Annotated in this window: 38 protein-coding genes and 1 pseudogene; 31 read left to right on the top strand and 8 right to left on the bottom strand. The window is 38.6% G+C overall.

Translation table 11 applies throughout. From position 1 onward, the window contains the following. Nucleotides 1-82 precede the first annotated feature (82 nt). A complete protein-coding gene (locus HMPREF0848_RS04990) occupies nucleotides 83-2947 on the bottom strand; it encodes a glucosyl transferase (RefSeq protein ID WP_008535054.1) in 2865 nt (954 codons plus the stop codon). A gap of 531 nt (nucleotides 2948-3478) precedes the next feature. Between HMPREF0848_RS04990 and pdxS the strand changes: the two genes are divergently transcribed. Further along, nucleotides 3479-4351, top strand: coding sequence for a pyridoxal 5'-phosphate synthase lyase subunit PdxS (gene pdxS, locus HMPREF0848_RS04985; protein ID WP_008535052.1), 873 nt, complete (start codon nucleotides 3479-3481; stop codon nucleotides 4349-4351). Then, nucleotides 4352-4945, top strand: coding sequence for a pyridoxal 5'-phosphate synthase glutaminase subunit PdxT (gene pdxT / locus HMPREF0848_RS04980; protein ID WP_008535050.1), 594 nt, complete (start codon nucleotides 4352-4354; stop codon nucleotides 4943-4945). It begins immediately after the preceding gene. 186 nt (nucleotides 4946-5131) lie between these two features. Here pdxT and HMPREF0848_RS04975 read toward each other — a convergent pair whose 3' ends face one another. Together HMPREF0848_RS04975 and HMPREF0848_RS04970 are read right to left on the bottom strand one after the other, a co-directional pair. Further along, on the bottom strand, nucleotides 5132-5692 hold the full coding sequence (locus tag HMPREF0848_RS04975; RefSeq protein ID WP_008535049.1) for a hypothetical protein: 561 nt from the start codon (nucleotides 5690-5692) through the stop codon (nucleotides 5132-5134). Between the two features lie 3 nt (nucleotides 5693-5695). Beyond that, nucleotides 5696-8680 (bottom strand): GbpC/Spa domain-containing protein, encoded by a 2985-nt coding sequence (locus HMPREF0848_RS04970; RefSeq protein ID WP_008535047.1) that lies wholly within the window; start codon nucleotides 8678-8680, stop codon nucleotides 5696-5698. A 196-nt stretch (nucleotides 8681-8876) separates the two neighbouring features. On the opposite strand from HMPREF0848_RS04970, the pseudogene HMPREF0848_RS10845 reads away from it, so the two are divergent. Together HMPREF0848_RS10845 and HMPREF0848_RS04965 are read left to right on the top strand one after the other, a co-directional pair. Beyond that, nucleotides 8877-9133, top strand: a pseudogene (locus tag HMPREF0848_RS10845) (hypothetical protein). An 859-nt stretch (nucleotides 9134-9992) separates the two neighbouring features. Then, nucleotides 9993-12026, top strand: coding sequence for a KxYKxGKxW signal peptide domain-containing protein (locus HMPREF0848_RS04965; protein WP_008535043.1), 2034 nt, complete (start codon nucleotides 9993-9995; stop codon nucleotides 12024-12026). A gap of 280 nt (nucleotides 12027-12306) precedes the next feature. On the opposite strand, the gene HMPREF0848_RS04960 is transcribed toward HMPREF0848_RS04965, so the two are convergent. Then, a complete protein-coding gene (locus HMPREF0848_RS04960; protein WP_008535041.1) occupies nucleotides 12307-13203 on the bottom strand; it encodes an Abi family protein in 897 nt (298 codons plus the stop codon). An 825-nt stretch (nucleotides 13204-14028) separates the two neighbouring features. Between HMPREF0848_RS04960 and HMPREF0848_RS04955 the strand changes: the two genes are divergently transcribed. From HMPREF0848_RS04955 to HMPREF0848_RS04935, 5 genes are all read left to right on the top strand, one after another. Continuing rightward, on the top strand, nucleotides 14029-18774 hold the full coding sequence (locus HMPREF0848_RS04955) for a glycoside hydrolase family 70 protein (protein ID WP_037608949.1): 4746 nt from the start codon (nucleotides 14029-14031) through the stop codon (nucleotides 18772-18774). Nucleotides 18775-18978: 204 nt separating this feature from the next. After that, nucleotides 18979-19284 carry a type II toxin-antitoxin system RelB/DinJ family antitoxin gene (locus HMPREF0848_RS04950; protein WP_008535036.1) on the top strand — a complete coding sequence of 102 codons (306 nt, stop codon included), beginning with the start codon at nucleotides 18979-18981 and terminating at the stop codon, nucleotides 19282-19284. Beyond that, entirely contained in the window at nucleotides 19281-19610 is a 330-nt protein-coding gene (locus HMPREF0848_RS04945) for a type II toxin-antitoxin system RelE/ParE family toxin (protein ID WP_008535035.1), read from the top strand. The genes HMPREF0848_RS04950 and HMPREF0848_RS04945 overlap by 4 nt, the downstream gene beginning before the upstream one ends. Nucleotides 19611-19830: 220 nt before the next feature. Further along, on the top strand, nucleotides 19831-20157 hold the full coding sequence (locus HMPREF0848_RS04940) for a bacteriocin immunity protein (RefSeq protein WP_008535034.1): 327 nt from the start codon (nucleotides 19831-19833) through the stop codon (nucleotides 20155-20157). Between the two features lie 147 nt (nucleotides 20158-20304). Beyond that, complete coding sequence (locus HMPREF0848_RS04935) at nucleotides 20305-20625, top strand: hypothetical protein (protein ID WP_008535033.1); 321 nt, start codon at nucleotides 20305-20307, stop codon at nucleotides 20623-20625. Between the two features lie 212 nt (nucleotides 20626-20837). Here the strand turns inward: HMPREF0848_RS04935 and HMPREF0848_RS04930 are convergent, their stop codons facing one another. Then, a complete protein-coding gene (locus tag HMPREF0848_RS04930) occupies nucleotides 20838-22097 on the bottom strand; it encodes a threonine/serine ThrE exporter family protein (protein WP_008535032.1) in 1260 nt (419 codons plus the stop codon). A gap of 326 nt (nucleotides 22098-22423) precedes the next feature. Here HMPREF0848_RS04930 and dhaK point away from each other — a divergent pair, with 326 nt between their 5' ends. The 5 genes from dhaK to HMPREF0848_RS04905 all read left to right on the top strand — a co-directional run bounded on the left by dhaK (nucleotide 22424) and on the right by HMPREF0848_RS04905 (nucleotide 25921). Beyond that, a complete protein-coding gene (gene dhaK, locus HMPREF0848_RS04925; protein ID WP_008535031.1) occupies nucleotides 22424-23413 on the top strand; it encodes a dihydroxyacetone kinase subunit DhaK in 990 nt (329 codons plus the stop codon). 30 nt (nucleotides 23414-23443) lie between these two features. Continuing rightward, nucleotides 23444-24019: a dihydroxyacetone kinase subunit DhaL gene (gene dhaL / locus HMPREF0848_RS04920; RefSeq protein ID WP_008535030.1), complete on the top strand. Its 576-nt coding sequence runs from the start codon at nucleotides 23444-23446 to the stop codon at nucleotides 24017-24019. A 3-nt stretch (nucleotides 24020-24022) separates the two neighbouring features. Then, nucleotides 24023-24397 carry a dihydroxyacetone kinase phosphoryl donor subunit DhaM gene (gene dhaM / locus HMPREF0848_RS04915; RefSeq protein WP_008535028.1) on the top strand — a complete coding sequence of 125 codons (375 nt, stop codon included), beginning with the start codon at nucleotides 24023-24025 and terminating at the stop codon, nucleotides 24395-24397. Nucleotides 24398-24409: 12 nt separating this feature from the next. Beyond that, on the top strand, nucleotides 24410-25393 hold the full coding sequence (locus HMPREF0848_RS04910) for a Gfo/Idh/MocA family protein (protein ID WP_008535026.1): 984 nt from the start codon (nucleotides 24410-24412) through the stop codon (nucleotides 25391-25393). A gap of 183 nt (nucleotides 25394-25576) precedes the next feature. After that, nucleotides 25577-25921 (top strand): hypothetical protein, encoded by a 345-nt coding sequence (locus HMPREF0848_RS04905; protein WP_008535025.1) that lies wholly within the window; start codon nucleotides 25577-25579, stop codon nucleotides 25919-25921. Between the two features lie 224 nt (nucleotides 25922-26145). Here HMPREF0848_RS04905 and HMPREF0848_RS04900 read toward each other — a convergent pair whose 3' ends face one another. Continuing rightward, on the bottom strand, nucleotides 26146-27630 hold the full coding sequence (locus HMPREF0848_RS04900; RefSeq protein ID WP_008535024.1) for a DUF1846 domain-containing protein: 1485 nt from the start codon (nucleotides 27628-27630) through the stop codon (nucleotides 26146-26148). 52 nt (nucleotides 27631-27682) lie between these two features. On the opposite strand from HMPREF0848_RS04900, the gene HMPREF0848_RS04895 reads away from it, so the two are divergent. After that, nucleotides 27683-29188: a hypothetical protein gene (locus HMPREF0848_RS04895; RefSeq protein WP_037608946.1), complete on the top strand. Its 1506-nt coding sequence runs from the start codon at nucleotides 27683-27685 to the stop codon at nucleotides 29186-29188. Between the two features lie 534 nt (nucleotides 29189-29722). Here HMPREF0848_RS04895 and HMPREF0848_RS04890 read toward each other — a convergent pair. Beyond that, the gene (locus HMPREF0848_RS04890; RefSeq protein WP_008535022.1) at nucleotides 29723-30550 is read right to left on the bottom strand and encodes an AraC family transcriptional regulator; all 828 of its coding nucleotides are present in this window, start codon (nucleotides 30548-30550) and stop codon (nucleotides 29723-29725) included. Between the two features lie 105 nt (nucleotides 30551-30655). Here HMPREF0848_RS04890 and HMPREF0848_RS04885 point away from each other — a divergent pair, with 105 nt between their 5' ends. Beyond that, on the top strand, nucleotides 30656-32821 hold the full coding sequence (locus tag HMPREF0848_RS04885) for an alpha-galactosidase (protein ID WP_008535021.1): 2166 nt from the start codon (nucleotides 30656-30658) through the stop codon (nucleotides 32819-32821). Nucleotides 32822-33053: 232 nt separating this feature from the next. Here HMPREF0848_RS04885 and HMPREF0848_RS04880 read toward each other — a convergent pair whose 3' ends face one another. Further along, the gene (locus HMPREF0848_RS04880) at nucleotides 33054-34049 is read right to left on the bottom strand and encodes a LacI family DNA-binding transcriptional regulator (RefSeq protein WP_008535019.1); all 996 of its coding nucleotides are present in this window, start codon (nucleotides 34047-34049) and stop codon (nucleotides 33054-33056) included. A 139-nt stretch (nucleotides 34050-34188) separates the two neighbouring features. Here HMPREF0848_RS04880 and HMPREF0848_RS04875 point away from each other — a divergent pair, with 139 nt between their 5' ends. The 15 genes from HMPREF0848_RS04875 to HMPREF0848_RS04805 all read left to right on the top strand — a co-directional run. Continuing rightward, on the top strand, nucleotides 34189-35355 hold the full coding sequence (locus tag HMPREF0848_RS04875; protein ID WP_002888055.1) for a galactokinase: 1167 nt from the start codon (nucleotides 34189-34191) through the stop codon (nucleotides 35353-35355). 19 nt (nucleotides 35356-35374) lie between these two features. Beyond that, complete coding sequence (gene galT / locus HMPREF0848_RS04870) at nucleotides 35375-36856, top strand: UDP-glucose--hexose-1-phosphate uridylyltransferase (protein WP_008535017.1); 1482 nt, start codon at nucleotides 35375-35377, stop codon at nucleotides 36854-36856. Nucleotides 36857-36885: 29 nt separating this feature from the next. After that, nucleotides 36886-37887: a UDP-glucose 4-epimerase GalE gene (gene galE / locus HMPREF0848_RS04865; RefSeq protein WP_002888050.1), complete on the top strand. Its 1002-nt coding sequence runs from the start codon at nucleotides 36886-36888 to the stop codon at nucleotides 37885-37887. Nucleotides 37888-37962: 75 nt separating this feature from the next. After that, nucleotides 37963-39009 carry an aldose epimerase family protein gene (locus tag HMPREF0848_RS04860; protein ID WP_008535016.1) on the top strand — a complete coding sequence of 349 codons (1047 nt, stop codon included), beginning with the start codon at nucleotides 37963-37965 and terminating at the stop codon, nucleotides 39007-39009. Nucleotides 39010-39116: 107 nt separating this feature from the next. Then, nucleotides 39117-41021 (top strand): PTS sugar transporter subunit IIA, encoded by a 1905-nt coding sequence (locus HMPREF0848_RS04855; protein WP_008535015.1) that lies wholly within the window; start codon nucleotides 39117-39119, stop codon nucleotides 41019-41021. Nucleotides 41022-41024: 3 nt separating this feature from the next. Beyond that, nucleotides 41025-44042 carry a glycoside hydrolase family 2 TIM barrel-domain containing protein gene (locus HMPREF0848_RS04850; protein ID WP_008535014.1) on the top strand — a complete coding sequence of 1006 codons (3018 nt, stop codon included), beginning with the start codon at nucleotides 41025-41027 and terminating at the stop codon, nucleotides 44040-44042. 491 nt (nucleotides 44043-44533) lie between these two features. Then, a complete protein-coding gene (locus tag HMPREF0848_RS04845) occupies nucleotides 44534-45700 on the top strand; it encodes a hypothetical protein (RefSeq protein ID WP_232203279.1) in 1167 nt (388 codons plus the stop codon). Nucleotides 45701-45794: 94 nt separating this feature from the next. Continuing rightward, nucleotides 45795-46637, top strand: coding sequence for an aldo/keto reductase (locus HMPREF0848_RS04840; RefSeq protein WP_008535012.1), 843 nt, complete (start codon nucleotides 45795-45797; stop codon nucleotides 46635-46637). 133 nt (nucleotides 46638-46770) lie between these two features. Next, complete coding sequence (gene relB, locus HMPREF0848_RS04835) at nucleotides 46771-46986, top strand: type II toxin-antitoxin system RelB family antitoxin (protein ID WP_008535010.1); 216 nt, start codon at nucleotides 46771-46773, stop codon at nucleotides 46984-46986. Then, nucleotides 46976-47230 (top strand): type II toxin-antitoxin system RelE family toxin, encoded by a 255-nt coding sequence (locus tag HMPREF0848_RS04830; RefSeq protein WP_021146083.1) that lies wholly within the window; start codon nucleotides 46976-46978, stop codon nucleotides 47228-47230. The genes relB and HMPREF0848_RS04830 overlap by 11 nt, the downstream gene beginning before the upstream one ends. Before the next feature lie 139 nt (nucleotides 47231-47369). Next, nucleotides 47370-48056 carry a YoaK family protein gene (locus HMPREF0848_RS04825; RefSeq protein ID WP_008535007.1) on the top strand — a complete coding sequence of 229 codons (687 nt, stop codon included), beginning with the start codon at nucleotides 47370-47372 and terminating at the stop codon, nucleotides 48054-48056. A gap of 94 nt (nucleotides 48057-48150) precedes the next feature. Beyond that, the gene (locus HMPREF0848_RS04820) at nucleotides 48151-48783 is read left to right on the top strand and encodes a nitroreductase family protein (RefSeq protein WP_008535005.1); all 633 of its coding nucleotides are present in this window, start codon (nucleotides 48151-48153) and stop codon (nucleotides 48781-48783) included. Between the two features lie 164 nt (nucleotides 48784-48947). Beyond that, the gene (locus HMPREF0848_RS04815; protein ID WP_002888034.1) at nucleotides 48948-49634 is read left to right on the top strand and encodes a response regulator transcription factor; all 687 of its coding nucleotides are present in this window, start codon (nucleotides 48948-48950) and stop codon (nucleotides 49632-49634) included. Beyond that, nucleotides 49631-50506, top strand: a complete 876-nt coding sequence (locus HMPREF0848_RS04810; RefSeq protein WP_008535004.1) for a sensor histidine kinase — start codon at nucleotides 49631-49633, stop codon at nucleotides 50504-50506. Before HMPREF0848_RS04815 ends, HMPREF0848_RS04810 begins: the two co-directional genes overlap by 4 nt. 1072 nt (nucleotides 50507-51578) lie before the next feature. Then, a partial coding sequence (locus tag HMPREF0848_RS04805; RefSeq protein ID WP_008535001.1) for a Spy0128 family protein occupies nucleotides 51579-54038 on the top strand: 2460 nt, incomplete at its 3' end.

The following is a 54038-nucleotide window of genomic DNA, read 5'->3' as shown; positions in this document are numbered from 1 at the left end:
TCAATATTTTGATTTGGGCTTTTTGGTTGTTTTTTATCTGTACGACGAATAAGAATCATTTTAGTCGATTTTTGGAGTTGTTTTATACTTGATTCGCTCGTCCATTTTCATCAAAGTGATAAGTCACACCTTTGATGGTACGTGTTTGGTTGGTGACTAGTTCACCAGAGTTTTCGTCATAATAACGAGTACCCTTGTAGTCTGTAACGAAATCGCCCTTAACTTGTTTACCTTCATAATCAAAGTAGAGGTGTTGACCATTGATGACTTGATCGAAGAGGAGGGCCTTACCATCGTTACCGAAGTAGTACCAGTGTCCGTCTGCATAGACGAATTGATTAGTTACAGCAGCTCCAGTTTCAGCGTCAAAGTAGTAGGTTGGATTGTCTTCTGGGTTGTCAGGGAATGAAATGTAAAATTTAGGTCTAGCTAATTGTCCACGAACTTGTTCGTTTGTTTCGTATTTGTTCATTGGATTGGCAGAGAAATAGTAAAGCTTACCATCAATTTTTTTGAAACCTGCGACTTTTTTACCATTTTCTAGGTAGAACCAACTACCGCGAGATTTAACAAAACCAGTTTTTTTCACAGCTTCGCCAGTTTCATCATCATAGTAAGGTGGATTTTGATATATGTTAAAGGAACCACGAAGGACCCTTCCGTTTTGCTCAATATAGTAATCCTTACCATCAATAGTTATTTCCCCAGTTCGTCCATTACTGCTAAGGTAGTATAAATCGTCACCAATCTTAATAAACTGATCACGAGGGAGTTCTTTCCTTGCGCCACTATCTTTATCGTAGTAGTAACCATCAAGAACAGTATCTTTAGCTTGAACTCCATAAGAGTCAAAGTAAACGTGTACTCCATCAATGGTTTGTGAGCCTGTTAGGATGTTCCCTTGTGCATCTGCATAGTACCATTTACCATTATTATTGAAGTATTGATTTTTTACAAGAGCGCCGGAATCTTTATCGTAGAATTTAACTGGGCTAGTGTAGGAGTTTGCTTTAACCACATCCCCATTACTATCAGTAAATTCTCCTTTAATCTGATTGCCGTAATATGGATCAAAGTGAACCTGTACCCCGTCAATGGTTTGATTGCCTTTAAGGATTTTTCCTTCTCCATTAAGGTAGTACCAGTTGTCGTTGATGTAAACGTAGCGATTGGTACCAAGGTCTATTTTAGCACCAGAATCTTTGTCGTAGAAGTAGCCATCATCGCCAAAGACACCTTTGGCTTGTTTACCATCATAAGGGTCAAAGTATACAGGAACATTGTTAATAGTTTGAGATCCTTTAAGTCGTTCACCGTCATTTCCAACATAATACCAGTCTTTGCCGACTTGGACATAGTTATTGGTAACAAGTGCACCAGTTATTCCATCGTAATATTTACCATTCCATGCAAAATTCCCTTTAACTTGAGCACCAGTTTCTTTGTCAAAGAAATATTCAACGTTGTCGATGACAGTTGCTCCTTTGATGGCCTTGCTATCGGCTCCGATAAAGTAGGTTTTGTCTTTAACTGTTACGAAACGATTAGTAACTAAATTTCCAGAGTCTTTATCGTGGAATTGATTTTTATAGTCAAAATCTCCTTTAACCTGTTTACCACCATATTCAAAATAAACGTGAGCGCCATCAATAGTTTGTTCACCTGTCAAGATTTTTCCATCTTCACCGACATAGTACCAATTTCCTTTGACCTGAACATAACGATTTGTACCAAGGTTGACACGATTACCGTCTTGATCGTAAAAGTAACCATCATCACCAAAATTGTCGAAAATCTGGCTTCCCTCGTATTTATCGAAGTAGACTTGTTTACCGTCAATTGTTTGAGGACCGGTTAACCGAATTCCTTGGTCGTTAACATAATAACGTTCATTTCGATGTTTGTAAGGATTGTAAGCGATAACATATTGATTGGTGGCAAGAGCGCCAGAATCCTTATCGTAGTATCGAGATTTATTATCTCCCTCATCTCTGACAAAATAACCTTTAACTTGAACACCGCCTTGATTGAAGTAAACCTTAACGCCATCGATGGTTTGTGGTCCCTTTAAAATAGCACCATCATTTCCAGCATAGTACCATTCCCCGTTTAATTCGAAATAGCGGTTAGTACCAAAATCTACTTGTTTACCATATTTGTCATAATAACGGCCATTAGGAGCAAACCTATCCTCAACTTGTTCACCATACTGATCAAAATAATGCCACGCTCCATCAATTTCTTTGGAACCAATTGCCTTGTTACCATTTTCATCAACGTAATAGGTTCTACCATAATTTTCAACGAATTTATTAGTAACAAGAGCACCAGAGTCTTTGTCATAATAGTGACCGTCCCAGTCAAAGTCCCCTTTAACCTGAACGCCGCCTTGATTGAAGTAGACCTTAACGCCATCGATGGTTTGTGGTCCAGTTAGATCTTTACCGCTAGCATCTTTGTAATGCCAGTATCCATGCTTATCGCTGTAGTAATAACCACCAGTGACATTTGTTTCACTGTTCGAAGTTTCTGTAGATGTAGCTGTCTCACTGGCAGCTCGGTCTGTAATTACAGCTTCACGTGTTTGAGCTTTGGCTGATTCTGCAGGAGCTTGGCTAGTAGTTGTTGAAGCTATTTCACTGGTAGTTTCAGAGCTTGCTGTAGAAGTTGTGGCTTGCTCTGAGACAATTGTAGTGCTTTCAGTGTTGGCGGTATTTTCAGTAGCAGCTGGTGCTTCGACAACTTTTGCTTCGACAAGGTCTGCTGTCGTTTCCACATTGGCAGTTGTAGCAGCAGTCGTGTCAAGGTTTGGTGAGCTATCAGCTTTAGCTTCCTCAGCAAAGGCAGGTCTTGCTATGATGGCAAAACTTGCAAGGGCAGTTGCACATGAAAATGCAAGTAGACGTTTTTTGGATGGTTGTCCAGCAAAATTAGAATGTACTTTCATAATTTTCCTCCTTTTCCTAAGTCCTATTATAACGTAATTTAATCGTGTTTCAATAAAATTAAGACACTTAGAAAAAATAAGAAAGAGCTTCCCTAACTTTTTACTGGAAAAAATTTTTCACAGTTTTTTCCTCCAACGGTTCTTAAACGCAAAAAAATCCAGGACTTATGCCCTGGATTTAGGAGATTATGAAAAAGAAAAGTTTTAGGATAGTTATAGTATATAAAGCAAAGCCTAAAGTTTTCTTAAAGTAGAAGATGAGTATTTTTGTGATTTACAAAGAAAGTTGCTGTTAGCTAACTAAAAAATTTAGTAAAGATTATGGTCTATAAACTAAGATGTCATAACCTGTATTCATTTACTAAAAAAGCAGTAAAACCTATAGAAGCAAGCCTTCTAATTTAGTGATTATTCTGTCCATTCTGACAATAGATGCTTAAATTGTCCCCATACAGTTTGTGAAAGTGCTACTTTTCTTCAAAAGTTATCCTGTGTAAAATAAGGGTCATAAAAACATATGAGGTGATTGCTATGACAAATCGTTACGACTTAAATAAAAATTTGGCACAGATGCTTAAGGGAGGCGTCATCATGGACGTTCAAAATCCTGAGCAGGCACGTATTGCAGAAGCAGCTGGAGCAGCTGCGGTTATGGCCTTGGAACGTATTCCAGCTGATATTCGTGCGGTTGGCGGGGTATCACGTATGAGCGACCCTAAGATGATTAAGGAAATTCAGGAAGCTGTCAGTATTCCAGTTATGGCCAAGGTGCGTATCGGTCATTTTGTGGAAGCACAGATTTTGCAAGCGATTGAGATTGATTATATCGATGAGAGTGAAGTATTAACACCTGCCGATGATCTTATTCATGTGGATAAAACCAAGTTTGATGTGCCTTTCGTCTGCGGAGCCAAGGACCTCGGTGAAGCCCTTCGTCGTATTTCTGAGGGGGCATCAATGATTCGTACCAAAGGTGAACCGGGTACTGGTGATATTGTCCAAGCAGTTCACCACTTACGACTCATGAATCAAGAGATTCGTCGCATTCAAAATCTCAGAGAAGACGAGCTATACATTACTGCCAAAGACTTACAGGTGCCGATTGACTTAGTCCGTTATGTCCATGAGCATGGCAAGTTGCCAGTTGTCAATTTTGCGGCTGGTGGTGTAGCGACGCCTGCCGATGCTGCGCTTATGATGCAGTTGGGTGCTGAAGGTGTCTTTGTTGGTTCAGGTATTTTCAAGTCTGGCGATCCTAAAAAACGTGCGGAAGCTATTGTCAAGGCGGTGACTAACTTTGATCGTCCTGATATTTTGGCGCAAGTGTCAGAAGACTTGGGTGAAGCCATGGTTGGTATCAATAAGGATGAAATTGAAATTTTGATGGCAGAACGAGGAAAATAGATGACAAAAATCGGAATACTGGCTCTTCAAGGTGCTTTTGCGGAACATGAGCAGGTTTTAAATTCCCTTAGTGTCCAAACGGTGCAAATCAGAAATCGGCAAGATTGGGAAACTCACTCTGACTTAGACGGGCTCATCCTACCGGGTGGCGAGTCGACAGTGATGGGGAAACTTTTGCATGATTTAGACTTGTTTGAGCCGATTAAGGCGAAAATCGAGAAAGACTTACCTGTTTTTGGGACCTGTGCAGGTCTGATTTTGTTGGCCAAAACCATAGTAGGCGACCAAACAAAACATTTGGCAAGTATGGACATCAGTGTCGCACGCAATGCCTATGGTCGTCAGCTGGGCAGTTTTGTCACCAATGCTGACTTTAAGGGAATTGGTGAGATTCCCATGGTCTTTATTCGTGGACCAATCATTGAAACCGTTGGACCAGAAGTTCAAGTTTTATCTCAGGTCAAGGGAGCCATCGTGGCAGCCAAGGAAAAAAATATGCTTGTCACCTCATTTCATCCAGAATTAACAGGTGACACAAGGGTCCATGCCTATTTTCTAGAGATGGTGGCTCAGGGCAAACAAGACAAACTATAATGCTAAACTCTTCATATGATTACTCTTCCACGCAAAAAAATCCAGGACCTATGCCCTGGATTTAGGAGATTATGAAAAAGAAAAGTTTTAGGATGGTTATAGTATATAAACGAAACCCTAAAGTTTCCTTAAAGTAGAGAAGAATTTATGAAAAATAGGTAAAAAGGAAGTTTGCAGTTGGTCGACTTAGTCCCTCGAAAAACGTTCTTGATATTTTTTATTGAAAAACCATTGTAAATCAACACGAGGCTTATCCTCTAATTTATTCACTATGGGAGTAATTATTTCATCAATATAGTGTTGGGCTTCCCTCTGTCTTTCTTCACTATCATCGTAAATATCCTTTCCCTTGTCAGGTCTTTGATAATAGTAAGTATAAAATTTACCATTATCACTAAAATAATAAGTTCGATAATTTTCTTGAGGAGTTCCTTTAGGAATAAGTGCATACTGAATAGAATTGCTATCAGGAGCCTGAGTTAGAATGGTCCCTTCTCCATTTATAATTGAATTATTACCATCTGTATCATACCTTAATCCTTTAATGTTTGGGTCATCTATTGAATCTAGATTATCCAAAATCATCACCATTTCAGGATTAGTATTTTTGGCGTGTGGTAAATGCTTTGCATAATAAATAAAATAGGTTGATAAGTTATTATTGATGTAAATCATCCCTCCTAAAAAAAGGATGATGATTATTCCCAAACTGGCAATGAATAGCTTGATGATAGATTTGTGATGCATAGACTATCTCCTACGTTTCTTTATTGATTTTTTCTTTGGAGTAAATGCTTTTTTTATTGTTTTCACAATTTTTTTGACAGCCTTCTTGACTGATTTAGGTCCTGTTTTAGTGACAAAGGTTTTAGTGGCATTCCAAGCTTTTGTGGTCGTTTTCTTGATAGACTGTACCACATTGATAAATTTATTGTTTACTTTCTTAGCTGTGTTAACTACAGGTTTAATGATTTTTTTATTAATAGTTTTAGGTACTGTTTTAGTGACAAGAGTTTTAGTAGCATTCCAAACTTTTGTGGATGTCTTCTTGACAGACTGTATCACAGGTTTGATAAATTTATTATTTATTTTTTGAACTTTGTTAACTACAGGTTTAATGACTTTTTTGTTAACAGTTTTAGCCACTGCGGAAGCAGTTGTCTTTAGTGGATGTTTTAGAAATTTGTCAATGTTCCCATCATAAAGAACCGTATCAAGTTTATGAATGTTCTTTCCAATATCCTTATTTTTCCCTTTAAAGACAGAGTAAAATAAGGCGCCTACCCCACCTACTGTTAGAAAAGCTGAGACAATCTCCATAAAGGAGGCTAGTTGCGCTTCTCCCTTATCTTTCCCTTGATTTTTCCCATAAACTTCTAAAAAAAGCTCTTTGCGTTTACTATCTAAATCTTTCTGTCCATAATACTTTAAGATACGCTCATCGAGGGGTAAATCTTTGTAGTCAGGATGTCTAGCTAAAATAATGGCATCCATATCAGTAAAAATATCTGTTTCAGGCATTGAGGTTAACAAATCTCCGACCAATGAATTCTGTTGAAGAATGTTATTCCTCTTATTGTCATTATTGTAAATCTCAAATAATGGATTTGAACCTAGAAAAGAAGGATATAGAAGTGAACGAGAGGACACATATTTCATGGCTTCATCAGAAAATTTTTGTTGTTCTAAAGAAGCTAGCGTTGTCATAACATGTGCAAAATCGATTTTACCGTCAGAATGGTTTTTCCGTATTGTTGTTTTTACATTATCTGGAATATCGAGTGTCGTTCCTTTATACGTGTTATAAAGGTTTTGTAGAAAGTCTTCACGATATGAAGGAGAAGCTAGCGTTAAGGCAATATCTCTATTTATAGCATTTGTATTATTGCCATTTTTCTTCTTGGCCTCCTCCCCAATTTTTTTAATAAAAGCAATCAAGTCGGTCTGTTGAGGACCATCTTCGAGAGTGTTAATAATTCCTGTATTAATACCAAACCAATCTTTCTCCTTAGAAACTGAGTTTTTCTTTGGTATTTGTGTTTCTATAGAGGAGCTCTCTTTCACTGAAGGTTGTGTTGTAATTGTTGGATGTGGAAGAGTTCCCGTATAGGTCGGCGATACTGTTCTTGTGATGACTTGCCCTGACCCAAAGTTTGGCTTGGCATAGGTATAAAGTCTTGATACAACATTGTTTTGTCGCTGATAAGTTGGGGTTATAGTAACCTTCGGAGAAGACTTCTGAGTAGGCTTTTTAGGTGTATTATCTTTCTGAGGAGTTGGAGCTGGTTTAGGAACCACTTTATTGTTGTGGTATAAGATAATAGGGGTAAGAATTGCTTGAGGCTTCTCAACTTTTTTAGGAGCGATTGGTTTTGCCATAAAAGCAGGTGCTGTTGGTGGTGTTGGAGGATTTAAAATGCCGCCTTTAACCTTAACATCTGAGTTAAACGCAAACCAATCCGCAAAGCCATTGGAATTTCCAAAATGAAAACGGATCCTCTCAGTTGATTTTCCGACAATAGCTCCGATGTAAGCATCTGGACTAGTTTCACTATCCCAATCGCTAGCTAAGGATGCTTGAGGAACAGAACTATAATTTAATGCATAATTATCTTGAACAGTAATAGTTGAACCATTAATGGGGATAAATCTTCCGTTGTAGTTCCCAACAAATTCTCCCTCACCATTCAGGGAATTGATGCTGGCAAAACTAGTTAAAGCGTAATTGTCTTTAGTAGGCAAAATTTCTTTACCAGCGGCATCATAGAACTGGACTGTCATCTCCATCTCAAAGGAACTTTGAGTAACGCCATCTTTGTTGTAGATATGCGTATAAGAAGTGACAGTAGGGTCATCAATAGCTTGAAAAATCACCTTACCAGAATAGTGGGTCGTATCAATGAGACGATAAGTAAAACGAACTCTTTTTAATTGATAACCCGAAAAACTTGAGTGCTCAAGGTTAGAATAATCTACCACGACGGTATCGCCAATATCCATCAAGGCAGTATTCCATCTTCCTGTTGTGATAACGGTTTGACCTGGTGCATAGGCAGTAACCGTCCCAGGATCCATCCAACCGTGACTATCCTTAACGACCGTCTCTAAAATCTCATCAGGAATAATATTACCCGTAAAGGTCTGAGTGGCATTTGGCTCGGAACGAAAAATGAGGTTCTGAGCTAAAACTTCAGGAAGGTACCCCGTTTTGTTGGTGTTTCCTAAAGCAGTATTGTAATCTTCATCATAACGGGCTTTAGCCAGATTATATGTTTTTTGATCAATGTTATATTGGTGGACCTTCTTTTGATAATCCTGATATTTAACGAACTCATCCTGATAGTCTTGTTCTTGCTTTTGATAGTTTTGATAATCTTGTTCGGCCTTTTGATAAGCGGACTTTGCTTCTCGGTACTCTTTGGTGACCTCGTTGACCATTTCTATCTGCTCAGTATAATCAGCCTGAGCTTCTTGAGTTGTATCGAAGGTTTCCTCTTTGGTTTCAAGAGCAGTGATACCTTCAGTAACTGCTTCAGAGATGGCTTGATTCAATTGGCTACTATCAGTATAATTGTGTGATGTTTCAGCCGTTGTTGCTTCATCTGTTGTCGCCACAGCATCTGTGGCAGGTGTTGTCGGTGGTGTCGTTATTTCTTCAGCCAACACTTGCGGTGTAAGTAATAACAAACTACTGAATAAGCCAATCCCTAAGGATTGGTAATGCTTACGTTTCATAACTCTCCTTTCTAAATTCCTTGTATTATACCATTAATTTTAGAAAGCTTAAAGAATCCTTAACCATAAAGTTATATAACTTTATAGATAGTTTCGTAAGTAAATGCCTCTTTTGACTCTTTATCCCCTTAACGCAGGAATTTTCATTATCCCTTATTCTAGGAGTGTATTAAAAACTAGAAAGAATCATTTGCTTATGGTAAAACAACAAATGGATTTTCAATCTGATAATTTAATGGCTGATTCGCTCCAGATAGAAAATTATCTGAAGTAAGGAAGAAGTTGCCACTTATGTACCGTTCATCTGGGAATTGAAGATGGTATTAGTTCCTATCTGGAGCGCTATCAACTTGCTTCTCCACGGCAGAAATTTAAGATTTTCTATTTTCTACTTGTTACGGTGAGAAGCTCAAGCGATTTTTAGAAGAAATTCGAGGTAAGCAGTATGTTTAGTTGGTTAGAAGCTATTTTTATACTTTGGTCCAACTGGCAAAGGTGAACCGACTTAATGCTTTATTATTGGTTAGCTTTTTAGCTTATCTTTGTTACTAGGGATATAAGCTAGTACGTCAACCGATGATGACCTTTTTTCAGTTGATAAAAGGATGGTTCGATAATAGGGAAACTATTAAGAAGCGTATCCACCATAAAAAAGAAGGCCTGCTGAACCTTTGGAAGCATCATCAAGATATTGACTGAAAATCATCTGGCAAAGACAAGGGGAAGATGATTTGGTCGTTAGTCAAGCAACTTGCTACAGCGATTCCATCTTTCGTAACAATAAATAACTTGGATTGTAAGCAATTTCTCTACATAATATTTCTTCTATAATTGGTGCTAAGAAAATAGCAGAAATCACAGTTTGAATAGAGTGAGTAGAGTTCTCTCCTTTAGTAAGTATAAAGTCATGATAGACAAGATTTAAAGCGTTTACGCAAGTTGTTTGGCTTGCTTTTTTATTTTCTAAAATTATCAATATAGTGTAAGCAAATAATAAGGTTTACGTAAAATATTCGACATATAGGGCTTACTTTGGTTACAAAGGATGCTCATTCGCTCTAATGTATGAGGATTGAAAATAGATGAAAGCGAGGTTTTCTTTGTCATTTAACAAAAAATAAGAGATTTTAAAAAAAGAGCTTTCTAAGATAAAAAGGTATGGGTTACATAGCTTTACCTTGCTTTTCCGTGAGAAATATGACTAGAAGGTTAGTCTTATGAGATTAGGGTTATGCGACTGTAATTGTATTCGCTATTGATATGGCTTATCATATTAGGTGTTAAATGGAAAAAGCATAGAAAGGTGTATGTTATGGAAAAGAAAGTTGGATTTAAACTACACAAGGTTAAGAAAAATTGGGTGACTATCGGAGTTAGTACTCTGTCAATGGTTGCTTTAGCAGGTGGTGCCTTTTTGACAGATCAATCTGCAAAGGCAGATGAAGTGCCAGTTCCTAATAAGGGCGGTTATGAACAATCAGATGCTGGTATTGAATCAAGTGCATCACTGGTTAATCAAAGCTATACGCCAACCTTAACAGAAGATGCTACTTACGTGTCAGCGGTGCCATCAAACTCTGGAAGTCAAATGACTGCAAGATACGAGGCGTCATCATCTTATTCAACAGAAGGCTCATCAGCGTCTGTTATTGGTGCTGGAGTAACTAGTGGTGGAGAGGTTATAAGTACTGGTCAAGGAAGTGTGTCATCAGGTACTTCACAGGCTTCACAAGGTGCACAAGTCACTGAAACACAGACCTCTAATACAACTACACCTGGTTCAGGTTATCAATCAGGTAGCAGTTCTGCATCAGTGAGTGTTAGTTCGTCAAGTTCTTCAAGCTCATCAAGTTCTGCATGGTATTCTTACTCGTCTTCATCATCATGGTCTTCATCATCTGATGCTAGTGGATTTGCGGCATTTACGACGAATTGGCCTGATTTGAATGCTATTAATTTAAATGGTCGTCGTAACACAACAATCACGATTACAGCTTCTGGAACGACTCCAAATGTAACCATTATTTCAAATTCAAATAAATTGATTCCTAATGTGTCAGTGACAAATTCAAATGGTTCAACTCCGAATGTCACTATCATTACCCAAGGAAACAAACAAAATAATTCAGGTTATCAAATCATCTCAGGTGAGACAAAACCAAGTGTAGATTCAAACACTCACAAGTCATCATTTGTCCGTGTAGGTGAAAATCAATGGTATTATTTTGACCAAAACGGCCAAAAAGTGAAAGGTGAACACGTTATCGATGGTAAGACTTATTACTTCCTAGATAACGGTCTTCAAGCTCGTGACTATCTTCTTAAAGGTGGCGACGGCTACACTTATTACTATGATAAAAATGGTGTCAAAGCCATTAATGGTTTCTACGATTTTGCAGGTTACCGCAAAGATGTCCGCTACTTTGATTGCTATGGGCATATGGCAACTGGCCTCGTTGAAATGTCTGGTGTGACCTTCTACTTTGACACGCAAACAGGTATCCAAGCTAAAGACAAATTTATTCGTTTTGCTGACGGTCATATCCGCTACTTCATTCCAGATACTGGTTACATGGCGGTTAACACCTTTGTTCAAAACAAAGAAAACCAAGCTTGGTACTACTTAGACGAACATGGATATGCTGTGACAGGAAAGCGTATCATTAATGGTAAGGAATACTGTTTTGATGCAGAAGGCCGTCAAATCAAAGGTCAATTGGTGAATCAAGGCAGCACAAGTTACTACATTTCTGCTCAAACGGGTGAAATGGCTGTGTCACGCTTTATCTTTGAAAATAACAACTGGTATTACGCTGATGCTTCAGGAAATCTCGTTCAAGGAGCAAAAGTGATTGATGGCAAACAGTATTACTTCAACAAAGATCACAGTCAGTTAAAAGGTGGCTGGGCTGAAGGGCGTTATTATGATGCTGTCACTGGTGAAGCAGCCATCAACCAGTTCATCCAAATGGCGGCTAACCAATGGGCTTACCTCAACCAACAAGGTTACAAGGTAACAGGCCTTCAAACCATTAACGATAAGGTTTACTACTTTGGTAACAATGGTGCGCAAGTTAAAGGTAAAGTGCTTACTATCAATGGTAAGAAATGTTACTTTGATGCCCACACAGGTGAGCAGGTTGCCAACCGTCTTGTCGAAGTGACACGTGGCTGCTGGTATTACTTTAACGCAGCTGGTCAAGCGGTGACAGGACAACAGGTTGTCAATGGTAAACACCTTTATTTTGACGCTTCAGGTCGTCAAGTGAAAGGTCGCCATGTTTATGTTGGTGGTAAACGTCTCTTTTGTGACGCCAGAACTGGCGAATTGCGACGTGGTCGTTAAATTAATATGATTTAAGAATCTAGAGAACTTTTTCCCTTTCCAGTTTCAATTATTAATTTTTCCTATCAAATCTCTAGGTTATTAAATAATTCAAAGCCAGCAGTTGCTGGCTTTTGATTTTCCTTGACTGATGAGGTGATAGCAGTAGCTCATTTTAGCGATTTAACATTTTATATATCAGGGGAAATAGAAAAAAGCCAGCAAACATCGCTGACTTTTTTCGATAACCCGATATAAAATGCGAGCCAAGGTTTTACCTTGTTTCCTCATATCAATAGTATTATGTTTTATTCAAAAAGTCAACTGATTTTTTGAAAATTGATTCAAAGAATTTTTTTAAAGATGTTGAATGGTTTATCATCTCACTATTCTCATCATATTTGTTTAATACTTCAATTCCTTCTTTATACCGTCTGTTATTAAGTTCGTCGGAGCAAATTTTTGAGTGTATATAAAACAAATTAACTAAATCAATAATTTTGGGATACTTAACTAATCCGTTATTGATACCCATTGTATTTGAAAATGATTTGGTAGATGGATAAGGTCTTGGAATCATATCCTCTTTTAAAAATAGATTGATTAAAAATACATCATTATGAGCACAAGAGTTACGGATGTTCTTAATGAATCTGTGTTCCTTAGCATAAAGTTTCTCGTATTTAGGGGTTCTAGATTCAATATAGAACTCTAAAAATTGGACTAACGTTCCAAAATCAATAATTTCCATAAGGACCCAAGATGAAATTTGTGTTCTTTTACGAAACATGTCTAATCGATATTTACTGCTTCTAAAATGTGACAGTACCTCATTGAACTTTTTAGGAAATTTATCTTGAAACTCTTTAACAATTGTATAACCATCCTCGTTATCATCATCAGTTAGGATTCTCATAAGGTTGGTTCTTGTTGCATGTTCAATGTCTAAACAAAGCATGAGTAGATATTCTCTCAAACGTACATCTAATTTAGCAGTGGCAACGAGATGATCAAATGTTAACTTATCATATCCCCCTTGAGGAAGTTTAGGGAAATTTTTTCTATAACTAGAAATTTTATAATAGTAACTTCTAGTTTTGAGATAGTTTTCAATTAGATCTTCAGTATAGCTACCAGGAGATATATTTTTATCCTCAAGTTTTTGAATAAGATCTTTAAAAGATAATTTGGGTTTCATTATTTCTCCTATTTTTCTCAATACTTACACCCCTATATATTTGAGGTAGGTACGTTCTTAGCAGGTTGTAAGATGAGGTGTGTAATCGTTATCATGGTTAGATTATAGCAAAGAATTTTACGAAAAGAAAACTTTCTTATTTTTTGATAAAAGACCTTTTATATTTCACACAATATAAAATATAAAGTGTTCAAAAATAAAAATTTCTTCGAAAAAGATAATAAGTTGAGATGTGCTCCCCTTGTCTCTAATTAAAAGGAAAATTTAAAACTACTCGTTAAAATAAGATGACTTTGGCTTCCGTTGAAAGTTCTGAAACCGACCAAGGAATACTGAACTATCCTAGTTATAATCGGCTGAAAACGGGGTATAATTATCAAAAAGACTCAGTTACTTTTGATCAAAGAGTAAGGGTGTTATGGAACTTAATGTCACAGATAAAACAACTTGTGTAAAAATACCAACGAAGAGTTTCGCGGGCTACCAAACATGAAAAGCGCCATGACCTTCGAATGAGTTAATCACGCAGTTTTTCACAGTTATATGTCAGTATCTCTAGCCAAATCCTTTATTTCATCTTAGAAATGAAGGTTTTTTTATTTAAATTTACATTAATTTTGTAGGCTTGGGAGGAGTTGTTAAAAAGTCCCTAGCCTAATGATTATCGTTAGTTATGTCATCTCTAGTTTAGGAGTTACCTCATTTAGACCACCTTTCTGAGAAAAGAAAGGTGCCTACATTAAGCTGACATTATAGTTGTGTAATTGTATTCCCTTGTCAAATAGCTTATGATAGAAATATTATAAGGGAAAAAGGTTATACATTATGGAACAAGAAGTACGCTTTAAACTGCATAAAGTGAAGAAAAATTGGGTAACGATTGGGGTAACAGCACTCTCAATGGTTACCGTTGCTGGTGGCACTTTGTTGGAAGACCAACAGGTTCAGGCCGATGAGCAAAATGCTGCGAATCAGTCGGGTGATAGCAGTCAGGATTTGCTTCGAGAAGCGTCTGCCACAACTAATGATACAGCAACTACAGTAGCACCAACTATCTCAGCAGATGCCAATACTGCTAGCGTCAACATTCCTGTCGCAGATGCCACTAACACGACAACAGCTGCCACAGATAGAGCAGCGGCACCTACTACAACTGCAGCGACAGTTGATACTAACTCAGGTCAAGCAGCACCAAGTACAAATGTGCAAGCAGCTGCGGCTGATACGAGTGCTACACCTACAGATACAAATACAAACACTAACGCTTCAGTAACTGCAACGGATCGTGCAGTAGCTACTGATACGGCAAATACAGAAGCTCGTACACCTAGTCGTCGTGCCTTGGCAGAAACTCGTGAAGCCAACACCAACACGTCAACTGGCATCCAATGGATCAACGGCAAACAATACTATGTCAATAGTGACGGTAGTGTGCGTAAGAACTTCGTTTTTGAGCAAGATGGTAAGTCATATTACTTTGATGCTGAAACAGGGGCTCTTGCGACCAAGTCACAGGATGAATTTTCAACAGAACCTATCAAGGCAGCTGTGGATTTTTCATCTGGAAATCAGCTCTACAAAAACGATAACAAATCTTTGGACCAACTCGACACCTTCATCACTGCGGATGCTTGGTACCGTCCAAAGAGTATTCTCAAGGATGGTAAGACTTGGACAGCTTCAACTGAAGCGGACAAACGTCCTCTCTTGATGGTTTGGTGGCCTGACAAATCGACTCAGGTTAACTACCTTAACTACATGCAAAATCAAGGTCTTGGTGCGGGATCATTTTCAACCAACTCTAGCCAGGAAAGTCTAAATCTAGCTGCTAAAGCGGTTCAGACTAAGATTGAAGAACGTATTGCGCGTGAAGGCAATACCAACTGGTTGCGTACAAGTATCGACCAGTTCATCAAGACTCAGCCAGGTTGGAATAGTAGCACTGAAAATAGTTCATATGACCACTTACAAGGCGGACAGTTGCTCTTTAACAACAGTAAGGGTGATACTGGTAACCGTACTAGCTACGCCAACTCTGATTATCGTTTGCTTAACCGCACACCGACAAACCAGAGTGGGACACGTAAGTATTTCAAGGATAATTCTATCGGTGGTCTTGAGTTCTTGCTTGCCAACGATATTGACAACTCAAACCCAGCTGTTCAGGCGGAGCAACTTAACTGGCTCCACTTTATGATGAATATTGGAAGCATCATGGCCAATGACCCAACAGCCAACTTTGACGGTTTGCGTGTCGATGCTTTGGACAATGTGGATGCCGACCTTCTCCAAATCGCTTCAGATTACTTCAAAGCAGTCTATGGTGTTGACAAGTCCGAAGCTAATGCGATCAAACACTTGTCATACTTGGAAGCGTGGTCTGCCAACGACCCATACTACAACAAGGATACTAAGGGGGCACAACTGCCGATTGATAATGCCCTTCGTAATGCTCTTACCAACCTTTTGATGCGTGATAAAAATACACGTATGCAGCTTGGGGACATGACTGCTTTTATGAATAGTAGTTTGAATCCACGTGGTGCTAACGATAAGAACGGTGAACGTATGGCTAACTATATTTTCACCCGTGCCCACGATACTGAAGCGCAAACCATTATCCAACGTATCATCCGTGATCGTATCAACCCAAATCTGTTTGGTTACAATTTCACCCGTGATGAAATCAAGAAAGCTTTCGAGATTTACAATGCGGATATCAATACAGCTCACAAGACTTATGCGTCATACAACTTGCCATCTGTCTATGCCCTCATGTTGACCAACAAGGACTCTGTGACACGTGTTTATTATGGAGACCTCTACCGTGAAGACGGTCACTACATGGCCAAGAAGACGCCTTACTTTGATGCCATCGATACCCTTTTGCGTGCCCGTATCAAGTATGTGGCCGGTGGTCAAGACATGGAAGTGAAGAAAGTCGGAAATGATGGACTTTTGACTTCTGTTCGTTATGGTAAGGGTGCCAATAACAGCACTGATTGGGGAACTACTGAAACCCGTACGCAAGGGATGGGTGTCATTTTGACCAATAACTACGATTTCCGCTTGGGTAGCAATGAAACTGTAACGATGAATATGGGTAGAGCCCACCGTAATCAGCTTTACCGTCCATTGCTTTTGACGACTAAGGATGGTCTAGCAACCTACCTCAACGATTCTGATGTACCTTCAAACCTTCTTAAACGTACCGACTGGAATGGGAATTTGACCTTCAATGCCAACGATGTTTTTGGTGTGGAAAATGTGCAAGTATCAGGTTACCTCGGTGTCTGGGTACCAGTCGGGGCTAAGGCTAACCAAGACGCACGTACACAGCCAAGTAACCGTGCCAATAGTGATGGTCAAGTTTACAAGTCTTCAGCAGCCCTTGATTCGCAAGTTATGTATGAAGCCTTCTCAAACTTCCAAGCTTTTGCGGACGATCAGCCAGAACTCTACATGAACCGTGTCTTGGCTAAGAACACTGACTTGCTCAAAGCTTGGGGTGTTACATCTGTTGGACTTCCACCACAGTACGTTTCAAGTAAGGATGGTACCTTCCTCGATTCAACGATTGACAATGGTTATGCCTTTGATGACCGTTATGACATGGCCTTGAGTCAAAATAATAAATATGGCTCACTTGAGGACCTCCTTAACGTCCTTCGTGCCCTCCACAAAGATGGTATTCAAGCCATTGCTGACTGGGTGCCAGACCAAATCTATAACCTTCCAGGTAAGGAAGTGGTGAATGCCACACGTGTTAACGGCTACGGTTATCACCAACAAGGTTATCAAATTGTGGACCAAGCCTATGTGGCAAATACCCGTACAGATGGTACAGACTATCAAGGTAGATACGGTGGTGCCTTCCTTGATGAGCTGAAAGCTAAGTACCCATCTATTTTCAACCGTGTGCAAATCTCAAATGGTAAGCAGTTGCCTACGAATGAAAAGATTACAAAATGGTCTGCTAAGTACTTCAACGGAACCAACATCCTTGGACGAGGCATCAATTATGTCCTTCGTGATGACAAGACCAACCAGTACTTTAATACTTCAGCCAACGGCCAACTCTTGCCAACACCACTTCGTGACACAGGTGCCATCACAAGCACTCAAGTCTTCCAACGTCGTGGACAAGATGTTTACTTCCTTCGTGATAATCAAGTTATCAAGAATGAATTTGTTCAAGACGGTAACGGTAACTGGTATTACTTCGGTGCTGACGGTAAGATGACCAAGGGTGCCCAAAACATCAATAGCAAGGATTACTATTTCTTTGATAATGGTGTTCAATTGCGTAACGCTCTTCGTCGTGCTAGCAACGGCTATACTTACTATTACGGTTTAGATGGTGCCATGATTAAGAATGCCTTTGTTGATTTTGATGACAAACATCAGCAAGTTCGTGCCTTTACGACTCAAGGAACAATGGTAGTGGGTAACCTTCATTGGAGTGGTCACCATTTCTATTTTGACCGTGAAACTGGTATTCAGGCCAAGGATCGCATTGTCCGTACCGATGATGGCAAGTTGCATTACTATGTTGCCCAAACAGGTGACATGGGACGCAATGTCTTTGCGACAGATAGCAGGACAGGCAAACGTTATTACTTTGACGCTGATGGTAACACTGTGACTGGTTCACGTGTCATTGACGGTAAGACTTATTACTTTAACCAAGATGGTAGTGTCGGTACGGCCTACAGCAATCGTGCAGATTCTATTATCTTTGAAAATGGTAAGGCTCGCTATATCACCCCAGCAGGTGAGATCGGACGTAGCATCTTTGTCTACAACCCAGCAACAAAGGCATGGAACTACTTTGATAAAGAAGGTAACCGTGTCACAGGTCGTCAGTACATTGACGGTAACCTCTATTACTTCAAGGAAGATGGTAGTCAGGTTAAGGGCGCTATTGTTGAAGAAAATGGCATCAAGTATTACTATGAGCCGGGCTCAGGTATTCTCGCTAGCGGACGCTACCTCCAAGTAGGCGATGACCAGTGGATTTACTTTAAACATGACGGTTCACTTGCTATCGGCCAAGTTCGTGCAGACGGTGGCTACCTCAAATACTTTGATAAAAATGGTATCCAAGTCAAGGGGCAAACTATCGTCGAAGATGGTCACACTTATTACTATGATGCTGATAGTGGGGCTCTTGTAACAAGTAGCTTTGCTGAGATTGCACCAAACCAATGGGCTTACTTCAACACGGAAGGCCAAGCCCTCAAAGGCAAGTGGACGATCAATGGCAAGGAATACTACTTTGACCAAAATGGTATCCAATACAAGGGCAAAGCTGTTAAGGTCGGTAGTCGTTACAAGTACTATGACGAAAACGACGGTCAACCTGTAACCAACCGCTTCGCTCAAATCGAGCCTAACGTCTGGGCTTATTTCGGAGCAGACGGATATGCCGTAACGGGCGAACAAGTTATCAATGGCCAACACCTTTACTTTGACCAATCAGGTCGCCAAGTTAAAGGGGCCTACGTCACAGTCAACGGCCAACGCCGTTACTATGATGCTAACACTGGCGAATATATCCCAGGAAGATAAGCAGTAGTGGCCCCTGTGACTGACCAGAGAACAAACAGCCGAGAATGAGGGAAAATTCTCAAGAAGAAAGATCGTGAAAACTGTCTTTTTTTGATAGGTAGAATTCAAGGAGGTTTCAGTATTTACAAATGATTAGTCAACTTTCTACTTTACACGTAATGTCATTTAATATACAATAGCCTTACAAATCAGGAGGAAATCATTATGGGTAAAACAGCAACGATTAATGTTAGAGTTGATGAAATGGATAAAAAGTCAGCTGAACAGGTATTAAATCAATTAGGCATGCCAATGTCAACACTGGTTACTTTGTTATTGAAACAAGTCGCTCTAACTAAAAGTATCCCATTCACTATTTCTTTGCCAGATGCACCATCGTCAGTAAGCGTTGATAGTATGAGTGCTGATGAATTCGGAGCTATGATGGTTGAGGCTTATCATGAAGCTGATATTGGGGATGTTCGACCTGCCAATGACTTCTTTAAGGAATTCCGAGAAAAGCACAAATGACATCAATTAGAGTTAATATCACCAAGTGTGCAGAGAATGATTTAACAGCCATCTATGATTATATCAACCAGAAACTTCAATCTCCTCAAGCGGCAATGAAACTATTTAACAGACTAGCCAAGGCAATTCAATCATTGGAAGTCTTTCCCGAAAGGTGTGCTATCGTTCCAGAGTTCATAGATTTAGGGCTAAAAGTTAGACGTCTAGTTATAAAAAACTATTCTATCTTTTACCGATTGGACAATGATGTTGTAACTGTTATCAGGATTTTGCATCATTCGAATAGCTTAAACACATTGATAGGTCAATTAGGAAAAGATATGTAGAGAAGTAATCGTCTGATTACTTTTTTTGTCCGTCTGTGTCATAGATTGGACCATATATGACAGAAAGATATTTTTGTTCTTGAATTTGATATGCTAGATGTGTATAATGATGTCACAGCGAACTATTAAAAGAGGTCGTTGCTCATGACAATACAAAAATTAACCAATTTAACTCACTTGCTCGAGCTTATCTTGCTACAGGTTATAGGAGGTAATCTAGATGACAAAAAGCAATAACACGCAAATTACGGATATCTTAAACAATATCTATAATCTTATTATTAATCCAGAAACAACTGAAAAAGAGAGAAAGTTGCTCGTAACGTTTAAAAATGAAATAGAAGTTAGGAAGAAGGATAATGATGAACTTCTAGCAGAATTATGTAGAGCTATTCAAGTTCTAGCAGTCAGCAATCTTTCTAAAGGGATTTCACTGAGTTCAGGATTGAGTGAATTGAGTAAAACACTCACAGAATTCCAAAATGAATCAGAACGTAACAATAATCTAGCAATAGGATTGTCATCAATCGCCATGTTTTTTAGATGATTTATCTGTTTGTGATGCTTAATAATTAAAATGACAAAAAAGATCAACTGAATTGAACCAAATAAGTTGGATTCTGTTGATCTTTTGTAGTTCTAATCTTGAGTATCTTGTTAGCCAATTTTCGCTATTTAAGTAAAGGATGTAAGAATGACGTATAAAAGCGATCTGATAGAAGATAACAAAAGGGCCGAGAATCAGAGCTTTCTCTACTTCCTACACGAGGAGAAAAAATTTGATGTAAAGGCACTTGAAGATTTGTGTCACTACATCATAGAACTGGATACAATCAGTCTCGAGCAGTTGAGAAATATCCATTATATTGAAAACCAAATACTACGCCATCTTGTGTATCATTTTGATGATAATGATCTAAGTAAGATCTCAAATCTCCCTTTTGAGTACTGGGAGTATATAGAGCCCTTTGAACGTTTAGTGGCATGTTTGTACGAGGGTGATGGTGAGGAATGACAATTATCCAGGTCATAACAAAGTCTTGTTAGAGACTTTGAACCAACAGTATGGTTATCCTAAAGATGTCAAAGACTATTTTGATTTGAAGTAGATTTATGAAAGAGATTTTGTCAGGTAGCTTCTTTTAGGGGCTACCTTTTTTGGTGCTGATTACTTAATTGAGGTATCAAAAAAGCCACTGGCATACAAAACCAATGGCTTTCAACAATTTATTTTTTCTTTCCTAGTACAAAATAATGGCTAGGGATTTGTTGTGTTAAACTGACTGCGATGGCGATGGTAAATGAGGCTAGGAAACAAGCTCGTAGGAAGCTGAGGCCTAGGTCTGCATTTCCAATCAAGAGGAAGTAGATGGCACGGTAGAAGCTCATTCCGGGAATGAGTGGGAACATGCTTGAGGCTAGGAAGACGGTAGCTGGACATCTACGGTAGTGTGCCAAAAAGCGTGAGGTGAAAGTGACCAGTAAGGCAGGAAAGAGGATGGCTAAAACTTCGTGATGGGTATTATTCCAAATCAAGAGGTAGAGGAGCCATGAGCCGGCGCCTAGTGTTCCAAGATCTAAGAAGTATTTCTTGGGTACTCGGTAAAGTACGGAGAAGGCTGCTGTCCCTAGTCCTGCCATGACAGTTTGAATCAGGACTTCTAGCCAAGAGGTAGACGGTGTTGAAAAGACGCCTGATAGTTGCTCCGCAAAGGGGAGAATGGAAATCATGGCAAGGACACCGACAGAGATTGATAGACAAGTGGAGACTCCCGATAGCATCAGGGCCAGGCCACTATAGTAGTTGTTCTGGGTGAATTCTCGGATGGCATTAACAAAGTAGGCCCCAGGAATCAAAATCATCAAGGTCCCTAGGATAATGACACTACGATGTTGTCCAATGCCCAGAGTATAGAGGATATTAGCTGATAAGGCAGCAATGGCACTAGAGAGGATAATCTGCAAGAAGCTGGTATGAATAAAACGGGAAAAAAGCTGCATGCCAATCCCCACAAAAAGTCCAGAGATAGCCGCAGCAGTCCCATCAATCCAGCTACTTCCAAGGGCTAGCGAGAAGCTACCTGCACCAATGACACAGGCTATAATATCCTCTAAAGGACGATAGAAGGTCTTGTGTTCAATGGTTCTCAGTTTTTGGAAGATACTAGAAACAGGCTGATTTGGCTGCTCTGCCAGTTCACGAGACAGGCGGTTAACCTCCTCTAGTTTACCTAGATGGATAGAAGGGGCTGAGGTAGCTAGGACACGAGACTCCTTAAGACCTGAGCGGTTGAGTCCGGAAATCATGACTCCTCGATTGACCACGTAAGTGGAGAAGTCTCTAATACCAAGAGACTTGGCCATGTGTCCCATGGTGTCCTCGATACGGTAAATCTCAGCACCGCTCTCCATGAGGAGACGGCCTGCCTGAAGGACCGCATCCATTTCGTTTTGAGTCTCTGTTTCATTTGGAAAATCGATAGTCATGTGACCCCTCCTTATCTGTTAATTCGTCATTCCATTATAAGGCTTGAATGGTGGTTTTTCAATAGCTTTGGCGACTAAAATGCGTCTTTTTATGAGATTTTTCTTCTACTTAATGATGGGGGACAGGAAAATGGAGGCTTGCCTTTTGCCTTGCTAATGATTGAGGCAAATGCTACAATTAAATCATAAAATGTATGCGTTTACATATTTTTGCGCTACCTTTCTCAAAAAGCGTTATAGTCCTTTATTTATAGGGAGATGAGCAATTACAGAAGGAAGCGTATGTAAGTGTAAAAAAATGATACCTTTGAAAAGGAGGCAATTCCATGAAAAAAATTATCAATAATCCTGAAAATGTTGTCACTGAGATGTTAGATGGCTTGGCTTATGTACATCATGATTTGGTGCATCGTCTGTCAGGTTTTGACATCATTGCAAGAAATGAGCAGGCTTCTGGTCAGGTTGGTCTCATTTCTGGTGGCGGAAGTGGTCACGAGCCAGCCCACGCTGGTTTTGTGGGTGATGGTATGCTTTCAGCAGCTATCGCAGGTGCAGTTTTTACATCACCAACGCCTGATCAAATTTTGGAAGCTATCAAGGAAGCGGACCAGGGGGCTGGTGTCTTCATGATTGTTAAAAATTATTCAGGCGACATCATGAATTTTGAGATGGCTCAAGAATTGGCTGAGATGGAAGGTATCGAGGTTGCCAGTGTCGTTGTGGACGACGATATCGCTGTGGAAAATAGTCTCTATACACAAGGTCGTCGTGGGGTTGCGGGTACTATTTTCGTACATAAAATCTTAGGTCATGCGGCTCGTGAAGGCAAGTCTCTGGCTGAAATCAAAGACTTGGCTGACAAGATTGTCCCTAATATCCACACCATTGGTTTGGCCCTTAGCGGTGCGACAGTTCCTGAGGTTGGCAAGCCTGGTTTTATCCTAGCAGAGGATGAAATCGAATATGGTATTGGTATCCACGGTGAGCCAGGTTATCGTAAGGAGTCTATGCAACCTTCTCGCCTATTAGCGGAAGAATTGACTGGTAAACTTATAGAAGCCTTCGAGGCAAAGACTGGTGAGCGCTATGCCCTTCTCATCAATGGTATGGGTGCAACGCCACTCATGGAGCAGTATATCTTTGCCAATGACGTGGCAAGTCTTCTTGGAGCTGCAGGCTTAGATGTGGTTTATAGAAAATTGGGTAACTACATGACTTCTATTGATATGGCAGGTCTTTCACTAACCCTTATGAAGATTGAAGATGAGGCTTGGCTGACAGCTCTGGAAAGTCCTGTTAAGACCATCGCATGGTAAAAATGACAAAAACTAGAAATCGGGTATATTATGGATAAAACAGTTGCAATAAAATGGATGACTCTTTTTAACCAAATGGTACAAGAAGAGAAAGACTATCTCTCTGAATTAGATGGTCCAATTGGCGATGGCGACCACGGGGCTAACTTGGCGCGTGGCATGGCAGCAGCCCTTGAAGCTCTTAACAGCACAGAACCACAAAGTGCAGCAGAGGTTTTTAAGGCAGTCTCCATGGCCTTGATTAGCAAGGTCGGCGGTGCCTCAGGCCCACTCTATGGGTCTGCCTTCATGGGGATGATGAAGGCTGAACAAGCGGGACAGGATATGGCAGGAGTCCTTGAAGCAGGTCTTGATATGATTGTTAAAAGAGGTCATGCACAAGTTGGTGAAAAGACCATGGTGGATGTTTGGAGCCCTGTTGTAGAAGCCGTCAAAAAGAATCAATTAACGAATGATTTTATTGATCAGGCTGTTTTGTCAACCAAGGATATTGTGGCAACAAAAGGTCGGGCTTCCTATGTAGGTGAGCGCTCTATTAGTCATATTGACCCTGGATCACAATCCTCAGGATTGCTCTTCAAAGCCTTGCTAGAAGCGGAGGAATAGGACATGCCAGAACTTGGAATTGTGATTGTCTCCCACTCTGCTGATATTGCTAAAGGCTTGGTTCAGCTCATTCGTGAAGTCGCACCCGATATTCCCCTGACAGCAACAGGTGGTCTTGAAGATGGTGGCTTAGGATCAAGTTTCGATCATGTTCAGGTAGCAGTGGACAGTCAACCAGCTAAGCGTCTCTTGGCCTTTTACGACTTGGGCAGTGCTCGTATGAATTTGGAAATGGTTGAGGAATTCTCAGACAAGGAAATTCTCATTCAACAAGTCCCCCTTATTGAGGGAGCTTACACAGCTTCAGCGCTACTTCAGGCAGGAGCTAGTGAGGTTGAAATCTTATCTCAGGTTAATGACTTAACTATTCAAAAGTAAAGAAAGTATGCTATGACACATCAAATCAACTATAAATGGGCCAGCCTTGGAACTGGCGTTATTGCAAACGAATTGGCGCAAGCGATGGAAGCCCTTGGAGGGAAACTTTATTCCGTTGCTAATCGCACCTATGATAAGGGTGTTGCCTTCGCTGAAAAATACGGCATTGAAAAGGTTTATCAAGAGATTGACCAAGTCTTTGAAGATCCAGATGTGGACATTATTTATATTTCTACACCCCACAATACCCATATTAATTACCTTCGTAAGGCCCTCGCAGCTGGTAAACACGTCCTCTGTGAAAAATCTATCACGCTAAACAGTGAAGAATTGGCAGAAGCTATCCAACTCGCCGAAGAAAATCATGTCAAACTGGCAGAAGCTATGACCATTTTCCATATGCCGATTTATCGTAAGCTCTCTGAAATTGTGGATAGCGGTAAGCTAGGCCCACTTAAAGTTATCCAGATGAACTTTGGTTCTTATAAAGAGTACGACATGACCAATCGCTTTTTCAATCGTAATCTGGCTGGTGGTGCCTTACTCGATATCGGTGTCTATGCTCTTTCCTTTGTTCGCTGGTTTATGACGTCGCAACCGACGGATATGGTTTCGCAGGTCAAGTTGGCACCGACAGGTGTTGACGAACAAGCGGGTATTCTCCTTACCAATGCAGAAGGGGAAATGGCGACAGTGACCCTAAGTCTTCATGCTAAACAACCTAAACGTGGTACCATCGCTTATGATAAGGGCTACATCGAACTTTATGAGTACCCACGTGGGCAAAAGTCAGTCATCACCTATACCGAAGATGGCTCACAAGAAGTCATCGAGGCAGGAGAAACTGCCAAAGCCCTCCAGTATGAAGTCCTAGACATGGAAGCAGCCGTTGCAGGTAAGGATGATCATACCTACCTCAATTACAGCCGAGATGTCATGGAGCTCATGACCCAACTCCGCAAAGATTGGGGCTTAGTTTACCCAGAAGAAGAGTAGTACCCACTATAACCCCATTGACACTAAACAAAAGCTTTTTGGGTGACAAGAACTGCTAATTCTAACAAATGGTTACAATTTTTGTATGACCGTTAGAAAGGTAGCAAGAGGGGGACTTTCACTTGTGTAAGCGTTTCAAAGCGTGTATAATATAGTTAGAAAGATAGGAAAAGGAGATGTGTAGTGTCTAGTATTACAATTGAAGCGAGCAAGGTGGCTAGAAAGAGTCCTATTAGGGTTGATACTAGTCTTGTGGGAACGGTTTCTGGGGTTGAAGATGTGACAGTCTCCCTACCTTCAACAAAAGCTCGTCTAAGAGTTGGCAAATGGGGCTATAAGTCTAATACGATTACTGTTGAGGATGGCCAAACTGTTCGGGTTACCAGTAATTTTATAAATCGCCTCATAGCGGTAGCACCATTGTTTCTATACTTTATTGGAGGTCGTTACCTTCCACTCATTGCTGTTCTATCTACTATAATTTTGCTTTTTAGCTTACCCTTTCTCAAGTTAGAAATCGTAGACTAATTAGAATCGGGAGTGGCCTAGCCCTCTGTTTGATACTTTTAACTCACTTTTTCATAAAAATGCTAGGCTACTCTCCATTTTTTGAGAAAAGGTTGAGACGAGAAAGTGGGTTGTCAAAAAGGGAACTTAATAGAGTTCTCCTTTTTTATTCAGCCAGTTCCCTTGCCCATTTCTAAAAGACCCCAGTTGGTAAAACTGAGGTCTTTCTTGTTTCTAGTGATAGATTATTTACGGTATAATTTGTCGTATTGATAGTAAGGATCGAAGGTCACATTGATACCAAGCTTACGGAGGACATTTTTATCTTCATCAGTAAGGATGATGGTTGAGTGGGCTTCAGATCCCTTGAGGTTACCAAGTTCCTTCATGGCACGGGCCGCATCTGCATTGTTAGCGGCAGTGATAGCCAAGGCAATGAGAATTTCATTTGAGTGAAGACGAGGATTACGGCTACCCAAATGGTTGATTTTCAGACCTTGGATGGGTTTAACCACCTCAGGCTCAATGAGTTTGGTTTCTTTGGCAATGCCAGCAGAAGTCTTGATTGCATTAATCAAAGCAGCGGCAGTAGGACCAAAGAGTTCTGAATTTTTACCAGTGACGATTTGGCCATTTGGCAATTCAAGCGCAAGAGCAGAACTACTGGTTTCTTCAGCTTTAGCACGTGCTGCTACAACGACTTTACGGTCTTCAGGCGTGATACCAAGATCGTTCATGAGCAGTTCGATTTTCTTAACGGCAGTTTCAGGTACACGTTCATTTTTAAAATCAAGAACGGTTTGATAGTAGCGACGGATGATTTCTTGTTTAGAAGCTTCTTTAGCAGCCTCATCATCGGTAATAGCGAAACCAACCATGTTAACCCCCATATCTGTAGGCGAAGCATAAGGTGACTCGCCAAGGATACGTTCAAGCATACGTTTGAGAACAGGGAAAATTTCGATGTCACGGTTGTAGTTTACGGTCGTTTTTTCATACGTTTCCAAGTGGAAGGGGTCAATCATATTGACATCATCAAGGTCCGCAGTAGCAGCTTCATAGGCCAAGTTGACTGGGTGATGAAGTGGCAAATTCCAAACTGGGAAGGTTTCAAATTTGGCATAACCAGATTTGATGCCATTGATTTGGTCGTGGTACATGTTAGACATGCATGTCGCCAATTTACCAGAACCTGGACCAGGAGCAGTGACAACGATTAGGTTACGGCTGGTCTTGATATAGTCATTTTTTCCCATACCTTCAGGAGAAATGATATGGTTCATATCCGTTGGATAGCCCTTGATAGGGTAGTGGATGTAAGACGTGATGCCATTTTTTTCCAGTTGGTTACGGAAAGCATCGGCCGCAGGTTGACCTGAATACTGGGTAATGACAACAGAACCCACATAAATATTGAGCTCGTTGAATGTATCAATCAGACGAAGCACCTCTTGGTCGTAGGAAATACCAAGGTCACCACGAGCCTTAGAGTGCTCGATATTGCTAGCATTAATGGCGATGACCACTTCAACCTGATCTTTAAGCTCTTGAAGGAGCTTGATTTTATTGTCAGGCTCATAACCAGGAAGGACACGAGCAGCGTGGAAGTCCTCCAACATTTTGCCACCAAACTCCAAGTAGAGCTTGCCGTCAAACTGGTTAATACGCTCCAAAATATGGTCGCGTTGCAGATTCAAATACTGTTCAGAACTAAAAGCTTGTTTCTTCATAAATAAAAATACCTCTGAGAAAAATTATATCAAATGCCTGAGGTAAATGCTATTGGCGAAAGACGATTTATTGGATTTTAAAATAACTTCAATGTATGTCTTTTTCTTTTTATCAACAATAGTGTATTTGAGTGGGTTATTGCATTTTGATATAATAGAAATCATGATGAGTATTATTTTTACAATATTGTTATTTTCAGTTGTGTTTTGTGTTTTTCTATTTCCATATTTTAAGAAAAATAGAATATTAGCCATTGGCCCTAGTATTATACTTGTTATTATTTTGATAGCATTTGGTGGTCTTACTACTTCTCAGTGGGGATTTCTTTCTGCTGCCTTGGCAGTTGGCTCTATGTTATTTACAGAAGATTTTTTTACAAAATTTTTTGGAGTTAAATTATCTTTAAGGGCAAGCTCTATTTTAGTACGTGGAAGAGTGATAATAGTTCTAATGGCACCAATATTATTTATCTCAGTAAATCTAATAACATCACAATGTGTTGAGGAAAAAATTCTACATAATAAATTAGAGTATATTAAATATGACCCTAAAGAAGTTAAATTATTTGAAAATGGTAAAGAAATAAAGGCAATTGGAGATAGTAGTTTAAGGAATACAAAGTACATTCTTGATTTTATTGATGGAGAACATGTAAGACATGGAATAATAAGTTTAGAATTTGATAAAATAATAAATAAATTATATTCATTTAAAGATTTAACTGTAAAGTATCGAGGCATTGATTTTAAGATAGAAAATGTTACTTTTGATGAGCAAATGGGAGTTTACTATTTATTTGTGCATAAAAGAAACTTAAATAATAACGAGACAATTGCTAAGTTATTGACATCTCTACTTAGATTTATTTTTATTGAGTTAATTGGAATGGTATGTATAAATGTTTATTTTCGTTGCTTTTATAGAAATCCCAAAGAAAATTGGTTGTTAAAATTTATTAGTCGTGAAAAATCGGGTATTGATATTCAAGGTCATTGGTTCTTGTTGAATAAGTATGAATTTGATAATAGGGAGTTCTTATTTTCAGTGTCAAGTTTTTATATTCTAGGTAATCTATTATACATAGGAAAAGAAGTTTATCAATTAATTAAAAAAAATGATAAAATAAGCATAAAATCGCAACCGGGAGTCTCTTTTGAGATTCTAGATGACTATACTATAAAGTACGACGAATATACGTTTATACATTCATATTCTAAAAAGAAAAAAGATTTATTTGTAAAATATAAGGTTCCAAAGAATAGGTTTGGAAACAAAGTGTATTTTAAAGAATCAAATGAAAAAATTTTGTTAGGTGAAGATTTAGCAGATAAGGAAAATGTACTTTGTTTGGATATGCAGAATAATAAATTAATTGAAACACGATTAAAATTTCAAAAAAAATGTTATTTTGTAGCGGAGGAAATAACTAATTTAGAATCATCAGAACAAAGCATTCTCTATAGCAGTGAAGATATACCAATAGTATACATTAATAAACCTGACAAACGCGAGATAATTGTTGGTGGTGTAAGGTATATTGAAATTAAAAATCAATAAGATTAAACATTCAATAGTATTTTGTTAATAATCCAATACTTTTCTTTAGAAAAGTGTTGGATTATTTTGATAGAGATGTACTAAGTTTTTCAGTCATCTAATGTTAAAAGTTACAAGTGATTTTGCCTATTATCTTGAATCTAAGTTTCCTATTTTTTGGATAAAGGCGTATAGATCTTTAAACAACGTTGGTGATCCGAGTTTCAAAATCTTGTCTTGTATGTAGAAGAAGTTGTTTTCTAAAAAGTTTCAGATAAGTTTGACTATATTTTTTGGAGATTTCGAACGGTTTTTTATTGCCTCATTACATAGCTAACTTATAAAGGAGTTGTGCTAAAATTTTACTTTCCTCTGCTGACAACTGGTAATTGCTGATACCTTAAGCCATGTTTTGAACTAGATTTGTTTTAAGGGGCTATTAGTATTTAATTTTATATCAGACTGGTCTTTTGAAAAGAATAGGATTTATTGCAATTTTAAATCTATATATGTTTATCATTATAGAATACTCATGTAGAAATATTGAGTTAATCGTTATTGTATAGAGGTCCGATATTGACTTGGTGAGCAGTCATAATACTGCCGAAAGGCTTTTGAAAAATGCAAAGGGTCCAGATAGCCTACAGAATAGGCGATAATTTTTATAGGTTGATCAGTAGTTTTCAAGAGTTCATTAGCTCGATTCATGCGTACTTCGAGCAGGTATTCTTTGGGAGAAATCTTGTGGAAGTCTTTGAAGATGGAGGACAAATAGGAACGATGAACGCCTAGCTTATCGGCAATCTCTTGGATACTAATATCTTGTGAGTTATAACCTATATCGATGAGGTGTTTGGCTTCACGATAGAGTTTGCAACTGGGCGAGATGGTTTCTTGATCAAGGTTAGGTGAGAGGTCATTTAATCGGTGCATGAGTTCATAGAGTTGACTGATAACATGCAGTTGCGAGGACTTACTTTCGTCGAGCCTTTCTGCATCTTTGACAATAGTCTCTATGAAGTTACCTAATGCTTCGGTGTGAGGGGACGACCTAAGATAGGCTGTTTCATGGATTTGTGAGAGGTGAAAGTACTCCTGAGCTTTGATACCACTAATCCCCAGCCAATAGTAGGACCAAGGAGTCTGATTATCCGCAAAATAGTAGGTAACTTCACCTGGTATGAGTAAAAAAATGTCTCCCTTTTGAAGGGGGATTTTTTGGTCCTTGTATTCAAGACAGCCTTTTCCTTCAGTGATGTAATGGAGAACGTAATTTTCCCGAATGGCAGGACCAAAGAACTGGTCTGGTAAACAATCCTCATAGCCGTAAAAATCAAGACGTAAATCTAAGGTTCCTGTTTCAAGTTCTGAAAAAATAATCATAGCACAACCTCCTTACCTAACATTTTACCATATATTTGCAACAAAATTCCATTTTAGAAAGCGCATACATCATCTATAATAAAGCTTGTAAAAAAGGAGAATATCATGAGTATTACTATTAACAAGAACTATTATTACATCAACAGTAAAGAATTGTCACTTATCATTGAAGAAAGGGAAGGAGACCTTTTACTGAGACATCTTGGGCGTAAGATTACAAATTATCATGGCTCAAATGCTATAAATGAAAGAGATCACGCTTTTTCAGGACAGCTTAATCCAGACGTCAGAACATATAGTTATGATACACAACGCCAGGTTTTGGGTCTACATGGCTTGGGGGATTTTCGTCAACCGTCTTTGAAAATCCAGCATGGAGTCTCAGATGTGACACGCTTTGAATTTTTAAAAGCAGAAGTGGTCAAAGGAATCTCACTAGAAAGCAAACTGCCATATCCCCATTCTTTGGAAAAAGCAGAAACGCTGATTTTCACCTTAGTCAATAAAGTTGCTGATTTGGAGTTAAAACTCTACTACACAGTGGTTGAAGACAACAACACAATCGTAACTTATAGCGAAGTCATCAATAACTCTAATCAAGCGGTGGTTATCCACCGAGCGCTCAGCGCTATGGCTGATGTACCTGCCCGTGACTATGATGTGGTCACTCTCCAAGGCGCTTACGCTCGTGAGAAAACGGTTCGTCGCCAAAGAGTTGAGCAAGGTATCTTTAAAGTTGCCTCTAACCGTGGGGCTTCAGGTCATGCTCAGACACCAGCTTTGATTCTTTGTGATCACGAAGCTAGTGAAGGAGCAGGCGAGGCCTTGGCTTTCCAACTCATGTATAGCGGTAACTTCCAAACATTTGTCCAAAAGAGTCAAATCAATGAAGTCCGTGTAGCTATCGGAATTGAGGATGAGAACTTTACCTGGGAACTTGCTTCAAATGAAAGTTTTGAGACACCAGTTGCCCTCATTACTTACTCCCACCAAGGTTTGACTGGAGTTAGTCAAGAAAGTCAGGCCTTTGTTACAGATTACATCATTCCTAAGCAGTTTGCCCATGAGGAGCGTCCTATTCTTCTTAATAACTGGGAGGCAACCTACTTTGATTTTGAAAAAGAAAAATTGCTTGAGTTAGCCGAAGATGCTAAACAAGTAGGTGTTGAACTCTTTGTCTTGGATGATGGTTGGTTTGGAAATCGTTTCGACGACAACCGTGCTCTAGGAGATTGGTTCGTCAATGAAGAAAAACTTGGTGGACCACTCCAAGACTTGATTGAAAAAGTTCATGCCAAGGGGCTTAAGTTCGGTCTTTGGTTTGAGCCTGAAATGATTTCGGTGGACAGCGATCTTTATCGTACACATCCAGACTGGGCCATCCAAGTGCCTAATTATGGTCATACTTACTCACGTAACCAACTCGTGCTTAACTTGGCTAATCCAGATGTGGTAACTTACTTAAAAGATGTCTTGGATAAGATTCTGACAGATAATGCTATTGATTATGTTAAATGGGATTATAACCGTAACATGACTAACATCGGAAATGGAGCGAACTACCTTGAAAGCCAAATGCAGAGTCATCAATACATGTTGGGACTATATGACTTGGTAGAATTCCTGACAAGCAAGCATGAGAATATTCTCTTTGAATCATGTTCAGGTGGAGGAGGTCGAAACGACCTCGGTATGATGCGTTACTTCCCACAAGTTTGGGCGAGTGATAATACTGATGCCATTGCACGTTTACCAATTCAATATGGTTCAAGCTATCTTTACCCAACCATTTCTATGGGGGCTCACGTATCAGCTGTTCCTAATCACCAAATGGAACGTACAACGCCTTTGGAAACACGTGGAGATGTAGCTATGATGGGGAATTTAGGCTACGAATTGGATTTGACGAGCTTGACTCAGGAAGAAAAAGATATTATTGCTGGACAAATCGCTCATTATAAGGACATTCGTCCAGTGGTTCAATTTGGTCAGCAATACCGACTCATTAATCCTGAAGCTGGAAGCAATGAAGCAGCTGTTCAATTTAACTACGAAAACAAGGTTTTAGCAACCTATGTCCGAGTTCTTTCAACAGTTGAGACGGTTGAAACGACTCTCAAACTAAAAAATCTCGATCAAGATGCCAACTACATGTTACAAGGAACAGACCAAGTTTATTCTGGTGCTGAACTGATGTATGCAGGAATCACAGTCGTTCTTCCACAGGGAGACTTCCTCAGTAAACAATTTTATTTTGTCAAAGTAGATTAAGTGTTTAGTGGTATAGGTGTTTATCTGGATGTTAATTTGAACTAAGGTGTGCAAAAATGTTTGTAAACTTTAACAAGGTTCTTTAATAAATTAGCCTTGTTGTCAGGGTGGTATGAATTTTTATAGATTTGACATTTAAGCTGTTTTCTAAGAGAGAACAATAGAAGAGACTGGAAGAAATTCCAGTCTCTTTTTGCGTTTTCAATTTTAGAAGATTCTTAATAGTAAGAAATTATTTCGTACTTTCTCTCAGAGTCAGTTTAGTGCCCAACATAGTAAGTGTCGGGATTTCTCTTGGAGCCAAGACTTGTTTATTGAGGACATCCATGGCAGTTCGTCCCATTTCTTCGGTATAAACAGTAACACTAGAAAGTGGCGGATAAACTTGTTTGGCTAGACTGGTGTCATTAAAGGAGATGATCTGGATATCTTCTGGGACATTAATACCATTTTCCTGAAGGGCTCTAAGAGCACCGATAGCCAGACTATCACTAGCTGCAAAGTAAGCATCTGGTAGGGGTGTACCACTTGCTATTTTAGAGGCTAAAAGGTCATAGCCAGATTGAACTGTAAAATTACCCGAAAGAATCAAAAGAGGGTCATAGATGCTCTTTTCAATACAGTAGTTACGATAAGAACGTAAACGAGGCTCCGGAACGATTTCAGTTGAATCCGTTGTTTTTTCTTGCCCTGTTAAAAGACCGATGCTCTTACACCCTTGCTCAGTGAGATAACTTAGTGCCGTTTGAACAGCATTTTCAAAGTCAGTTGTCACACAAGGATGTCCCTGACGAAGGGTATCACTATCTACAAAGACTAGCGATTTACCCAATGATTCCAATTCAGTAATCTGTTCACGACTAAACTTTCCGATACAAAGTATACCTATGACTTCTTCAGCAAGACTAAAAGGAATGTCATTGAAATAACGAAGTATCTCGTAGTCTAGCTCATGGGCTCTTGTTTCAATTCCAAGCCGAATGTTGTAGTAGTAGAGATCGTCTAACTCATCTTCCTCACTTACCCATTGGATAATTGCCACTTGATGTTTTTCTTTTTTCAAGTTTCCGATTTTCTGATGTTTGGTATATCCGATTTCATCTGCCACAGTTAAAATACGGTGCCTGGTTTCTTCAGTAACGGAGAGGCTTTCATCTTGGTTGAGAACACGTGAAACAGTTGCGATTGATACATCAGCCAATTTTGCGATATCTTTTAATGTAGCCATATTGTTCTCCTTTCATCCAAAGTATACCATAAAATCTAAAATTTTACCTATTTTTACTAAAAAAACAGTAAAAACATTGATTTTCCTTGTGAAAGGGGTTACAATATTAGTGTAAAAAAGAATAAGCGAGGTACATCCTATGAAGACATCACAGTTAAGAGAAAAGTTTAAAGAAGTTTTTGGTGTAGAAGCAGACCATACTTTCTTTTCTCCAGGCCGTATTAACTTGATTGGTGAACACACTGACTACAACGGTGGGCATGTGTTCCCAGCAGCTATTACTCTAGGTACTTACGGAGCAGCCCGTAAACGTGATGACAAAGTTTTGCGTTTCTTCTCAGGTAACTTTGAAGATAAGGGCATCATCGAAGTACCACTTGAAAATCTTCGTTTTGAAAAAGAACACAACTGGACAAACTATCCAAAAGGTGTTCTTCATTTCTTGCAAGAAGCTGGTCATACAATTGATTCAGGTATGGATATTTACATTTATGGTAACATTCCAAATGGATCAGGCTTGTCATCATCATCATCTTTGGAATTGTTGATTGGTGTTATTGCTGAAAAACTTTATGACCTTAAATTGGAACGCCTTGACTTGGTTAAAATCGGTAAGCAGACTGAAAATGACTTTATCGGCGTTAACTCTGGTATCATGGACCAATTCGCTATTGGTATGGGAGCTGATCAACGTGCGATTTACTTGGATACAAATACTTTAGAGTATGACTTGGTACCACTTGACCTTAAAGACAATGTTGTTGTTATCATGAATACTAACAAACGTCGTGAATTGGCAGATTCTAAATACAATGAACGTCGTGCTGAATGTGAAACAGCAGTATCTGAACTCCAAGAAAAACTTGATATCCAAACACTTGGTGAATTGGACCTCTGGACATTTGACGCATACAGCTACTTGATTAAAGACGAAAACCGTATCAAACGTGCCCGTCACGCAGTTCTTGAAAATCAACGTACACTCCAAGCTCGTAAAGCTCTTGAAGCAGGAGATTTGGAAGGCTTTGGTCGTCTTATGAATGCTTCTCACGTATCATTGGAACATGATTACGAAGTTACAGGTCTTGAACTTGATACTTTGGCACACACAGCATGGGAACAAGAAGGTGTCCTTGGAGCTCGTATGACAGGAGCGGGATTTGGTGGATGTGCCATCGCACTTGTAAACAAAGACAAAGTTGAAGACTTCAAAAAAGCAGTTGGTCAACGTTATGAAGAAGTCGTTGGTTATGCACCAAGCTTCTATATCGCTGAAGTAGCTGGCGGTTCACGAGTACTTGATTAATGAGAAAGAAGTAGAGATTATGGCTGAAAATTTAGTAAACACTTTTGTAACTCAGGTTATTGAAAATAGTGATTATGAGGAATTGGACCGTATCTATTTGACAAACAAAGTTTTTGCTTTGGTTGGAGAAGGAGTTGCTGATGTTGAAACAGATAGCTCTGAATTGATTGACCTTAAAGACCAGTTGCTTCAAGCAGGTGTTAAAGCTGGTTCCGTCGGTGAACTTAATGAAGAACAAGATATCATTGGTGCTCAACTCATGGACTTGATTACACCAAGCCCTAGTGTTGTAAATCGTAACTTCTGGGATACTTATAAATCTAACCCAGAGCAAGCAATTGCTGACTTTTATGCACAAAGTAAACGCAATGATTATGTGAAAGTCAAAGCCATTGCACAAAATATTGCTTATAAAGCACCAACTAAATACGGTGACTTGGAAATTACGATTAACCTTTCAAAACCTGAAAAAGATCCAAAAGCCATCGCTGCAGCTAAAAATGCGGTAGCTTCTGATTATCCAAAATGCCAACTTTGTATGGAAAATGAAGGTTATCTAGGCCGCATCAATCACCCAGCACGTAGTAATCACCGTGTTATTCGTTTCCAAATGGAAGGAGATGACTGGGGCTTCCAATATTCACCATATGCTTACTTTAATGAACATTCTATCTTCTTTTATGGTAAGCATGAACCAATGCACATCAGTCCATTGACGTTTGGTCGTCTCCTATCAATTGTTGAAGCATTTCCTGGTTACTTTGCAGGTTCAAATGCTGATCTTCCAATTGTAGGTGGTTCAATTCTTACACATGAACACTATCAAGGTGGTCGCCATACCTTCCCAATGGAAGTAGCAGGCATTAAAGAAAAAGTTAGCTTTGATGGTTACTCTGATGTTGAGGCTGGTATCGTTAATTGGCCTATGTCAGTTCTTCGTTTAAGAAGTGAAGATAAGGAAAGACTTATTGCTCTTGCAACCAAAATTTTAAATTGCTGGCGTGGTTATTCAGACGAAAAAGCTGGTGTCTTGGCTGAGTCTGATGGACAACCTCACCACACCATTACCCCAATTGCTCGTAGAAAAGACGGCAAATTTGAATTGGATTTGGTTCTTCGTGACAATCAAACTTCTGAAGAACATCCAGACGGTATCTACCACCCACATAAAGATGTTCAACATATTAAGAAAGAAAACATTGGTTTGATTGAAGTCATGGGATTGGCCATTCTTCCTCCTCGTTTGAAAACAGAACTTAAAGATGTTGAAGACTATCTATTGGGTCAAGGCAATCAAGTAGCTCCAATTCACCAAGAATGGGCAGATAAACTTAAGGCTGAAAATCCTAATGTGACAGCTGATGATGCGAAGAAAGTTGTTCGCCAATCAGTTGCTGATATTTTCGCTCGTGTGTTGGAAGATGCTGGTGTTTATAAATCTGATAATGAAGGCTTGAATAACTTTAAAGCTTTTGTAAATTTTGTAAATTTAGCTGATTAATTGTTTTTTCTGAAGAAAGGAGATTAGAAATGGCAATTTTAGTATTAGGTGGAGCTGGTTATATCGGTTCTCACATGGTTGATCGCTTAGTTGAAAAAGGTCAAGAAAAAGTAGTAGTAGTAGATAGTCTGGTAACAGGACACCGTGCTGCCGTACATCCAGATGCTATTTTCTATCAAGGCGATCTCTCTGATCAAGATTTTATGAGAAAGGTCTTCAAAGAAAACCCTGATGTTGATGCCGTTATTCACTTTGCGGCCTATTCATTGGTTGGTGAATCAATGGAAAAACCACTCAAATATTTTGATAACAATACAGCTGGAATGGTTAAATTGCTTGAAGTTATGAACGAATGCGGTGTTAAATACATTGTCTTCTCATCAACAGCAGCAACTTACGGTATTCCAGAAGAAATTCCAATTCTTGAAACAACACCACAAAATCCTATCAACCCATATGGTGAAAGTAAGTTGATGATGGAAACTATCATGAAGTGGTCTGATAAAGCTTATGGTATTAAATATGTGCCACTTCGTTACTTCAACGTTGCTGGTGCAAAACCTGATGGATCTATCGGTGAAGACCATGGTCCAGAAACTCACCTTCTTCCAATTATCCTTCAAGTAGCTCAAGGTGTTCGTGAAAAAATTATGATTTTTGGTGATGACTACAACACTCCTGATGGTACAAATGTTCGTGACTATGTTCACCCATTTGACTTAGCTGATGCTCACCTCCTTGCTGTTGAATATCTTCGTAAAGGAAATGAATCTACAGCCTTTAACTTAGGTTCATCAACAGGTTTCTCAAACCTTCAAATTCTTGAAGCAGCTCGTAAGGTAACTGGTAAAGAAATTCCAGCTGAAAAAGCTGATCGTCGTCCTGGTGACCCTGATACATTAATTGCTTCATCTGAAAAAGCACGTACAGTTCTTGGATGGAAACCACAATTTGATAACATCGAAAAAATCATCGCAAGTGCTTGGGCATGGCATTCTAGCCATCCAAAAGGTTACGATGATCGAGGGTAATTAAAAAAATAATAATAAACAAAGAGTCAGAGAGTATATAAAATTGTTGTACTCTTTGTTTTTTGAGGAAATAGTATGAAAATAGGTCGTGAAATTATTGGAAAAGTTGACTCAGGTGATGTCAGCAAAATTACGATGGAGAATGATAAGGGTGTTATCATCTCAACGCTAACGTTAGGAGCAACATTACAGGAGTTTTTAGTTCCAACTGAAACGGGCGGTTTGAAAAATATTGTTCTTGGTTTTGATGCTTATGAAGATTATTACAAGAATGGTTTATGTGCCTGCCAATCTGTCGGAAGGGTTGCTGGAAGAATCGGAAAAGCTTCGTATACTCATGAGACGGTTCTTTATAGCCTTCCTAAGAATGAAGGAGAAAATTGCCTACACAGTGGTCCGGAAGGGATGCAGTTCCAAAATTGGAATTATGTCACAAACTTGACAGAGGAATATGTTGAGACAAAGTTTGTTAGAAGACTTTACTCAAGTGTCGATGGGTTCCCTGGTGACATGTCAGTTTCTATTACCTACAGACTTAACAACAGCAATCGCTTATCAATCTTCTTTGATGCCTTTGATGTTACAGAAACTACAGTCTTTAATCCGACCAATCATGTCTACTTTAATCTTAGTGACAAGCAAGATTTGTCAACTCATGAGTTAAAAATCTATTCAGACTACCATTTGGAATTGGATTCTGAGTTAATCCCTACAGGACAAAAAATTAATGTAGATGGAACACATTATGACTTCAGAAAGACAACTGACTTGCTCCCTCGAATTGAAGCAAATCAAGGTTTCGATGATGCTTTTGTAGTAGGTGGCGAAACTTGTGACCATGTGAAAGAAGTAGCTGTTCTCCATGATAAAGAGAGTGGAGATGGTATCGAAATTTTCTCAAACAGAAATGGTTTAGTCATTTTTACGATGGATGATATCGAAGATAATATTTACTTTGCAAGAGATAAAGGTAAGATAGCAAAAGGGCGTGAAGCTATTGCTATGGAAGCTCAAACCCTTCCAGATGCCGTTAATCACAAAGGTTTTGGAGATATTATCTTAGAGAAGGGTCATAGTGTAAACTATGAAATTGGCTTCCAATACTTTAATTCATCAAAGTAATCACGTATTAGTAAAAGTTTAGTAAAAAATCACTAAATCTATTGACAATTTAAGCTAATACTTGTATAATGTAAGCGTATTCAAAATAATAACAGGAGGTTTTCATAATGGGAAAATCTAACGGTCAGATGAAGTCTCGTCTATCCTATACAGCTGGTGCTTTTGGTAACGACGTCTTCTATGCAACGTTGTCAACATACTTTATCATGTTTGTGACAACTCACTTGTTTAACACAGGTGATCCAAAGCAAAATAGTCACTACGTACTATTAATTACTAACATCATCGCTATTTTGCGTATCTTGGAAGTATTTATCGATCCATTGATTGGTAACATGATTGATAACACTCATACTAAGTATGGTAAATTCAAACCATGGGTAGTTGGTGGTGGTATCATCAGTTCTATCGCCTTGTTGCTTCTCTTCACCGATTTAGGTGGTTTGAATAAAACAAATCCTTTCTTGTATCTTGTACTTTTCGGAATTATCTACCTTGTAATGGATGTCTTCTACTCAATTAAAGATATCGGTTTCTGGTCAATGATTCCTGCCTTGTCTCTTGACAGTCACGAACGTGAAAAAATGGCAACTTTTGCCCGTATCGGTTCTACAATCGGTGCTAACATTGTCGGTGTTGCCATCATGCCAATTGTTTTGTTCTTCTCAATGACTAAAACTGGTGGTTCAGGAGATAAAACTGGTTGGTTCTGGTTTGCCTTCATCGTTGCTCTTATTGGTGTGATCACATCAATCGCTGTTGGTATTGGTACTCGTGAAGTTGAATCTAAACTTCGTGATAATAAACAAAAAACTAGCCTTAAACAAGTCTTTAAGGTTCTTGGTAAAAACGACCAATTGATGTGGTTGTCTCTCGGATATTGGTTCTACGGTCTTGGTATTAACTCACTTAATGCCCTTCAACTTTACTATTTCACATTCATCCTTGGTGATTCAGGTAAATACTCAATCCTTTACGGATTAAACACTATTGTTGGTTTGGTTTCAGTTTCACTCTTCCCTAGTCTTGCTGGTAAATTCAACCGTAAACGTTTGTTCTATGGATGTATTGCAGTAATGCTCGGTGGTATCGGAATCTTTAGTATTGCAGGTACTTCACTTCCAATGATCTTGACTGCAGCTGAACTCTTCTTCATTCCACAACCTCTTGTGTTCCTTGTTATCCTTATGATTATCTCTGACTCAGTAGAATATGGTCAATGGAAATTGGGACACCGTGATGAATCTCTTACTTTGTCAGTTCGTCCACTTGTTGATAAACTTGGTGGAGCAATGTCAAACTGGCTTGTATCTTTGATTGCCGTTGCCGCAGGTATGACAACTGGTGCTAAAGCAGCTGATATTACAGTTCATCAACAAGTTGTCTTTAAACTTAGCATGTTTGGTTTCCCAGCAGCAGCTATGCTTATCGGTGCCTTCATTATTGCTCGTAAGATTACTTTGACTGAAGCACGTCACGCTGAAATCGTCGAAGAATTGGAACATCGCTTTAGCGCAGCAACTTCTGAAAATGAAGTTAAAGCTAACGTCGTATCTCTTGTAAACCCTACAACTGGTCAATTGGTTGACCTCTCAAGTGTTAATGATGAACACTTTGCTTCAGGTAGCATGGGTAAAGGTTTCGCCATTAAACCTACTGATGGAGCTGTCTTTGCACCAATTAGTGGTACTATTCGTCAAGTTCTTCCTACTCGTCATGCAGTTGGTATTGAAAGTGAAGATGGTGTCGTTGTTCTTATCCACGTTGGTATCGGAACAGTTAAACTTAAAGGTGAAGGATTCATTAGTTACGTAGAACAAGGTCAACATGTTGAAGTTGGAGATAAACTTCTTGAGTTCTGGCCACCAATTATTGAGAAAAATGGTCTTGATGACACAGTACTTGTCACTGTAACTAATTCAGAAAAATTCAGTGCTTTCCATCTTGAACAAGAAGTTGGAGAAAAGGTAGAAGCTTTGTCTGAAGTTATTACTTTCAAAAAAGGAGAGTAATCTATGAACACGACTGAAAAAATTCAAACTTACTTAAACGATCCAAAGATTGTTAGCGTTAATACTGTTGACGCTCACTCAGATCATAAGTATTTTGAATCTCTTGCAGAATTTTCTAAAGGAGAGATGAAGTTAAGACAATCTCTTAATGGAAAATGGAAAATTCACTATGCTCAGAATACAAATCAGGTTTTAAAAGACTTTTATAAAACAGAGTTTGATGAAACTGATTTGAATTTCATCAATGTACCAGGTCATTTAGAGCTTCAAGGTTTTGGTTCTCCACAATATGTGAATACCCAATATCCTTGGGATGGTAAAGAATTCCTTCGTCCACCTCAAGTTCCTCAAGAATCAAATGCTGTTGCATCATACGTTAAACATTTTACCTTGAATGATGCATTAAAAGATAAAAAAGTATTTATCTCATTCCAAGGGGTTGCCACTTCCATCTTTGTATGGGTCAATGGTAACTTCGTAGGATACAGTGAAGATTCATTTACACCTAGTGAATTTGAAATTAGTGATTACCTTGTTGAAGGTGATAACAAGTTGGCGGTAGCTGTTTATCGTTACTCTACAGCAAGCTGGTTGGAAGACCAAGACTTCTGGAGACTTTACGGTATTTTCAGAGATGTTTACTTGTATGCTATTCCAAAAGTTCACGTTCAAGATCTCTTTGTTAAGGGAGATTATGATTACCAAACAAAAGCAGGTCAATTGGATATTGATTTGAAGGCTGTTGGTGATTATGAAGATAAGAAGATTAAATATGTTCTTTCAGATTATGAAGGCATCGTTACAGAAGGTGATGCATCTGTTAATGGTGACGGTGAACTATCTGTAAGTCTTGAAAATCTGAAAATCAAACCTTGGAGTGCTGAAAGTCCTAAACTTTACAATTTGACCCTTCATGTTTTGGATGATGACCAAGTTGTTGAAGTCGTTCCAGTTAAAGTTGGATTTAGACACTTCGAAATTAAAGATAAACTCATGCTTTTGAATGGTAAGAGAATTGTCTTTAAAGGGGTTAACAGACACGAATTTAACGCTAGAACAGGACGTTGTATCACTGAAGAAGATATGCTTTGGGATATCAAAGTGATGAAACAACATAACATCAATGCTGTTCGTACGTCTCACTATCCTAACCAAACACGTTGGTATGAATTGTGTGATGAATATGGACTTTATGTTATTGATGAAGCCAACCTTGAAACACATGGTACATGGCAAAAACTTGGTCTAAGCGAACCTTCATGGAATATCCCAGCTAGTGAACCAGAATGGTTGCCTGCTTGTTTGGATCGTGCCAATAACATGTTCCAACGTGATAAGAACCATGCTAGTGTTATCATTTGGTCTTGTGGTAATGAATCATATGCTGGTAAAGATATTGCTGACATGGCTGATTACTTCCGTAGTGTTGACAATACTCGTCCAGTTCACTATGAAGGTGTTACATGGTGTCGTGAATTTGATTACATTACAGACATCGAAAGTCGTATGTATGCGAAACCAGCTGATATCGAAGAATACCTCACTAACAATCCTCAAAAACCTTATATTTCATGTGAATACATGCACACAATGGGTAACTCTGGTGGTGGATTGAAACTCTACACTGACTTAGAGAAATATCCAGAATACCAAGGTGGATTTATTTGGGACTTCATTGACCAAGCTATTTACAAACCACTTCCAAATGGTAGCGAATTCCTATCATATGGTGGTGACTGGCATGATAGACCTTCTGACTACGAATTTTGTGGAAATGGTATTGTCTTCGCAGATCGTACCCTAACTCCAAAACTTCAAACAGTTAAACATCTTTACTCTAATATTAAGATTGCTGTTGATGAAAAATCAGTAACTATCAAGAATGATAATGTCTTTGAAGATCTTTCTGCTTATACTTTCCTAGCTAGAGTTTACGAAGATGGTAGAAAAGTTAGCGAAAGTGAATATCACTTTGATGTTAAACCAGGTGAAGAAGCAACATTCCCAGTAGAATTCGCTGTTGGATCTTCAAATGCTGAACGAATTTATGAAGTTGCTTGTGTTCAGAATGAAGCAACTGAATGGGCTCCAAAAGGACATGAAATTGTTCGTGGTCAATATGTTGCTGAAAAGATTAGCACTGAAACACCAGTTAAGGCTCCTTTGAATGTTGTTGAAGGCGACTTCAACATCGGAATCCACGGACAAAACTTCTCTATCTTGCTTTCACGTGCACAAAATACGCTAGTATCTGCTAAGTATAACGGTGTTGAATTCATTGAGAAAGGTCCTAAACTTAACTTTACTCGTGCTTACACTGACAACGATCGTGGTGCTGGATATCCATTCGAAATGGCAGGCTGGAAAGTTGCTGGAAACTATAGTAAGGTTACAGATACTCAAATTCAAATTGAAGATGACTCTGTTAAAGTGACTTATGTTCATGAATTGCCTGGCTTTTCTGATGTCGAAGTTAAGGTAACTTATCAAGTTGATTACAAGGGTCGAATCTTTGTTACTGCAAACTATGATGGTAAAGCAGGTTTGCCAAACTTCCCTGAATTTGGTCTAGAATTTGCTATCGGTTCACAATTTACAAACCTAAGCTATTATGGATACGGTGCAGAAGAAAGCTACCTTGATAAACTTCCTGGTGCCTATCTTGGTCGATATGAAACATCTGTTGAAAAGACATTTGCTCCATATCTAATGCCACAAGAATCTGGTAATCACTATGGTACTCGTGAATTTACAGTATCTGATGATAACCATAATGGTCTTAAATTCACCGCACTTAATAAGGCATTCGAATTCAGTGCTTTGCGTAACAGTACTGAACAAATTGAAAATGCTCGTCATCAATATGAATTGCAACAATCTGATGCTACATGGATTAAAGTTCTTGCTGCTCAAATGGGTGTCGGTGGTGACGACTCATGGGGTGCTCCAGTTCATGACGAATTCTTGGTTAGCTCAGCAGATAGCTATCAATTGAGCTTCGTGATTGAACCACTCAACTAAAGTATTATTGGACTTTGCCTCCAACGATATATTTGATAAAGGAAACTCGAAAGGGTTTCCTTTTGTCATGGTTTGAAGTAAGAAAAAAGGAAACAGACCTCTGTTTCCTCTTAAAATATAACTCAGTTTTCAATTCCCTTAAAAATGGGAGTGGTCTAGTAAAATTATGAAAAAGTGAGTTAAAGTTATTGATAAAGAAAAGGGACTAAACCACTCCCAAGACGTTAATGATTTTTTGTAGCTTTAAATGAAACTTGAAGATTATGCCTTGACGTTAATCGTCCAATGGCACTCTATCTAATATAAGTATACAACTTTGAGTTTAGATGTCCAAAAATAAGACTCTATGGATTATTATCAGTATTGTGATTGGCGACTATTTTTGTCAATAACAATTTAAGAGGTTGTTGATCTCACTTAAAATATAGTAATGTTCTATGAAAACGTGTACAATAGTAGTTAGAGAAATAAACATAGATTGGAGAAGATTGATGACATCATCTTTTGAAGACTTCACAAAAAAAGCAGAAGCATTCTTAGAAGAACATATTACAGAGTATCTCAGTGTGGACATGGCTCTTGAAGATTTTGCAAGACAATATAACCAAGGGCTTTTTGATGAGATCACTTCCCCTGATTCAAAGCAGGAGAGAGCCTGGAAACTCATTGAAGAGGCTTATCATTATTATGAGGACGATCCTTCAAGAAGTCAGGAATTTTTGACAGAAGCTTTAAAACTAGATCCTGAAAATCTTGATGCTAAGCAGATGCTCTTGACTTTTCAAAGTCCACTTGAACATCTAAAAGGCCTAATTGATTTAGAAAAAGAGCAAAGGTCCAAGTGGGAGCAAGGTCCAAAAATGGGCTGGGTTAATCTTGATGAGCGTCCTTATTTGTCTTTGAAGTATAATCTTGCTAAATTTTATTTAAGCAACAGTATGAATCGGTTTGCTATTAAGGAATTTGAAGAGATTCTAGAAATAGATGTTCAAGATCACATGGGAGTCCGTTACGAATTGATGGCTACCTATTGTAATCTGGAGGAATTTGATAAGGCTAAAAGCTTTTTCGAATGTGAGGAAATGGAATATCACGAAGAAGATTTGATGATAGTACCTATGATGACCGTCTCACTAATGACAGGACATATTGAGGATGCGGATTTCTATTTTGATCTTCTCTATGCAAAAAATCCAGAGTTCGAAAATTATTTAAAAATGATTGAACAAGGTGATGAAGAGCGTCTAGTTGCCGAAACGCTTAAAGTCAACCCTATCTTATTTGAAGCCAATAGTATGCAAAGTCTTTTGATGGTTTTTAATCAAGTCGTTGATCTGTCCCAGTCAGAATATTATTTTACTTGGTTAATCGAAAAATATCGTGCGAAACGTCCACAAAGACATGTTGCGAAAAAGAAAAATCCAGAATTGCACAAATTAATTAGAGAATTGGAAAAAAGTATAGAACCGAGTAAAGCCCTTCAAGGTCTTTCAATAAGTGTAGAGCGTATACTTCGTCAACATGGCTTAATAGAGTTTAAAGATTTTAAAAAGAAAACGGAAGAGGAAGTAGCAGCGATTAGAGGAGTTGGCAAGGTGAGCATGGAAATCCTTAAAGAAAATGGTGTTGTCTTTAAAAAGAAGCGGAAAAAGAAGTAAGGAACTATTCATCAAACAAGCCGTAGCAAATCTTTGCATTTTTGACTTATCTTTTTTAAGATAGTACTATTTAAAAAAAGAAAAGGAGAAAAGCATGGAAACATATACACTTTCAAATGGGGTCACGATTCCTAAAATTGGTTTTGGAACTTGGCAAATTGCAGAAGGGGAAGAAGCCTATAAAAGCGTTAGCTTTGCACTTAAGGCGGGTTACACACATATTGATACAGCTCAAATTTATGGTAACGAGGTCTCAGTAGGTAAGGCGATTGCTGATAGTGAAGTGGCTCGTGAGGATATTTTCCTAACAACCAAACTTTGGAATGACAAGCACGATTATGACTTGGCTAAGGCCTCTATCGATGAGTCTCTTGAAAGACTTGGTGTGGATTATTTGGATCTGTTACTCATCCACTGGCCAAATCCAAAGGCACTTCGTGAGAATGATGCTTGGAAGGCTGGCAATGCAGGTGCTTGGAAGGCAATGGAAGAAGCCTACAAAGACGGTAAGGTTCGTGCTATCGGTGTGTCTAACTTTATGCAACATCACCTTGAAGCCCTCCTTGAAACGGCTGAGATTGTTCCACAGGTTAACCAAATTCTCTTGGCTCCAGGTTGTGCCCAAGAAGAGTTGGTTGCCTATTGCCAAGAGCGTGATATTCTTCTTGAAGCCTATAGCCCACTAGGTACTGGTAGCATTTTTGGAAATGAAGATGTTGAAGCAGTGGCCGAACGTAACGGAAAATCTGTTGCTCAAGTTGCTCTGCGTTGGAGTCTTCAAAAAGGTTTCTTACCATTACCTAAGTCTGTGACACCCAAAAATATTGAAGGCAACCTAGATATCTTTGACTTTGATTTGTCAGCGGAAGACATGGCAGTCTTGGATAAGATTCAAGGTATCAAGACTCAGGATGACCCCGATTCAGTAAATTTTTAATAGGATTGCAAGCAACTCGTGAGGGTTGCTTTTTCTTCTGTTTTACGAATAAAAGTGTGAATCTATCATCGAAATTGACAAAATGGAGGAGTGGTAATACAATGGTGTTACAAAAGAGAACGAGGTTAAGGATATGACAACAATTACATTGAAAGTTTCAGAAGCAGATAAGAAGTTCATGCAGGCAATTGCGAAATTTGAAGGGGTATCCTTGTCAGAATTAATTCGTACCAAAACTTTAGAAGCTATTGAGGATGAATACGATGCTAGAGTCGCTGATTTGGCCTTAGCAGAATATGAAGAGTATCTAGAAAATGGTGGGGAGGTGCTCAATTGGGATGACCTATAAGATAGTACCAACCCCTAAATTTGCCAAAAGTTTTAAAAAGTTAGATCCTTTCGTTAGGAAACAAATAAAATCTTATCTCAATCGTGTCACAGATAATCCACGAGCTAAGGGAAAGGCCTTGGTTGCCAATCGGACCGGACAATGGCGCTATCGTATTGGTGCTTATCGTGTCATTGTCAATATTAAGGATAACGAACTAGTCATTCTAGCCCTCGAAGTCGGTCATAGACGTGATATCTATTAGCATCAACACATAGAATATCCTAGGTTCAGTTAATTTTTAATAGGATTGCAAGCAACTCGTGAGGGTTGCTTTTTGCTTGTTTCTTTTGATTTGCTATAATGAAACTGTCATTTGTTTATTTATAGATGGGAGTTACGTAATGGAGTCTCGAAATCTTTTGCCTCAGAATACACGTATGATGGCCAATTTGCTCAGTTTTTCGGGAGGAGCTTTGGATGTCTTTTGTCATATGTATTACCATAGTTTGGTTGTCACTCAGACAGGGAATATTCTCCTGTTAGTTGCTGACTGGCGTAGTAGTAGCATGTACCATAATATGTTACGATGCTTTTCCATCCTTTTCTTTTCCTTAGGTTTTCTTTTTGGCATGTGGTTTAAAGATCATCGTAAGAATGCTTACTGGCGTGTTTATGGTCTACTTCCTCTGTGTGTGATGACTGCCATTTTACCATTCTTAACACCAAATGCTCTATTAGAGCTTCCGATTATTGCTTTTTCTGCAGGTGTCATGATGAAGACTTTTACTGGTAGTCAGATTGAAAATCACCCCTTTGTGATTTTTATGACTTCAGGCAATTATCGAAGGATGCTGACGGCACTTTACTATGTTATTCAGGGGAGCGAGGGTCAGAAGGGATATCGTCGCCAGGCGGTCAATTATGGCTTTGTCGTAGGTAGTTTTGTGGTTGGTGCAGTTGTATCAGCTCTTCTGATGCATTTTATTCATATCAAGTCCATCTGGCTAATCACGATTAGCTTGATTACGATTATGGTTTACTATTCATCAGAGGTGAAACGTCTGGGACTCAAGGAAACTAATCTTTAGGCATTTTTGTAGTAATTATTTTTGATAAAAATAGACTTGTGTTATAATCTTGGTTATATTAATTTTTTTTAACCCTGAATAAAGGAGAATTAAGATGCCTGTAGTAAGTAATGATTTTTCAGATATTGTATATAACCGTCGTTCCATTCGTAAATTTGATACTTCTGTCAAGATTCCACGAGAAGAATTGTTGGAAATCTTAGATAAAACTGTTACAGCCCCATCATCAGTGAACATGCAGCCTTGGCGTTTTGTCGTTGTTGATAGTGAGGAAGGCAAGGAAAAATTGGAACCCTTTGTCAGCTACAATGGTGTGCAAAATGAAACGTCATCAGCCATGGTCCTTATTTTTGCGGATTTGAAGAGCCAAGAAAGAGCTGAAGAAATCTACGATAAGGCTGTTGCGCAAGGAAAAATGCCTGAAGAGGTCAAAGAAAAACAACTATCAAGCATTGTACCAATGTATGAAAATGCTCCTCGTGAAATGATGAATGAAATTGTTCATATTGATGCTAGTCTGGCTGCCATGCAGTTGATGTTGGTCGCACGTTCTTATGGTTACGATACTAATGCCATTGGTGGCTATAAAAAAGAAGGTCTCGCCAAAGCCTTCGGACTTGACGCTGATCGTCATGTACCAATCTTGCTCATTGCTCTTGGTAAGTCCAATGAAGAAGGTTTCGAGTCAGTTCGTTTGAATGCTTCTGATGTGACGACTTTTGCTTAATAAATAATTGACCGTAAGTCTCGGAAGTGGAGGCTCACGGTTTTTTATTTTTCCTTTTATGCTATCAATAACTCATAATGCACCTTGTCATTAATTTGGCTTTTTGTTAAGATGAAAGAAAAAGTGATCGTATACAATTGGTAGTATCATTGGAGGATTAAGACATGGCACGTATTTTACAGATTGAAGACAATGAGGATATCCAGAATATTCTTTTTAACTTGTTTTCTGGAGAACATGATATTATCCAAGCCTACTCTGGGACTGAAGGAGAGCTTTTGTTTCAAAGTCAAGAGATTGATTTGGTTCTCTTAGATATCATGTTGCCAGGTAAGGGTGGTGAAGAAGTGCTTAAGTTTATCAGACAAAGAAGCTCTGTTCCTGTCATTATGTTGACAGCCTTGGGTGACAAGCACTTGATTAGCCAGTACTTACTTGATGGTGCAAATGATTATATCGTTAAGCCCTTTGATCTTGAAGAAGTTTATGCGCGTGTCTCGGTTCAACTACGTGAACACAGCAAGGGAAGTGGTAGGCCTGATAACATCTATCAAGTCAAAAATATCACGATAAACCCAGACAGTTTTGAAGTCTCCTGTCAGGGCAAAGTCATTCGTTTGGGTAAGAAAGAGTTTCAAATTTTCCACACACTCCTTCAAAATCCAAAGAAAATTTTTACTAAAGAGGACCTTTATGAGACGGTTTGGGAAGCCCCTTATCTATCAGGTGATAATACATTGAATGCACAGTTGAGTAATCTACGAAAGAAACTAGCACAAGTGGATGAAAGTTCAGAGTATATCGAAACGATTTGGGGCTTAGGAGTGCGACTTAAAGGAGATGACTTATGAGAGGACTACTTATTGCATTGACAGTACTCCTACTGGGTGTGACTATTTATCTAGTCCGTTACTATTTGGCTGTTAAGTCTCTCTCAAAGCAGATTGAAGAAAAGTTGGTTGAAGAAAGCCATAGACGGATTACTCTTAAAAACCAGCCCAAATCCTTAGTTATCCTGACGAATCAGATTGAGTCTCTCTTTACCCAAATTGAAAAGACTAAGCTTGTCGCTCTCCAAGAAAAGAAAACCATGGACATGGCTATCAGTAATATTGCCCATGATATACGAACACCACTGACAGTAGCGAGCGGATATGCTCAGCAAAGTCTTCGAAGTAGTAGTGAAGATGACATGGCTATGGAGAAGATTTCTAAGAATCTACTGACTGTTTCAAAGCGTTTGGAAGCCTTGTTGGAATATCGACGATTAACAGAGGGGGCCATCCAACCACAATTTCAAGATGTGGACTTTTCTCAACTTGTGGTTAAGTCTATCCTGCCTTACTATGACATGTTTCAGGAGACAGGGATTACACTAGATATTCAAGTAGCCCCTGACATCCGATGTGAAATGGATGCTGATATTTTTGACCGCCTATTTCAGAATATTATCAGTAACGTTCTAAAACACGGTAAGACTCAAGCTCAACTGACACTAGAGAAAGTGGATGATGGCATTTATTTGTCAGTTAGTAATATGGTTCAACAGCCGATACAGCATCTGGACCAACTAACGACCCGCTTTTACTCTGAAAACCTGTCAGACACCGAGGATTCCTCTGGACTTGGGCTTTATATCACCGAACACTTAGTCCAAGTCTTAGAGGGTGAGCTGCATCTGGACTATGAGAATGAATGGTTCTATTTAACAGTGAGATTATGAATTTTGAAGTTATATATTTGAAAAGAAAAAATAACATTGACTAGAGTATCACTATAGTTTAATTTAATGATCAATATGTGAGATGTTGGTAGTCAGAATCTATAAAAGGTGTTTGAAATGTACATGTAGTAACTAAAAAAACTAGGGGGAAACCCTAGTTAGCAGTAGACGTTCATACAGGAGTATTATGTAAATAAAAGAATGTTAGAGTGAAGTCTCTATGACAGAAGTTAATTAGAGACGAAGGGAAGATTAATTCATAGTTTGATGTATGTGTCTACTACTGAGATTATAACAGTGTGATTAGAATTTTGCAACAAGTTTTGTTAAAAGTCAACTTCTCAACTGAGGTAAGATAACATTTCAGATTAAGCCAAAATATTTTTCTGAGACAAGTAAAATTGTAATTAGGGATGCCTCAAAGCTGTTCGTATTTAGTAATCTAACAACATTTAAGATTCCGATGATGAATTGATAATTAAATTTAAGTGGCTAAATAATTACTATGCATAGGAGAAAATAATAGAATTAGATTGTATGACGATTGTCATTTAGATTATATTGTGCTATATTACTTTTTAGATAGTTTATCTATGTATCATCTCCCAAGGTAGATGGGTAAACTGTGGAATATTAATGCAGAAAAACGCAGGAGCTACTCTTGCGTTTTTTCTTATGCCAGAATTCGTATATTTCCAAGGGATTCAGTTTGGGGAAAGAAAAAAGTTAAACTCTATTAAAAATTTAGAGAAGAATATTGCTATTTTTACTCTTCATACTAGTTTGCTATAAAAAATGATTAGCTTTCAGAGTAAAATTTAGATTATAAAACCTTAGCATTCTTATTTCCACCCTCGCATTTCTAATATATTTGTTTAAAATTATATTATAAGAAAAGATAATGTTAATAATATCCATATATATGGCTTTAGAATTAATGCTTTATTATAATGTATTTTACATAAAGAAAATAATTGTAAAAACAATAAATAATTCAGAATATTCCATTGACAGAAAAGTTAAAAGTGCTAGAATTTAGGTGTTAAGAATATATTAAAAGGAAATTTGTATTATGGGAAAAAAAGAATCACAACGTTTCTCAATCAGGAAGTTTAACTTTGGGGTTGCTTCTGTGCTTCTGGGAACAGCCATTTTTGTGATGGGAGCAACCAGTGTTCAGGCAGATGAAGTAAGCGCTACCACTGAGGTTCAATCTTCTTTTACGGCGAAATTGAATGAAAACCAAGTTAACAGTGTTCAAGAAAGTAATGTTGAACAGAATAATGTCTCTAAAATAGAGTCTAATGAAGGCCAACAAAATAACGCAACAGTAGCACCTACTAACAGTAATGCTAAAGTAGAAGTAAATGACATTCAACAAAATACTCCGGTGGCAAAAAATGAAGAAGTTGTCCAAATAAAGGAGTTGAATTCAGTAACTTCGGAACCGGTGGCAGCAAATTCTTCGCAAGTGATTGAAGAAGAGAAAGTTGATAACCACCCTTCAAATGAACGACGCAGAGCTAAAAGGGAAGCTACCTCATCAACTGAAGAAAGTAAAACAACCTTTTCCAAAACAGGTGACACAATTACTGTGAAAAATCCTAATGTTGAAGTCAATTTTCCAAATGGTAACAGTCTATATGCTCCTGCAGAAACAGTCATTCATATGGAATTACCTGATGAATTAGAGATAAAACAAAATGATAAAATCGTTGTCGATATTCCCGATGCAATTAGAATTCCTACAAGTTTGCATTATGATGTAACTGGTCCTAGTGGTGAAATAATAGGTAATGCTTTTCTAGATTCAATTAGTAATAAAGTGATAACTACTTTTACAGATTACTATGAGAAAAACAAAATTGCAAAACAATTTACCTTAACCTTTAGTACCGGTTGGAAATCATATGTTAAACCAAATGTTCCAACAGAACTCAATTTTAGTGGACGAAAAATTACAGTAACAGTAGGTCCGGAGAGTGCTCCTGTACCGGTAGAAAAAACTAAGGTAACAAAATATGGTGAAGCGGTAACTGGTCATCCTGAACTAATCAGATGGACTATCCGTCTAAACTCAGGTAGTTTGGTAGCTCCTCAAGTTTTGACAAATTACCAACTAATTGATACGCTTCCAGATGACCAAGTCCTAGTTCAAGATGGGGATCCTGTTTTGGATGAATTTGATACTAAAACGAAAGAAACGTGGCGTTTGGGACATGCGACATCTATTCCTTCAGATAATGTAGATTTATGGAACGGTAAAGCTCTTAGAGCTGAAAGAGTTCAGTCAATTTCTCCATGGGTTTCCAAAGGTAATGCGATTCAATTATTGGAAAATATCAAAGAAAGCCCAACTGGTTTTTCTTTCAAGATAGCGCAATTGAATGAGCTTGTTTATGTTCGCTATATGACGCGATTAAAAAATGTACCTGATACCAATGAGGAGTTACAAGAAAAACACGGTAATAATATCAAAATCACTTACAACTCTGGTGAAGAACAAAGTTACCAAGCAACTTTTGCATTTAAAGCAGGTGGTTCAGGTTCAGCTTCAAAGGCAAAACAACCAGCAAGGGTTGATTTAGCGTTTACAAAACGTCTTGAAGGAAGAAAGTTAAAGGCTGGTGAATTCACATTTAACCTAGTTGATCAAAGTGGTAATGTTGTTGATACACAAAAGAATGATAGTTTTGGACATATTACCTTCATTCCACAGTTATTTAACCATGCTGGTGTTTATCACTATACGGTTGAAGAAGTGCCAGGTACGGAAGCAGGTATTAACTACGATGCGATGAAAGCAGAAGTGAGTATCACAGTAGATGAAGATGGTAATTCGTACATAGCTCATACAATTATGCCAACGGATACCGAATTTAATAACACCTACACTCCTTCCCCAGTAAAAGTAGGACTAGAATTTAACAAAGTCCTTTCAAATGGTAGTCTAAATGTGGGTGATTTCAGTTTTACACTGACTGGTGATAACAATGTTAATGAAACAGTTACTAACAAAGCTGATGGGAAAATTACTTTCAGTGACTTATCATTTGATCATGTTGGTGTTTTCAACTACACAGTAAAAGAGGTGAAGGGTGATAAGCCAGATGTAGACTACGATGATATGACGATTGCGGTGAAAGTAACTGTATCGAAAGATGAGGAAACAGGTCTGTTAACAGCAAAAACAGAAATGACCTCAACAGGTGGCGAAGCAACTGGTGCAGATGACAAAACCTTTAACAACTATGCGGTAGCGCCAGTGACAGCGCAATTTGACTTTAGTAAAGTCTTGTCAGGACGCACTCTAAAAGATGGCGAGTTCAGTTTTGTCTTGAAAGATGCGACTGGTAAAGTACTTCAAACGAAGACCAATGATGCTTCAGGTAAAGTAGCCTTCGATGCACTCACTTATAAGAATAATGAAGTTGGTGTGCATAAGTACACTGTAGAAGAAGTCGCAGGTTCAGAAGCAGGAATGAGTTATGACCCAATGAAGGCAGAGGTAACAGTTACTGTCACGAAAGAT

Origin of the sequence: Streptococcus sp. C150 (assembly GCF_000187445.1) — a bacterium.
In the GTDB taxonomy this organism is placed as follows: domain Bacteria; phylum Bacillota; class Bacilli; order Lactobacillales; family Streptococcaceae; genus Streptococcus; species Streptococcus raffinosi.
The sequence above is the reverse complement of the archived record's forward strand: the minus strand, read 5'-3'. Positions and strand labels throughout refer to the sequence as shown.

Bases quoted from the DNA above. Each gene is read 5' to 3' on its own strand.
- HMPREF0848_RS04965 (WP_008535043.1), top strand. From the start codon at position 9,993: ATGGAAAAGAAAGTTGGATTTAAACTACACAAGGTTAAGAAAAATTGG.
- pdxS (WP_008535052.1), top strand. From the start codon at position 3,479: ATGACAAATCGTTACGACTTAAATAAAAATTTGGCACAGATGCTTAAG.
- HMPREF0848_RS04815 (WP_002888034.1), top strand. From the start codon at position 48,948: ATGGCACGTATTTTACAGATTGAAGACAATGAGGATATCCAGAATATT.
- HMPREF0848_RS04975 (WP_008535049.1), bottom strand. From the start codon at position 5,692: ATGCATCACAAATCTATCATCAAGCTATTCATTGCCAGTTTGGGAATA.
- HMPREF0848_RS04840 (WP_008535012.1), top strand. From the start codon at position 45,795: ATGGAAACATATACACTTTCAAATGGGGTCACGATTCCTAAAATTGGT.
- pdxT (WP_008535050.1), top strand. From the start codon at position 4,352: ATGACAAAAATCGGAATACTGGCTCTTCAAGGTGCTTTTGCGGAACAT.
- HMPREF0848_RS04960 (WP_008535041.1), bottom strand. From the start codon at position 13,203: ATGAAACCCAAATTATCTTTTAAAGATCTTATTCAAAAACTTGAGGAT.
- HMPREF0848_RS04860 (WP_008535016.1), top strand. From the start codon at position 37,963: ATGAAAATAGGTCGTGAAATTATTGGAAAAGTTGACTCAGGTGATGTC.
- dhaL (WP_008535030.1), top strand. From the start codon at position 23,444: ATGGATAAAACAGTTGCAATAAAATGGATGACTCTTTTTAACCAAATG.
- dhaM (WP_008535028.1), top strand. From the start codon at position 24,023: ATGCCAGAACTTGGAATTGTGATTGTCTCCCACTCTGCTGATATTGCT.
- relB (WP_008535010.1), top strand. From the start codon at position 46,771: ATGACAACAATTACATTGAAAGTTTCAGAAGCAGATAAGAAGTTCATG.
- HMPREF0848_RS04935 (WP_008535033.1), top strand. From the start codon at position 20,305: ATGACGTATAAAAGCGATCTGATAGAAGATAACAAAAGGGCCGAGAAT.
- HMPREF0848_RS04845 (WP_232203279.1), top strand. From the start codon at position 44,534: ATGACATCATCTTTTGAAGACTTCACAAAAAAAGCAGAAGCATTCTTA.
- HMPREF0848_RS04930 (WP_008535032.1), bottom strand. From the start codon at position 22,097: ATGACTATCGATTTTCCAAATGAAACAGAGACTCAAAACGAAATGGAT.
- HMPREF0848_RS04940 (WP_008535034.1), top strand. From the start codon at position 19,831: ATGACAAAAAGCAATAACACGCAAATTACGGATATCTTAAACAATATC.
- galE (WP_002888050.1), top strand. From the start codon at position 36,886: ATGGCAATTTTAGTATTAGGTGGAGCTGGTTATATCGGTTCTCACATG.
- HMPREF0848_RS04885 (WP_008535021.1), top strand. From the start codon at position 30,656: ATGAGTATTACTATTAACAAGAACTATTATTACATCAACAGTAAAGAA.
- HMPREF0848_RS04825 (WP_008535007.1), top strand. From the start codon at position 47,370: ATGGAGTCTCGAAATCTTTTGCCTCAGAATACACGTATGATGGCCAAT.
- HMPREF0848_RS04890 (WP_008535022.1), bottom strand. From the start codon at position 30,550: ATGATTATTTTTTCAGAACTTGAAACAGGAACCTTAGATTTACGTCTT.
- HMPREF0848_RS04875 (WP_002888055.1), top strand. From the start codon at position 34,189: ATGAAGACATCACAGTTAAGAGAAAAGTTTAAAGAAGTTTTTGGTGTA.
- HMPREF0848_RS04950 (WP_008535036.1), top strand. From the start codon at position 18,979: ATGGGTAAAACAGCAACGATTAATGTTAGAGTTGATGAAATGGATAAA.
- HMPREF0848_RS04955 (WP_037608949.1), top strand. From the start codon at position 14,029: ATGGAACAAGAAGTACGCTTTAAACTGCATAAAGTGAAGAAAAATTGG.
- galT (WP_008535017.1), top strand. From the start codon at position 35,375: ATGGCTGAAAATTTAGTAAACACTTTTGTAACTCAGGTTATTGAAAAT.
- HMPREF0848_RS04820 (WP_008535005.1), top strand. From the start codon at position 48,151: ATGCCTGTAGTAAGTAATGATTTTTCAGATATTGTATATAACCGTCGT.
- HMPREF0848_RS04990 (WP_008535054.1), bottom strand. From the start codon at position 2,947: ATGAAAGTACATTCTAATTTTGCTGGACAACCATCCAAAAAACGTCTA.
- HMPREF0848_RS04945 (WP_008535035.1), top strand. From the start codon at position 19,281: ATGACATCAATTAGAGTTAATATCACCAAGTGTGCAGAGAATGATTTA.
- HMPREF0848_RS04810 (WP_008535004.1), top strand. From the start codon at position 49,631: ATGAGAGGACTACTTATTGCATTGACAGTACTCCTACTGGGTGTGACT.
- HMPREF0848_RS04970 (WP_008535047.1), bottom strand. From the start codon at position 8,680: ATGAAACGTAAGCATTACCAATCCTTAGGGATTGGCTTATTCAGTAGT.
- HMPREF0848_RS04850 (WP_008535014.1), top strand. From the start codon at position 41,025: ATGAACACGACTGAAAAAATTCAAACTTACTTAAACGATCCAAAGATT.
- HMPREF0848_RS04830 (WP_021146083.1), top strand. From the start codon at position 46,976: ATGACCTATAAGATAGTACCAACCCCTAAATTTGCCAAAAGTTTTAAA.
- HMPREF0848_RS04855 (WP_008535015.1), top strand. From the start codon at position 39,117: ATGGGAAAATCTAACGGTCAGATGAAGTCTCGTCTATCCTATACAGCT.
- HMPREF0848_RS04880 (WP_008535019.1), bottom strand. From the start codon at position 34,049: ATGGCTACATTAAAAGATATCGCAAAATTGGCTGATGTATCAATCGCA.
- HMPREF0848_RS04900 (WP_008535024.1), bottom strand. From the start codon at position 27,630: ATGAAGAAACAAGCTTTTAGTTCTGAACAGTATTTGAATCTGCAACGC.
- dhaK (WP_008535031.1), top strand. From the start codon at position 22,424: ATGAAAAAAATTATCAATAATCCTGAAAATGTTGTCACTGAGATGTTA.
- HMPREF0848_RS04910 (WP_008535026.1), top strand. From the start codon at position 24,410: ATGACACATCAAATCAACTATAAATGGGCCAGCCTTGGAACTGGCGTT.